This window comes from Tsukamurella sp. DT100 (genome assembly GCF_049844855.1).
Lineage (GTDB): Bacteria > Actinomycetota > Actinomycetes > Mycobacteriales > Mycobacteriaceae > Tsukamurella.
Genome location: NZ_JBNCLV010000008.1, coordinates 100,204 through 156,726 on the forward strand (window position 1 = coordinate 100,204; position 56,523 = coordinate 156,726).

Here is a 56,523-nt window from a genome sequence, read left to right on the forward strand (position 1 = left end):
CGGCGGGTTTTCTCTCTCCCGCCCCCCCCGGGCGCCCCCCCCGCCCCCCCCCCCCCCCCCCCCCCCCCCCCCCCCCCCCGCTGCGGGGAGTGCCCCTGTCAGGACTCGCGGAACTCCGCGGAGGTCAGGCCCTGCTCCTCGGCCTTGCGCAGCTCCACGCGGCGGATCTTGCCGCTGATCGTCTTCGGCAGGTCGGCGAAGGCGATGCGGCGCACGCGCTTGTAGGGCGCGAGGTGCTCGCGGCTGTAGTCGAAGATCGACTGCGCCGTGGCCTCGTCCGGTGCGTGGCCGTCGGCGAGCACGATGTACGCCTTCGGCACCGCGAGGCGCAGCTCGTCCGGCGCCGGGACGACGGCGGCCTCGGCCACCGCATCATGCTCCAGCAGAACCGATTCCAGCTCGAACGGGCTGATCTTGTAGTCGCTCGACTTGAAGACGTCGTCGGTGCGGCCGACGTAGGTCAGGTAGCCGTCCGCGTCCTTCGAGGCCACGTCGCCCGTGTGGTAGACGCCGCCCTCCATCACCTTCGCGGTCTTCTCGGCGTCGCCGTGGTAGCCGACCATGAGGCCGAGCGGCCGCGGGTCCAGGCGCAGGCAGATCTCGCCCTCGTCGACGCCCTGCTCGCCGGTGGCCGGGTCGACCAGCACCACGTCGTACCCGGGGCACGGGCGGCCCATCGACCCGTCCTTGAGCGGCTGGCCCGGGGTGTTCGCCACCTGCACCGTGGTCTCGGTCTGGCCGAAGCCGTCGCGGATCGTCACGCCCCACGCGTTCCGCACGCGCGTGATCACCTCGGGGTTGAGCGGCTCGCCGGCGCCCACGACGACGCGCGGCGGCGTGGCCAGGGCGCTGAGGTCGGCCTGGATCAGCATGCGCCACACCGTCGGCGGCGCGCAGAAGCTGGTGACGCCGGCCCGCTCCATCTGCTTCATCAGGGCGGCCGCGTCGAACCGGTTGTAGTTGTAGATGAAGACGCAGGCCTGGGCGATCCACGGCGTGAAGACGTTGCTCCACGCGTGCTTCGCCCAGCCCGGCGAGCTCACGTTGAGGTGCACGTCGCCGGGGCGCAGCCCGATCCAGTACATCGTCGACAGGTGGCCCACGGGGTAGCTCGCATGCGTGTGCTCGACCAGCTTCGGCGCGCTCGTGGTGCCGGAGGTGAAGTACAGCAGCAGGGTGTCGTCGGCGTGCGTGACGTGCGAGGGGGTGAAGTCCGACGGTGCCGTGTACGCCGCGGCGAAGGACTCCCAGCCCGGCACCGGATCGCCGATGGCGATCCGGGTGACCTGCGCGTCCGCGGGGACGCGCTCGGCGAGCTCGCTCCGCACGATGACGTGCTTCGCGCCGCCGCGGGCGATGCGGTCGGCGATGTCGCCCTCGGCGAGCAGCGTGGTCGCGGGGATGACCACGGCGCCGAGCTTGATCGCGGCGAGCATGACGTCCCAGAGCTCGACCTGGTTGCTGAGCATGAGCAGGATCCGATCGCCCGGATTCACGCCGCGCTCGCGCAGCCAGTTCGCGACCCGGTTGCTGCGCGCGCTCATCTCCGCGTAGCTGAACTTCGACTCGGAGCCGTCCTCCTCGACGATCCACAGGGCGGGGGCGTCGTTGTTCTCGGCCACCCGGTCGAACCAGTCGAGCGCGAAGTTCCACTCGTCGAGCTGCGGCCAACTGAAGCGCTCCCGCGCCGCGTCGTAGTCGTCGGCGAGCTCGACCAGCAGGTCGCGCGCGGCAAGGAAGTCTCGATACCCCTGTGTGCTAGCCACTTTCAGATCCTCCGGTTGATTACTTGGATATCCAAGTATATAGTGATGGGCAACACATCGCGCAAGGGCTTCGCGATGGACCTCGATCGAGAGAGAAGGACACACCATGGCTGACGTGCGCACCATCCCGCATTTCATCGACGGTCGTCGCGTGGAGGGCACGGGCCGCACCGCCGACGTCTTCGACCCGAGCACGGGTCAGGTGCAGGCCACCGTCCCGCTGGCGAGCACCGCCGAGGTCGACGACGTGGTCGCGCGGGCGAAGAAGGCTCAGGTGCAGTGGGCCGCCTTCAACCCGCAGCGCCGCGCCCGCGTCTTCATGAAGTTCATCGACCTGGTCCACCAGAACGTCGACGAGCTCGCCTCGCTGCTCTCCAGCGAGCACGGCAAGACCGTCGCCGACGCCAAGGGCGACATCCAGCGCGGCATCGAGGTCATCGAGTTCTCGATCGGCATCCCGCACCTGCTCAAGGGGGAGTACACCGAGGGCGCCGGCACCGGCATCGACGTCTACTCGATGCGCCAGCCGCTCGGCGTCGTCGCCGGCATCACGCCCTTCAACTTCCCGGCCATGATCCCGCTGTGGAAGGCCGGCCCCGCGCTGGCCTGCGGCAACGCCTTCATCCTCAAGCCCTCCGAGCGCGACCCCTCCGTGCCGGTCCGCCTGGCCGAGCTCTTCATCGAGGCCGGCCTGCCCGAGGGCGTCTTCCAGGTCGTCCACGGCGACAAGGAGTCGGTCGACGCGCTGCTGAACAACCCGGACGTCAAGGCCGTCGGTTTCGTCGGCAGCTCGGACATCGCGCAGTACATCTACGAGACCTGCGCCAAGAACGGCAAGCGCAGCCAGGCCTTCGGCGGCGCCAAGAACCACATGGTGATCCTCCCGGACGCCGACCTGGACCAGGCCGTCGACGCCCTCATCGGCGCCGGCTACGGCTCCGCCGGCGAGCGCTGCATGGCGATCTCCGTCGCCGTCCCCGTGGGCGAGGAGACCGCGAACCGCCTGCGCGAGCGCCTCGTCGAGCGCGTGCAGCAGCTGCGCGTGGGCCACAGCCACGACCCGAAGGCCGACTACGGGCCCCTCATCACCCCGGCCGCGGTCGAGCGCACCAAGAGCTACATCCAGCAGGGCGTGGACGCCGGCGCCGATCTCGTGGTCGACGGCCGCGAGCGCACCAGCGACGAGCTCACCTTCGGCGACGCCGACCTCTCCGGCGGCAACTACCTCGGCCCGACCCTGTTCGACCACGTCACCAAGGACATGTCGATCTACACGGACGAGATCTTCGGCCCCGTGCTCTGCATCGTCCGGGCGAACACCTACGAGGAGGCCCTCGCGCTGCCCACCGAGCACGAGTACGGCAACGGCGTGGCCATCTTCACCCGCGACGGCGACGCCGCCCGCGACTTCGTCGCCCGCGTCGAGGTGGGCATGGTCGGCGTCAACGTGCCGATCCCGGTTCCCGTGGCGTACCACACCTTCGGCGGCTGGAAGCGGTCCGGCTTCGGCGACCTGAACCAGCACGGCCCGCACTCGATCCTGTTCTACACCAAGACCAAGACTGTGACCTCGCGCTGGCCCTCGGGCATCAAGGACGGCGCGGAGTTCTCCATCCCGACGATGCACTAGGAGAGGCACGTGCCCTACCCGAACCTGACGGGGGACGACCTCGCCATCGTCGAGATGGCCCGCGACTTCTCCCGCAAGCGCCTCGCGCCCTCCGCGCTCGACTGGGACGCCACCAAGCACTTCCCGGTGGCGGAGATGAAGGAGGCGGGCAGCCTCGGCATGGCCGCCATCTACACCCGCGAGGACGTGGGCGGATCCGGCCTGCGCCGGCTCGACGGCGTCCGCATCTTCGAGGAGCTCGCCAAGGGCGATCCCGTGACCGCGGCGTTCATCTCGATCCACAACATGTGCACGTGGATGGTCGACACCTACGGCTCCGAGGAGCAGCGGCAGGAGTGGATCCCCAAGCTCGCGCCGATGGACGTGATGGCCAGCTACTGCCTCACCGAGCCGGGTGCCGGCTCGGACGCGGCCTCGCTGACCACCAAGGCCGACCGCGACGGCGACGACTTCGTGCTCAACGGGACGAAGCAGTTCATCTCCGGCGGCGGCGCGTCCGACCTGTACGTGGTCATGGCGCGCAGCGAGGGCGAGGGTGCCCGCGGCATCTCGACCTTCCTGGTGGACAAGGGAACCCCCGGTCTCTCCTTCGGGCCGCCCGAGGTGAAGATGGGCTGGCACAGCCAGCCCACCACCCAGGTGATCTTCGAGAACGTCCGGATCCCGGCCTCGCGCATGCTGGGCGGGACCGACGGTGCCGGCAAGGGTTTCGGCATCGCCATGAACGGGCTCAACGGCGGCCGGCTCAACATCGCCGCCTGCTCCCTGGGCGGCGCGCAGGCCGCGTACGACCTCGCCCTGCGCTACATGACGGAGCGCGAGACGTTCGGCCGCAAGCTGATCGACGAGCCGACCATCCGGTTCGCGCTCGCCGACATGGCCACCTCGCTCGAGGCCTCCCGCCTGATCCTCTGGCGCGCGGCCACCGCGCTCGACAAGAACGATCCCGACAAGGTCGAGCTCTGCGCCATGGCGAAGAAGTTCGTCACCGAGACCTGCTACCAGGTCGCCGACCAGGCGCTGCAGCTGCACGGCGGCTACGGCTACCTGCACGAGACCGGCGTCGAGAAGATCGTCCGCGACCTGCGGGTGAACCGGATCCTCGAGGGCACCAACGAGATCATGCGGATGGTGATCGGCCGCGCCGAGGCCGCCCGCATCCAGGGCAAGTAGGAGGCACACCTTCATGAGCACGATCGCATTCCTCGGCCTCGGCCACATGGGCGGCCCGATGGCGAAGAACCTCGTCGCGGCCGGCCACACCGTGCGCGGCTTCGACCTCGTCCCCGCGGCGCAGGACGCGGCCCGCGCGGCCGGCGTCACCGTGATCGACACTGCCGAGGAGGCCGTGACCGGCGCCGACGCCGTGGTCACCATGCTGCCCAACGGCGGCATCGTGAAGGCCGTGTACGAGTCGGTTCTCCCGCACGCCGCGCCGGGCACGCTGTTCATCGACAGCTCCACCATCTCCGTCGACGACGCCCGCGCGGTCCACGCGCTGGCCGAGGCCGCGGGGATGAAGCAGGTGGACGCGCCCGTCTCGGGCGGCGTCAAGGGTGCCGACGCCGGCACCCTCGCCTTCATGGTGGGCGGCGACGACGCCGCCTTCGCCGCGGCGCAGCCCGTGCTGGATCCGATGGCGGGCAAGGTGATCCACTGCGGCGGCTCCGGTAACGGGCAGGCCGCCAAGGTCTGCAACAACATGATCCTCGCGGTCCAGCAGATCGTCGTGGGCGAGGCCTTCGTCCTCGCCGAGAAGCTGGGCCTGGCGGATCAGGCGCTGTACGACGTGGTCACCGGCGCCACCGGCAACTGCTGGTCGCTGCACACCAACTGCCCCGTGCCGGGGCCGGTGGCGGGGGCACCGTCGGGTAACGAGTTCAAGCCCGGCTTCGCGACGGCCCTGATGAACAAGGATCTGGGGCTGGCCATGGACGCCGTGGCGTCCACCGGCTCGAGCGCGCCGCTCGGCACGCACGCCGCCGAGCTGTACTCTGCGTTCGCACAGGACAACGGCGGCCTGGACTTCAGTGCGATCATTCAGACGCTGAGGTAGCGATTCACAACGAGGAAGGCGGGCGCGATGGCTGAACCGGACCCCCGGGACCCGATCGCGCGTGCCCGCCGCAACTGGGAGGACGCGGGCTGGGGCGGCGACGTCGCCTCCGGCATGGAGGCGGTGACGTCCGTGATGCGGGCGCACCAGATCCTGCTCGCGCGGATCGAGACGGCCCTCAAGCCCTTCCGCCTGTCGTTCTCCCGGTTCGAGCTGCTGCGGCTGCTCGCCTTCACCAAGCGCGGCGAACTGCCGATCTCGAAGGCGAGCACCCGGCTGCAGGTGCACGTCTCGTCGGTGACGCACGCGATCGACCGACTGGGCGAGGCCGGGCTGGTCGAGCGCAAGCCCCACCCCACCGACGGCCGCACCACTCTCGTCGCCATCACCCCGGACGGCCGGGAGCTGGTGGAGAAGGCGACGGTCGTGCTCAACGACGTGTTCTCCGACATCGGCATGCCCGACGACGAGTCCGCCGCGCTGGTGGGCGCGATCCGCTCGTTGCGCCGCTTCAACGGCGACTTCTGACCGCCGCCGCCGGAACGCGGGCCTCCGTGCCGCCCGTCGACGGTGCGCGGTGCAGGCTCCGTGCGCACGCCGCGAAGGCGATCGCGAGTCCCGCGTGCACCAGCAGGATCAGCGCGAAGGCGTGCTGCGCGGGCATGCCGCCGGCCAGCGCCGTGTAGCCCGTCCCGAGGGTCGCGACGCCGAGTGCGAACGCCGCCTGCTGCGCCGTCGACACCAGCGCGCCGGTGAGCCCGGCGATCCGGTCGGGCACCGCCCCCATGATCGCCCCGACCAGCGGCCCGAACTGCATCGCCTGGGCGGCGCCCACAAGGATCAGGGCGGGCTGCACCGCCCACGCCCAGACCTGCGGGGCCGCGAGTCCGCTCGCCGCGAGCGCCACCAGCCCCGCGGCGTTGAGCAGTGCCCCCACCGGCATCGTCCGCGCTCCGAGGCGGCGATGGATCCCCGGCTGCGCCAGCGAGACGGCCACGAAGGCGGCGCCGTACGGAACCAGGGCCACGCCCGACGCCATCGGGCCCATCCCCAGGGCGTGCTCGCTCACCAGGGCGTACTCGAAGACCAGGGCGCCGTAGCCGGAGAAGAACAGCAGCGCCATGAGCAGGCCGACCCGGATCGGCCGGTGCGCGAACACCGAGGGCGGCAGCATCGGCGCACCGTCCGCGGCCTCCCCGCGACGCTGCGACGACCAGAACGCCGCGCCGGCCCCGACGGCGATGACGAGGAGCACCCACGAGACCGGCGGCCAGCCCAGCGTGCCGCCCACCGAGAGCCCGACCAGTAGCGCGAGCAGTGCCACCGTCAGCAGCGCCGTGCCGCGGTAGTCCAGCGGCAGCCGACGTTCGGCGCGGGTCTCCGGCACCGCACGGGCGGCGGCCGCGGCGAACCCGGCGATGACCGCCGCGGACCACCACACGGCTCGCCAGCCGAGCCCGGCCGGATCCCACGCCAGCAGCGCGCCGCCGAGCACCTGCCCGCCGCAGAAGCCGAGCCCCGCGGTCGCCGCGATCACCGCGATCGCCCGGCGCCGCGCCTCGCCCGCGGCGGTGGCCTGCACCGTCGAGAGGACCTGCGGGGTGAAGGCCGCCGCGCCGATGCCCTGCACCGCGCGCAGCACGATGAGCGAGGTGATGTCCGGCGCGAAGCCCGCTGCGACGGAGGCGATCCCGACGGCGACGAGGCCCGCGACGAAGACCCGTCGCCGGCCGCGGTTGTCGCCGAGGCGGCCGAACAGGATGAGCGCGGTCGCGAAGGTCGCCGAGAACGCGGCCAGGATCAGCGTCTGCTGCGCCGGGGAGGCGGCGAGTCGCCGGGCCATCTCCGGGACCGCCACGTTCGCCGACGCGAACAGGAACGTCGTGAGGAAGTAGGCGACGCCGAGGACGGCGAGCCCCGGGCGGGTCAGGAGGGGGTGGGGAGCGGAGGTCATGGCTCGACGGTGCTCCACCGCCATCCGGGTATCCAGACCGTGTGGATCCTAGTAGTGACACCACCGGGCTGGCGGCGCCGCGACGGCCTCGCGGCGGGGGATACTCGGTGCATGGGCACCCGCAACAACGCCGAGTTGGCGCGCTTCCTGCGCACCAGGCGCGAGCAGGTGACGCCGCAGCAGGTGGGGCTGGCGGCCGGCGGGCGGCGGCGCACGCCCGGGCTGCGCCGGGAGGAGGTCGCGGCGCGGGCCAGCGTGGGTACCACCTGGTACACGTGGGTCGAGCAGGGGCGCGATGTCAACCCCAGCCCGGAGGTGCTGTGCGCCGTCGCCGACGCGCTCCTGCTGGATCCGGGGGAGCGGGACCACGTCCTGCGCCTGGCCGGACATCAGCCCGGGCCTCCGGCGGCGGATACCGTCGCGGACACCGTCCAGCCCGTCCTCGACGCGCTGTTGCCGAATCCCGCCGTGGTGCTCAACGCGCGCGGCGACATGGTGCGCTACAACCGCGCCTTCCGCTTCCTCATCACCGACGTCGAGGAGTTCGCCCCGGAGGACCGGAACTGCCTGTGGCTCGACTTCACCGACGAGCTCTGGCTCGGCGCTTACGCAGCGGACCGGCAGGAGCTCGAGGCCGTCGTGGCGCGGACCCGGGCGATCTACGCCGGCAGCCACGCCGACCCGCCGTGGAAGCCGCTGCTCGACCGGCTGCAGGCGGCCTCGCCGCTGTTCGCGCAGCTGTGGCACGCGGGCCTGGTGCTCGACGCCGCCGACTGGGAGAAGACGATCCGCAATCCGCTGGTGGGGGAGCTGCGCCTGCAGGTGAGCACCTTCAACCTGCGCGACCGGCCCTCTCTGCGGATGCTGACCTACTTGCCGCGCGACGAGCAGACGCGCGAGCGGCTCACGCGGATCGTCCCGCCGGAGCATCGCGGCGCGTGACGCCCGGTAAGGGAGCTTCAGTGCGCGTCTCGCCGGGTGAGCATGCCGGACAGGTGCTCCCGGCCCAGCCGCGCGGCGGTGTCGGGTTCCCGCCGCTCGATCGCCGCGAGCAGGTCGGCGTGTGAGTCCTGGTCGTCGTCGCCGCCGAAGTCGCCGGGGCGCGACCGCAGCATGTCGATCATCGCCCGGCGCAGGTGCGCGGCGATGCCGTCGAACATCTCCAGTAGCACCGGGTTGTGGGCGGCCGCGATGACCGCGCGGTGGAAGTCGGTGTCGGTCTCGACGTGGCGCACCAGATCGGCGCGGTGGGCCGCGCGGATGGCGAGCGCGGCGCGGATTGCGTCCAGGTCGCCCTCGGTGCGGCGCCGGGCGGCGAGGGCCGCGGCCTCCACCTCGACCGCGATCCGCGCCTCGAGCACCGCGTCGATCGCGGCCCCGTCGAGCATCGTGTCGAGGCCCGACGGGGCGTCGAGCCGGGTCACGAACACTCCGGCGCCCTGCCGCGTCGCGAGTACGCCGATCCCGGCGAGCCGCCGGATCGCCTCGCGCACCGTCGAGCGCCCGACGCCGAGCTGTGGGGCCAAGGTGGTCTCGCCGGGGAGCTTGTCGCCGACCGCCCACTCGCCGGATCGGACGCGGGCGAGCAGCGCGTCGGCGGCCTGGTCGGCGAGCGAGGTGCGGCGGAGCGGGGGCATGCATCGAGAATACTTCTCAGCTTGTCTGAGGAGTTGTGCTAGGGTCGTCGGCGTGACACAGCAGGGCCACCTCCTTCTCCTTCCGCGCCACGGCGGGGCCTGACTTTCCGGGCCGGCCTCCCGCCGTGGGGATTCCGTGCCGGCCCGCCCAGGAACCGACGAAGGAGCCGTCATGCCCTTCCCCACGATCGACACGCCCCGCGGCCCCGTCCCCACCGCCGCGCCCGCCTGGAACCGCCAGCGCGGCTCCCAGATGCCGCACCACCGCTATCGCGACGTCCACGCCCGCGTCGACGTCCCGCTCACCGACCGCACCTGGCCTTCCCGGCGCCTGACCGCGGCACCGCTGTGGGTCCCCGTCGACCTGCGCGACGGGAACCAGGCCCTACCCGAACCAATGGATCCCGCACACAAGCGCCGGTTCTTCGAGCTCATGGTCGCCATGGGCTACAAGGAGATCGAGGTCGGCTACCCGTCGGCCTCGCAGACCGACTACGACTTCGTCCGGCTCATCGCCGAGACCGACATCGCCCCGGAGGATGTCACCGTCGTGGTCTTCACGCCCGCGCGCCGCGACCTGATCGAGCGGACCGTCGAGTCCGTGCGCGGGATCCGCAACGAGGTGGTGATCCACATGTACACCGCGACCGCGCCGACCTGGCGGGACGTGGTGCTCGGCCGGGACCGCGCGGAGCTGCGCTCGCTGATCCTCGACGGCGGCCGCGACCTGCTCGCCGCCGCCGGCGACCGCGACGGCGTGCGGTTCGAGTTCTCGCCCGAGGTCTTCAACCTCACGGAGCCCGACTACGTGCTCGAGGTCTGCGACGCGATGACCGCGCTGTGGGACGCGACCGTCGAGCGGCCGGTGATCCTCAACCTGCCCGCGACGGTCGAGGTGGCGACGCCGAACGTCTACGCCGACCAGATCGAGTACATGCACCGCAACCTCGCCCGCCGCGACGCGGTGATCCTCTCGGTGCACCCCCACAACGACCGCGGGACCGGCATCGCCTGCGCCGAGCTGGCCGTGCTCGCCGGGGCGCAGCGCGTGGAGGGCTGCCTCTTCGGCAACGGCGAGCGCACCGGCAACGTGGACCTGGCGACGTTGGCGCTCAACATGTTCGCGCAGGGGATCGACCCGATGGTCGACTTCTCCGACATCGACGAGGTGCGGCGGACCGTCGAGGCGTGCAACGGGATCGCCGTGCCCGACCGGCACCCGTACGTCGGCGACCTCGTGCACACCGCGTTCAGCGGCACCCACCAGGACGCGATCAAGAAGGGCTTCGCCGAGCACCGCACCCGCGCTGCGGCTGAGGGGCGACCGGAGCGGGCGATCGAGTGGCGCGTGCCCTACCTGCCCGTCGACCCGGCCGACATCGGCCGGACCTACGACGCCGTCATCCGCGTCAACTCCCAGTCCGGCAAGGGCGGCATGGCCTACCTGCTGGAGCGGGACCTGGGCCTGGAACTGCCGCGGCGGCTGCAGATCGACTTCGCCCGCCACGTCCAGGCGCACGCCGACGAGCACGGCGCGGAGATGGACAGCGCCGCACTGTGGGCCGTCTTCGAGCGGGCCTACCGGGCCTACCGGGCCGAGCGCGGGCGGTTCGAGCTCGTCGACTGCGTCGCGGAGGAGGGCGCGGCCGGCAGCCGGGTCACCGTCGGGCTCCGGGTCGACGGTGCGCCGCACCGCACCACGGTCGACGGCGTCGGCCCGGTCGAGGCGCTCGTCGCGGCGCTCGCCGAGCACGACGCGAAGATCGACGTGCTCGCGCTGCACCAGACCGCGCTCGGCCGCGGCGACGACGCGGAAGCGCTCACGCTGATCGAGTACCGGCGCGATGGCGAGGTGCGGTGGAGCATGGGACGTGACCGCTCGGTGCTGGCCGCGACGGCGGCCGCCGTGATCGGCGCGGCGCAGGCCACGTGACCCGCCGGTAACGTCGCGGGCGGCGCGGGCAGGCAATAGGGTCGGTAGGCGTGCACGCAGAAGGAACCTTCACCGTCGAGCCCGCCTACCCCGAGTCGCTCGCGCCGCTCGCCGACCTCGCGCGCAACCTGCGCTGGGTGTGGCACGGACCCACCCAGGACCTGTTCGCCACGGTCGCGCCCGAGGTGTGGGCGGCCACCCACGATCCGCTCGAGGCCCTCCGCGGCGCCGACCAGGCGCGGGTGGCGGACCTCGGCGACGATGCCGAGTTCGTCGCGCTGGTCCGCGCCGTCCACGCCGACCTGAACGACTACCTCACCCGGCCGTCCTGGGCCGACGAGCTCACGGACGGCGCGAAGGGGATCGCGTACTTCTCGATGGAGTTCGGCGTGAGCCAGACGCTGCCGAACTACTCGGGAGGCCTGGGCGTCCTCGCGGGCGACCACCTCAAGGCCGCGTCCGACCTCGGGCTCCCGCTGATCGCGCTCGGCCTGCTGTACCGGCACGGCTACTTCCAGCAGTCGCTCTCCGCGGACGGCTGGCAGCTCGAGGCGTACCCCGAGCTGGACCCGGCGCAGCTGCCGTTGCGGCCCGTGACGCTCTCCAGCGGGCAGCAGCTCGTGGTCTCGGTGCCGCTCGAGGGACGCGTGCTCAGCGCCGCCGTGTGGCGGGCCGACGTCGGACGCATCCCGCTGCTGCTCATGGACACCGACATCGAGAACAACGACCCCGACCTCCGCGGCGTCACCGATCGGCTCTACGGCGGCGACGCCGAACACCGCCTGCGGCAGGAGATCCTGCTCGGCATCGGCGGCGTCCGCGCCGCCCGCGCCTTCTGCGACCTGACCGGTCATCCCGGCGTCGAGGTCTTCCACGCCAACGAGGGCCACGCCGGCTTCCTCGGCCTGGAGCGGATCCGCGAGCTCATGGCGACCGAGGAGCTGACCTTCCCGGAAGCGCGGACCCTGGCGCGCACCGCCACCGTGTTCACCACCCACACCCCGGTGCCCGCGGGGATCGACCGCTTCCCCGTGGACCTCGTGCGCCGCTACTTCGGCGACGGCAGCCAGATGTGTTCGCTGCTGCCCACGGTGCCCCTCGACGAGATCATCGCCCTCGGCTCCGAGGCCGACGCGGGTGTCTTCAACATGGCCCACATGGGATTCCGGCTCGCTCAGCGCGCGAACGGCGTCTCGAAGCTGCACGGCGCCGTGAGCCGCGAGATGTTCGCCGGCCTGTGGCCGGGTTTCGAGCCGGCCGAGGTACCCATCGGCTCGGTCACCAACGGCGTGCACCACGGAACGTGGGCCGACCGCCTCGTCGCCGAGCGCGCCGCCGACCCGCTCTCCATGCCGGACGACGCCCTGTGGCGCCTGCGCACCACGCTGCGGCACCGCCTCGTCGACGAGGTGCGCACCCGCACCCGGGCGGCGTGGCGCGAGCGTGGCGCCGTGGACGCCGAACTCGGTTGGACCGAGCGGATGTTCGACCCCGAGGTGCTCACCATCGGCTTCGCCCGCCGCGTCTCGACGTACAAACGGCTCACCCTGATGCTGCGCGATCCCGAGCGGCTGCGCGCGCTTCTGCTGGACCCGGATCGCCCCGTCCAGGTGGTGATCGCCGGCAAGAGCCACCCCCATGACGACGAGGGCAAGCGCCTGCTGCAGCAGCTGCTGCACTTCACCGACGACCGCACCCTGCGGCACCGGATCGCCTTCCTGCCCAACTACTCCATCGGCATGGCCGGGTACCTGTACCACGGCTGCGACGTGTGGCTGAACAACCCGCTGCGGCCCCTGGAGGCCTGCGGGACCTCAGGCATGAAGAGCGCGATGAACGGCGGCCTCAACCTCTCGGTGCTCGACGGCTGGTGGGACGAGCTGTACGACGGGAACAACGGCTGGGCCATCCCGTCGGCCGTGGGCGTGGACCCGGGCCGCCGCGACGACATCGAGGCCGACGCCCTGTACGACCTGCTCGAGCACGACGTGGTGCCCGCCTTCTACGACCGCCGCGACACGGACGACGCGCCCCCGCGCTGGCTCGCCAAGGTGCGGCACACACTCTCCGCCACCGCGCCCGAGGTCGCCGCCGACCGCATGGTCCGCGAGTACGCCACCGCCTACTACCGCCCCGCCGCCCGCTCCGCCCGGGCGACCAGGCCGGCCATCGGCGACCTCGTCGAGTACATCGACAAGGTCCGCTCCGGCTGGGACGCGGTGCGCGTCGGAGAGTCCACCGCGACCGTGCTCTCCGAGGGAGTGGAGATCGCCGCCGCCGTCGCGTTGGGGGCGCTGGAGGACGGCGACATCCGCGTCGAGGCCGTCATCGGCGGCGTCGACGAGGCCGGGGACATCGTGGAGGGCAGGGCCGTCCGACTGCACTTCGACGGCGAGCGCTACCGGGCCGTGCTGCCCGGGCAGGTGGGCCGGTTCGGCTACGCGGTGCGGGTGCTCCCGCAGCACCGCCTGCTCACCGGCCCCGCCGAACTCGGTCTGGTCCGGTACGCGCGATGACCGTCCTCGCGGTGGACCTCGGCGGCACCAAGGTGGCGGCCGGGCTGGTGGAGGCCGACGGCACCGTCGTCGAGGCGTCGCGGCACCGCGCCCCCACCGGGCCCGAGGCGACGACCGCCGAACTCGAGGCCGCGATCACCGGCGTCGTCCGCGACGCCCTGGCCGCCGCGGACGGGCCCGTCCAGGGGGTGGGCCTGGCCGCGGCCGGCCCGGTCGACGACGCAGCGGGCACCACGTCGCCGATCAACCTCGAGGCGCTGCACGGGTTCCCGCTGCGGGACCTCGTGGCGGACGCCGCCGGGGGACTGCCCGTCGAGTTCCGCCGGGACGGCGTCGCGATCGTGCTCGGCGAGCACTGGCTCGGCGCCGCGCGCGGCCACGACGACGCCCTCGGCATGGTGGTCTCCACCGGCATCGGCGGCGGCTTCGTCGTGGGCGGCCGTGCGCTCGTCGGCAACGCCGGGCACATCGGTCAGGTCGAACTGTCGGGGTACACCGGCAGCGAATCCCTCGGCCGCACCACCATGCTCGAATCCGTCGCCTCCGGCCCGCACACCGTGGAATGGGCACGCACGCAGGGCTTCACCGGCGAGACGGGCGAGGACCTCGGCGCCGCCTACCGCGCCGGGGACGCCGTTGCGATCGCCGCGGTACGACGGTGCGCCGCCGCCGTCGGCCAGGGGATCGGCAGCGCCGTGGCCCTGGTGCCCGTCTCGGTCGTCATCCTCGGCGGCGGGTTCACCCGCGTCGCCGACGATTTCGTGGACCAGGTCCAGGCCGCGGTCGCCGCGCACCCGCTGCCCTACGTGGCCGGCGCCCGCGTCGTGCCCGCCGGCCTCGGCGGCGACGCGCCGCTCATCGGCGCCGCGGCGCTCGTTTACCGGCGCGCCGTCCTCTCCTGACCGGCGCCGTCACGCGAGGCGGAACGGCGATCGGGCGCCCGGGGTGGAGGCGAGTCGGGCCAGCAGCTCGCCCAGCGCGGGAAGGAACTTGAAGCCGTGCCCGGAGAACCCGGCCGCGACCGTGATCGGCCCGACGGTGCCGATCGCGAAGTCCGCCGTCGGGGTCGTGGTGTACGTGCAGCTGATCTCCTCGAAGCGGTCCGGGTCCGCGCCGGGGATCCACTCGGCGACGTACCGCCGGAGGGCGAGCAACTGGGCCGGTTCCGACTGCAGGGTGCGCGCGTCGGGATCGGTGACGGGGCCCACGCCGTGCCACCCGGCCTTGATCCCGACGCCGGGCGTCCACCCGCCGTAGACGGCCGAGGGCCACCAGGCGGAGTCCGCCTCGGGGTGATGGTTGAACGCGGGCAGGTCGGGGAGCGGCGCGGCGAGCGCGAAGTGCGCGGGCTGCTCCTGGGTGACGGTGAGCGGGGGCAGGTCCACGACGCCGTCCAGCAGGCGGCTCGACCACGCCCCCGCGGCGACGACGGCGGTGCGGGCGGTGATCGGCCCGCCGTCGGTGTCGATGACCACGCCGTCGTCGGTGGCCTCGATCGAGGTGACCGGGGTGTCCTCCAGGATGCGTGCGCCGCGGGCCTCCGCGACCCGGTAGAGGGCGTCGACGGACCGCTCGGCGTAGAGCCGGCCACCGTCGGGAAGGTGCACGGCGGGTCCGGCGAACCGCAGCTCGGGCCAGCGCCGGGAGGCCTCGCGGGCGTCGAGCAGCTCGGCGCGCAGGCCGATCGTGGGCAGCGCCTCCAGGAGGTCCTGAACGTCCGGCCGTGGCCCGCGGTTGACGACGCCCACCTGGTCGAGGAGGTGCGCGCCGGACTCGGCCTCGATCTCCCGCCACAGGGGGAGCGCCGCGCGCAGCAGGGCGAGGTACTCAGGTCGGGTGTAGCCCGGGTTGAAGTTGCGGGTGGCGCCGTGGGAGGCGCCCAGTGCGTGGGCCCGCCGGTACCGCTCGATCAGCACCACGTCGACCCCGGCGCGGGCGAGGGCCCACGCCGCTGCCGCCCCGACGCCGCCGCCCCCGACGACCGCGACCCGGTGGTCGTTCGTTCCCATCCGCGTCTCCCTCTCTCGGCCGGCGGGTCCGTGTCGGCCGGGCGTCGTGATCGAAACTACGGGAGTGGGTGTGGAACGGGCTTTTGCTCACGGCGATCCGATCGTGGTGACGACATGGCTTCCGCCGTCGCGGAGGCCGGGATCCGGGTGCGTTAGCGTGGGGTCGTGACCGGTGGGCTCCTTTCCCCGCGCGACGCCCGTACCCATTGGGCATCGGCGGTGATACCGAGTGACCAGTTCCTGCTCTACTGCTTCGACCACGGCGCCGGCCCGGCACCGTCGGCCGCGGAGGTGGCGGACGTCGTGCTGGCGCGCGCACCGTCGATCCCGGACCTGTGGCTGCGGATCGCGCCCGCGCCCGGCGATCTCGAGCATCCCGCCTGGGCCCCGGGTGAGGTGGCCGAGATCCGCGAGGGCATCGCGCACACCTGGGACGCGGTGCCCGCGGCCGTGGCCCGACTCTTCGCCCGGCAGGTCGACGCGACGGTCGCGCCCTGGCGGCTGCACGTCTTCCCCCGGGTGTCGGGCGCGCCGCGGTGCGCGGGCCCGGCGACGGTCGTGGTGCTGCAGGTCGCCCACGCCCTCGCGGACGGTCGACGGTCGGCCGAGATCGCCCGCGCGCTCCTCGGTTCCGGCGAGGCCCGTGAGGCGCCGGTCTTCCGGCCGCTGCCCGGCCCGCTGCGCGCCGCCCGCGGCATGCTGGGGCTGCCCGTCGCGCTGGCCCGGACGGTGGCGCTCGGCGCGATCGCCCCGCGGGCTCGCGCCGCGATCGACCGGCGCACCCGGGACGGCGCGCTGCCGCCCGCGGTCCCCGGCTGTCCCCGCACTCTGCTCAACGCCGCCCCCGACGCCACCCGCGACGTGCGGATGCTGGTGCGCGACACTGCTTCCCTGCATGCCGGGCACACTGTCACGGTGACCGCGCTCGCCGCGGTCTCGCTGGCCGTGGAGCGCTACCTGCGGTCGCGGGGCGGCGCGGTGCCGACGGCGCTGTCGGCGGAGGTGATGGTCGCGCGCGAGCGGCGGCACGGCGAGCGCAACGCCTTCGGCAACGTCTCGGTGCCGCTGTACCCCGGCATTCCCGCCGCCGAGCGGCCCGTCCGCATCGCCGCGGCGCTGGCCGCCGCCCGTGAGCGCGCCGCGAGTCCGTTGTGGCGCATGGTCGGTGCGGCGGAGGACGCGGCACCGTCTGCCCTCGCGGTGCTCGGCGTGCGGGCCTTCGACCCCACGATCGTCCCGGACACGATGGCCGGCGCGACCGTGCTCTCGAGCGTGCACCGCGGTCCGGCGGACCTGGAGCTGCTCGGCGGGAGATCGGTGTTCACCGCGGGCTTCCCGGCACTCTCGCCCGCTATGGGGCTCACGCACGGCGTGCACGGACTCGGCGACACGGTGACGGTCTCCGTGACCAGCAGCCGCACCGCCGTGCCCGAGCCGGACGCGTATGCGAGCCTGCTGGCGGCCGCGCTCGACGAGGTGGCTCAGGACCGCTGAGGCGCCGGCCCGGTGGTGTCGCCGATGACGAGATCGACGTCGAGCGCGAGGGTCGGCAGCGGCGAACCGTCCTGCGCGGCGAGCACGGCTTGCGCCGCGAGCCGCCCCATCTCGACGATCGGCTGCCGGATCGTGGTGAGGACGCGGTCGAAGCCGTCGATGCGGACGCCGTCGAAGCCCACCACGGAGAGGTCCTCCGGGACGCGCAGGCCCCGGGCCTCTGCGGCGCGGATCACCCCGGCGGCCAACAGGTCCGACTGGGCGATCACCGCGGTGGGGGCGTGTGCGTCGAGCAGCTCGCCGCCCGCGCGGAAGCCCTCGTCGATCGTGCTGTCGGCGGAGACGACGACGGCGGCGTCCGGGAAGGCGGCCAGCGCCGCCGCCGTGCGGGCCTTCTCGACGTCGCCGTGGCGCAGCCGCACGACGCCGACGGACCGGTGCCCGAGCGCCCGGAGGTGGCCGGTGAGCAGGGCGGTGGCGGCGCGGTTCTCGACGCCGACGCTGCCGATGTCGTCGACCTGGTTGCCCGCGGTGACGACGGGGATCGCGCGCTTCGCCATCGCCGCGCGCAGCGAGCCGAGGGCGGGGGAGCAGCCGGCGGCGACCACCCCGTCGACGGGGAGCGACCGCAGGCGCTCCTCCGGGAGCGAGTCGGGGAGGAGCAGGACGGAGGTGGGGCTCGCGGCCAGCGCGGTGGACACGCCGTCGAGGATGCCGATGATGACGGGGTCGCGGAAGGCGCGGCCCGCCTCGTCGTCCACCTGGACGCCGATGATGTCGGTGCGGCCGCTGCGCAGCGACCGGGCCCGCGGGTCCGGTCCCTCGTAGCCCAGCTGGGCCGCGGCGGCCAGGACGCGGGCGCGGGTGGCGTCGCTGATCGGCTTGTCGACGCCGAAGGCGTGGGACGCCGTCGACAGCGAGACGCCCGCCGCCTCGGCGACGTGCACCAGCGTTATCCGGTTTGACCCGCGTGTCATGGGGACCTAGCCTAGCAAGCAACAATCGAAACGTTTCGAAGGGTTGATCGGTGAGCGTGGACTACCAGGAGCAGAAGGCGGACGCGGCGGGGAGCTCGGTGCTCGCCTGGCGCAATGCCGTCGCGGTGATCTTCGCGCTCAGCGGGCTCACCTTCGCCAGCTACATCGGCCGGTTGCCCCAGGTTCGCGACGATCTGCGGGCCACCACGCTGCAGGTGGCGCTCCTGACCTTCGGTCTGGCGGTCGGCTCGGTCGTGGGCCTCGTCGGCTCGGGGGCGCTGGCCGCGCGGTTCGGAGCGCGCCGCGTCATCGCGGTGACCCTGCCGGCGCTGGGCGTCACGATGATCGCCGCCGCCGCGGGCGCGCAGTCCGGGAACTACGCGCTCACGCTGCTGCCGCTGGTCTTCGTCGGGCTCTCGCACGGCATCACCGACGTCTGCATGAACCTGTCCGGTGCGGAGAACGAGCGGGCGCTGGGGCGCACCGTGATGCCGGCCTTCCACGCGGCCTTCTCGATGGGCACGGTGGCCGGCGCGCTCACCGCCGCTGCGGCCCAGGCCGCGCACGTGCCGCTGCTGCCGCACCTGCTGGTCGTGAACGGCGTTCTGCTGGTGGTCGGCTGGTTCGCGCTGCGGCACGTGCCCTTCCAGGCGCACGACGCCGACGACCACGCGCCGGTCTCCCGCCGCGAGCGGCTCGCGGTGTGGCGCGAGCCCCGCACGCTGCTCATCGGCCTGATGGTGCTCGGCATGGCGCTCACCGAGGGCAGCGCGAACGACTGGCTGGCGCTGGCGATGGTCGACGACCACGGCACGTCGAAGACCGTCGGCACGCTGACCTTCGCGGTCTTCGTCACCTTCATGACGATCGGCCGGCTCGCAGGTACTCGCGTCCTGGACTCCTACGGTCGAGTGCACACGCTGCGCGTCTGCGGCGCACTCGCCTTCGTGGGCCTCGCGCTCGTCATCTTCGGCCCGACCTGGGCCGCCTACGTGGGTGTCGCGCTGTGGGGCCTCGGCGCCTCGCTCGGCTTCCCCGTCGGCATGTCCGCCGCGGCCGACGAGCCGCGCATGGCGGCGGCGCGGGTCTCCGTGGTCTCGACCATCGGCTACCTCTCGTTCCTCGCCGGCCCGCCGATCATCGGCGCCCTGGGCGAGTTCGTCACCCTGCTCTACGCGCTGATCCTGGTGCTCGTCGCGGTGGCCGTCGCGGTGGCCGTCGCACCCGCGGCGCGCGAGCCGGAGGCCACGGGGCCGGCGGCGGGCTAGCCGCCGGAGTCCGCGCGCGGGTGTCAGGGCGCGGGGAAGTACCGCGCGATCGCGGGGCGCAGGCGCGCCGATTCGAAGTCGTCGACGGGGAGCGCCAGCTGCTCGAGGACGAGGCCGTTGACCGTGGTGAGGAGGTCTGCCGCGTCGGCCTCCGGGTCGGCGGCCCCGGCGCCGCGCAGCTCGCGCGCGAAGGCGGCGCGCTGCGTGGTGCCCCATTCGTCGAGGCTGGCGCGCAGACCCGGGCGGCGCGCGACCTCGAGGAAGAGCTCGTAGCGGGCGATCGCCGCATCCCGGTCGTCGGTGAGTGAGCCGGTGACGTACCGGGTGAGCCGGTCGATGCGCTCGGGAATCCCGGCGTCGGGCAGCTCCTCCGCGAAGAGTGTGCGCACCTCCTCGATCTGGCGCGCGGCCAGCCGGTGCAGGGCCTCGCCCAGCAGCTGGTCGAGGGTCCCGAAGTAGTAGCGGGCGTTGCCGTGCGTGGTGCCGGCCTCCGCCGCCACGGAGCGGTGCGTGAGCGCCCGGGCACCGTCGCGCGCGACCAGCCGGACCGCCGCGTCGAGCAGCGCCTCGCGGCGCGCGGCGCCCCGGGCCATGCGTGGTTCGCGCACCGGTGAGGACATGGTCGCGATCGTACCGTCGGCCGATTTTCGATCAATTTTCTCCAAATGGAGAAAATTGGGGTTACGGTGGTGGCGTCCGCAGGGGACACATCTCGGAAGGGCCGCTATGACCACAACACTCATCACCGGTGGGCGGGTGCTCACCCTCGATCCCGATCGTCCGGAGGCCGAGGCGCTCGTCCTCGACGGGGGCCGGATCGTCGCCGTGGGCGACCGCCGCGCCATGGAGGACGCCGCGGGATCCGGCGCGCAGCGCGTGGACGCCGGCGGCGCCACCGTGATGCCCGGGCTCATCGACACGCACCCGCACGTCATGCATTTCGGCATGCTCGCGGGCGGGCTGGTCGATCTGACGGACGCCGTCGACCACTCCGACATCGTCGCGCGGATCCGGGCGAAGGCCGCCGTCACGCCCGCGGGGGAGTGGATCATGTGCACCCCCGTCGGGGAGCCGCACTACTTCCTGCGCCGCTCCGAGAAGGACCTGCTCGAGCGGCACCTGCCCGACCGGTGGACGCTCGACGCGGCGACCGCCGACCACCCCGTCATGATCCAGGCCTGGGCGCCGAAGATGCCGAACGTGGTGGCCTTCAACAGTGCCGGGCTCCGCGCCGTCGGACTGAGCGCCTTCATTCCCGATCGCGTGTGCGACGTGGAGATCGAGAAGAACGACGCCGGCGAGCTGACCGGCGTCCTCCGTGGACCGGTCACCAACTACTACACCTACGACCCCTTCTGGGGTCAGATCCTGACCAAGCTGCCGCGGCCGAGCCTCGACACCGCCGCCGCCGGGACCACCGCAGAGATGGCGAGGTTCACCCGGCAGGGCGTCACCACGGGCTACGAGGGGCACGCCATGGAACCCGAGCATCTCGCGCTGTACCGGCACCTACGCGCCGCGGGCGCCCTCACCATGCGCATCCACGCCACCCTGGACGTCGAATCGGTGATCTTCTACCCCTTCGACCCGCTCACCGACGCCGAATTCGCCGACCGGCTCCCGCAGTTCGCGGCGCAAGTGGGGGAGGCGGGCGACGACCTGCTCCGCACCGGCGGCCTCACCATGAGCCCCGGCGGCCCGTGCTTCTCCGGCTACTTCGCCACCTACGAGCCCGCCCTCGACCCGTTCGGCAGGCCCACCCGCGGCACCCGGTTCCTCTCCCTGGAGAAGGAGGAGGCCTTCGTCCGCTACTGCGCCGAACAGGGCATCCGCGCCAACCTCTGCCTCGGCGCGTTCCGCGAACACGACGACTTCCTCGACATCGCCGAGCGCGTCGTCCGCGAGGTCGATTTCCGCGACCGCCACTGGATCCTGCAGCACGCCATCACCATCACGCCCGCGCAGGCGCGGCGCTACGCGGACCTCGGCTTCCAAGTGACCACCAGCGCCGGCTTCGCGTGGGGCAAGGGCGCCATGTACGGCGAGCGCATCGGCGAGCACGCCTGGCGAGACCTCGAACCCCTCCAGCGGCTCGTCGACACGGGGCTCGACCTCGCCGGCGGCTCCGACTGGGGACCCAAGAACCCCTGGGAGCAGATCGAACTCGCGCAGACCCACCGCTTCGCCGGCAGCGACCACCGCAACGACGGCCCCGACCAGAAGCTCTCCCGCGTCGACGCCCTCCGCATGTGGACCACCGGCGCCGCCGCCGTCCTCGACTGGCCCGAGATCGGCTCGCTCGCCGCGGGGAAGCACGCCGACCTGATCCTCGTGGACCGCGACCCGTCGACCTGCCCGATCGACGAGCTCGCCGGCACCCGGGTGCTGCGCACCTACCTCGGCGGCGAGACCGTCCACGACAGCGGCGAGCTCGCCGCCCCGGCGCAGGAGGTGCGCGCATGACCGCCGCCGATCGGGTACTGGGCCGCGTCGACGGCCTGCGCGAGGAGATGATCGCGACGCTCGGCGACGCGATCGCCGTGCGCAGCGTCAATCCCACCTATCCGGACCAGGACTTCGACGACCTGGTCGGCGGCGAGACCGAGGTCGCGCGGCTGCTCGCCGGCGTCTACCGCGAGGCCGGCGCCGAGACCGAGCTGTTCGGCGAGGTCCCCGGGCGCGACAACGTGGTCGGCGTCGTCCACGGCGAGGGCGACGGGCGCTCGCTCATCTTCAACGGGCACGTCGACGTGGTTCCGGCCGGAGATGCCGACGCCTGGACCCACGACCCCTTCGCCGGCTTCCGCGACGAGACCCACGTGTGGGGCCGCGGCTCCGTCGACATGAAGGCCGGGCTCGTGGCGCAGGCCTTCGCGGCCCGCGCGCTGCGCGAGGCGGGGGTCCGCCTCGGCGGCGACCTGATCCTGCAGGGCGTCGTGGGGGAGGAGAACCTCGAGCACCACCTCGGCACGTCCGCCGTGCTCGCCCGCGGCTACACCGCCGACGGCGCGATCATCGCCGAGCCCACCGGCGCGCTCGCCCCACTCAGCGTGATGCCCGCGACCCCCGGCGTCCTCGTCCTGCGGATCACTGTGACCGGCCGCACCGGCCACGCCTCGGCCCGCTCCCTGATGCGCTCCCAGCGGCGCGCCGGGGCCGAGGACCCGATCGCCGCGAGCGCCGTGGACGGCGCGCTCGCGATCCACGACGCGCTGCGGCGGCTCGAGACCGCGTGGGAGCGCACCCGCGTCGACCCGCTCTTCGAGCCGGGCCAGTTCACCATCGGCCTCGACGTGATCGACGGCGGCGCCCGCGCAGGCCGGAACGTCGCCTTCATCCTCGACGAGACCACCCTGGACTACGCGATCTTCTACCCGCCCGCGGCGGGCATCGCCGACGTGCAGGCCGAGATCGCCGCCGTCGTCGCCCGGGTCGCCGGCGCGGACCCGTGGCTGCGCCGACACCCGCCGGTACTGGACTGGCCGATGCACTACCCCGGCGGGCGCACCGACGGCGCTGACCCGTTCTGCCGGGTCGTCGTGGCCGCCCGCGAGGACGCCGCTGCCGGAACCGCCTACGCCGGCGCCCCCGACGTCCGGCCCTTCCCGAGCGCGACCGACCTCACCTGGTTCACCGCCGCGGGGATCCCCGCGGTCGGGCTCGGACCGGGCGCCCTCGCCATGGCGCACGCGGTGGACGAACGGTGCGCGATCGACGAGGTCGTCTGCGCGGCGAAGACCTACGCGCTGTCCGCCCTGCGCTGGTGCGGTGTCCGATGACGGCGGCGAACGGGCCGATCGCGCCCTACATGGCCGTGGGCCTCTCGACCTTCGTGCACGGCATCGGCGCGCGCGAGCACATCGCGCGCAACCTCGACGTGATCGAGGAGGCCTTCCACGCCGCGGTCTCCATCGTGGGCATCAACCTCCCGGTCAAGCTGGTAGCCCTGTCCGAGGGGGCGCTCACCGGGTTCACCGACGAGGTCTTCGACCTGCCGCACGCGCGGAGCGCCCGCGAGCTGTTCATCGACATCCCGGGGCCGGAGACCGAGCGGCTCGCCGCGCTGGCGCGGATGTACCGGACCTACGTCGTGGTGCAGTGCAAGGCGCGCTGGCCCGAAGTGATCGAGGACCGGTTCTTCAACGTCATGATCGTGATCTCGCCCGACGGGCAGATCGTGCACCGGGCGGCGAAGAACCACGTCTGGTGCCGCGAGCACTCGTGCACCCCGCACGACGTCTACGACCGATGGGTCGAGCTGTTCGGCGACGGCATCGACGCCTTCTACCCGGTGCTGCGCACGCCCGACATCGGCAACATCGGCACCATCTGCTGCAGCGACGGCGAGTACCCCGAGGCGGTACGGGCGCTCGCACTGGGCGGCGCCGAGGTGATCTACCGGCCGAGTGAGGCGGTGCCGATGACTGCGGCAGGCCCGGACCCCGGCGGCACCTGGCTGCTGCAGAACCGGGCGCACGCCCACTTCAACGGCGTCTACATGGTGTGCCCCAACACCGGGCCTGCGGACCGAGCTGTTCCGCGGCATGTACGACCGGCCGATCCATCCCGCGAACCTGTGGCTGGACCGCGAGCCGGGCCGGCACGCGGAGGTCGACGAGATCTATCGCGGCAACATCGCGCGGCTCGTGGAATCGGGCGCCTACACCGAGCCCGCGGCGCGGCACCCCGGTGCGCGGCACCTCCCCGGTCCCGCCGACGGCGACTTCGACGCGGTGATCGCGAACTGGGAGTGATGCCCGACGGCGCGGGTCAGCGCAGGAGCTGCCAGGCGAAGGCGGCGGCCAGCGCGCCCGCGCCGTTGAGGCACCAGTGCAGCGCGATGGGCGCGATGAGGGATCCGCTGCGGGAGCGCAGCCATGTGAACACCCAGCCGGCGAAGGCGGTCGCGATCACGGCGCCCGCGATGCCGAGGAACTGGGCGAGGGGGCCGGCGCCGAGGATCTTGGTCAGGCCGGCGTTGCCACTGGTCAGGCCGAGCGACGAGGCGATGTGCCAGAACCCGAAGAGCAGCGAGCCCGTGACCACGACCCAGCGGAAGTGCATCGCGCGCGACAGGGTGCCGTGCAGCGCGCCCCGGAAGGCGAGCTCCTCGGGGATCACCGTCTGCAGCGGGATGATCACCATCGACGCGATGATCGCGGTCGAGAAGGTGGCGTAGCGGTCGTTGAGGAACAGTCCGCGCGTGACCGGCAGCAGCGCGCCGACCACGATCACCGTCGCCACCACGAAGACGGCCGCGGCCGCGTACTTCGCCCCGGAACGCCAGTGCTCGCGGCCCAGGCCCAGCTCGTGCCAGTCCAGGCCGCGGTGGCGGGCGATGCCGATGAGCAGGACGGCGGACACCGGCACGGCCAGCAGGGCGGCCCAGCTGCCGGTGAAATGAGCGACCAGATTGGTCGCGACCAGCACCGCGACCACGACGCCCACGTCGACGATCGCGCGCGCCCCGGAGACCGCCGAACGCAGGGCGGAATGATCGGGGGCGGTCGTCTCGGCTGTGGTCACCCGCTCCATAGTCCAGACGCGCGGCGGTTCGCGCAACGGGTGTGAGCATGGCTAAGGTGTCCACCCGTGACCAAGGACCGCAGCACGTCGGCCGACGGCGGCCGGTCGAGCGGCCTCCGGCGCGTCGCGCTTCCCCTCTTCCTCGTGGCCCTCGGCGCCCGGATCGTGTGGATCCTCGCCGGGCAGCACAACTTCAACTTCGTCGACCTGCGGGTGTACTACGAGGCCGCGCAGCGGGTGACGTCCGACGGCGGGCTCTACGACTTCGCGCTGCGCGACTACACGCCGCAGCAGCCGCTGCCCTTCACCTATCCGCCCTTCGCGGCACTGTTCTTCTACCCGCTGAAGTTCCTCCCCTTCCCGGTGGTCGCGGTCGGCTGGGTGGCGCTCACCGCGGGGCTGTTGTTCCTGGTCATCCGCATGTGCCTGGCGATCCTGGCCGCGGGACGCGGCGCGCCGTCGCGCCTGGGCGACGTGCCGCGCGAGCTGCCCCTGGTGTGGACCGCGGCCGCGCTGTGGATCGACCCCGTGCGGACGAACCTCGACTACGGCCAGATCAACGTGGTCCTCATGGCCTTCGGCGTGTGGGCCGCCTACCTCGTCGCCCGCGCCGCCCCGGCGCCGTCCCTCGCGCTGAAGCCCGAGAAGGTCGACGGTGCCTCCGGGTTCCTCGTCGGCCTCGCCGCCGGGATCAAGCTGACCCCCGCGGTGGGCGGGCTGTTCCTGCTCGCCCGCGGCCGGGTGTGGGCCGCCGTCTTCTCCGGTGTGACGTTCGCCGCCACCGTCGGGATCAGCTACCTGATCCTGCCCTCGGAGACCCGGCGCTACTTCACTGTGCTGCTCGGCGACACCGGCCCCATCGGCGATCCCGCCAAGCCCGACAACCAGGCGCTGCGCGGCGCGGTCTCCCGGTTCGCCGGCCACGACGTGGGCACCGGGCCGGCGTGGATCATCGCGGTGATCGTGGCCGCCGCCCTGCTGTTCGCCGCCTGGTGGGTCGTCCGCCGCGGCGACGCCCTCATCGCGCTGGTGCTGGTGCAGTTCCTCGGGTTGCTCGCCTCGCCGATCTCGTGGATCCACCACTTCGTGTGGATCGTCCCACTGCTGATCTGGATGGTGCACGGCCCCCTCGGCCCGGGCGGCGGCGCGGACTTCCGCACCCCCGGCGCGGGCTTCACCCCCTGGGCGACCGCGGTCGCGGGCGTCACCGCGGTCTTCGGCTACATCGGCGTGCACTTCCTGCGCAAGGGCCTCGCCGCGATCGGGATCGACGACGGCCCCGTCTGGGCCCTGTTCATGGCGCCCGGCGTGCTGGCGCCGCTGGTCCTCGTGGCGCTGATCCTCGCGCAGCGACGGCGGCTGGACGCACTACTCTGAGCGGATGACCACCCTCTGCCGCGTAGGCCTTGCGATCCTCACGGCGGCGACCCTCGCGACCAGCGCCTGCGCGACCAGCACGGCACCGTCGAAGGAGAGTGACGCACCGTCGGCCACGGGCACCGTGACCCTGGTGACCCACTCCAGCTTCCACCTGCCCGAGAACGTCCTCGCCGACTTCACCAAGCAGACCGGGCTCGCGATCAAGACCGTCGAGCTGGGCGACGGCGGCGAGCTCGCCACCAAGCTGTCGCTGACCCCGGGGAACCCGCCCGGCGACGTCGCCTTCGGCGTGGACAACACCTACGCCGCGCGGCCCGTGCGCGCCGGCGTCTTCGACGAGTACGTCTCGCCCGCCGCGGCGAACGGCGCGCAGGACTACGCCCTGGCCGGCATGCCCCAGCTCACCGCGGTCGACTTCGGCGACGTCTGCGTGAACATCGACACCCGCTACTTCACGGACAAGGGCCTCGCCGAGCCGGTCACCTACCAGGACCTGGCCAAGCCCGAGTACCGCGGCCTGACCGTCGTCCAGAACCCCGAGACCGCCTCGCCCGGCATGGCCTTCCTGGCCGGCACCGTCGCGGCCCTCGGCGAGGGCTGGCAGGACTACTGGCGCTCCCTGCGCGCCAACGAGGTCTCCGTGACCCCGAACTGGTCGACCGCGTACTCCACCGACTTCTCCGGCTCGTCGGGCAAGGGACCGAAGCCGATCGTCGTCTCCTACGCCAGCTCGCCCGCCGCCGAGGTGGGTAAGGACGGCGCCGCGCCCCCGACCAAGGCCCTGCTCGACACCTGCTTCCGGCAGGTCGAGTACGCCGGCGTGCTGCGCGGCACCAAGAACCCCGACGGCGCGCGCAAGCTCATCGACTTCCTGCTGACCCCCGCGGTGCAGGCCACCATCCCCGACGAGATGTACGTCTACCCCGTGACCCGCGGCGTCGCGCTGCCCGAGTCGTGGGCCAAGTACGCGCTGGTCCCGCCGAAGGCCGCCACGCTGCCCGCCGACCGCCTCGCCGACGAGCGCGACGGCTGGGTGCGGCAGTGGCGCCAGCTGATGGGGCGGTGAACCTCCGCCCGTGATGACCACCTCGCGCGGGCGGCTCGCGCTGCTGGCCGCCCCGCTGCTGTTCGTCGCGGTGTTCTTCCTCTGGCCCGTCGCCGCGATCGTCGCGCGCGGGCTCTCGTCCGACGGTGTCGGCCTCTGGCAGGGCTTCACCGGCGCGGGCGGCCTGGGGCTGGTCTGGTTCACGGTCTGGCAGGCCGCGGCGTCGACCCTGCTCACCGTGGTCCTCGGGCTGCCCCTCGCGTGGTTGACCGCGCGGGTGAAGTTCCGCGGGCAGTGGCTCGTGCGCGTGGTGGCGACGGTGCCCTTCGTGCTGCCGACCGTCGTGGTGGGCGTCGCCTTCCGCACTCTGTTCGCGCCCGGCGGGAGCCTCGGCTTCCTCGGCCTCTCCGAAACGGTGTGGGCGGTGCTGCTCGCGCACGCCTACTTCAACGTCTCGGTGGTGGCCCGGATCGTGGGCGGCGTGTGGTCCGCGGTCGACCCGCGCGCCGAACAGGCCGCGCGCACGCTGGGCGCCGGCCCCGTCCGCGCCTTCCTCACCGCGACCGCGCCGGCGCTGCTGCCCGCCATCGCGTCGGCGGCGTCCGTGGTCTTCCTGTTCTGCGCGACGAGCTTCGGCATCGTGCTCGTGGTCGGCGGCAGCCGGCTGCGCACCCTGGAGACCGCGGTCTACCAGGAGGTGGTCGGCGCCTTCGACCTGCGCACCGCCGCGCTGCTCGCGCTGGTGCAGATCGTCATCGTGGTGCTCGCCGTCGCCCTGAGCGGCGCGCTGCGGGTGCGGGTCTCGCGGCCCTCGGCGTCTGCGCGGGTCGAGCCGCCCCGTCCCGGGGGCCGCGCCCGGCTCGCGGTGCTCGTCGGCGTGCCCGTGAGCGTCGCGCTGCTGCTCTTCCCGCTCGCTGCCCTGCTCCTGCGCTCGCTGCGCCCCGACCCGTCGGGCGCGCTGAGCCTCGACGCCTACCGGCGGCTGACCACCGACTTCGGCGGCGTCGTGCCCGTGAAGGCGCTGGTGATGTCGCTGGTCACGGCCGCGCAGGCGGGGGCGATCGCGCTGCTCGTCGGCGGGCTCGCCGCGGTGGCGATCGCCCGCTCCCGCGGGCTGCTGAGCCGGTTCGCCGACGCCGTCGTGATGCTGCCGCTCGGCGTGAGCGCCGTGACGCTCGGCTTCGGCTACCTCCTCGCGCTGCAATCCCTGCCCGCGATCCGCGAATCGCCCGCCGTGCTGCCCTTCGTGCAGGCCCTCGTCGCATTGCCGCTGGTGGTGCGGGTGCTGGTGCCCGCGCTCGGGGCCGTCGACCCGCGGCAACGGCAGGCCGCCGCCGTGCTCGGGGCCTCACCGGTGCGCGTCTTCACCTCCGTCGACCTGCCGGTGATCAGCCGGTCGGTGGCCGTGGCCGCGGGCTTCGCGTACGTCGTTACGCTGGGGGAGTTCGGGGCCGCCAGCTTCCTGGTGCGGCCCGAGCAGATGACGCTGCCCGTGCTGATCGGCCGGATCTCCGGCCGCCCCGGCTGGGCCGACGCGGCGCTCGCCGCGTCGTGCTCCGTGCTGCTCATCGCCGCGACGGTGCTGGTGATCGGCGCCGTCGAGGCGCTGCGCCGCGACGACGCCGGGCGGGCGGAGTTCTGATGCGTGTCGGCGGGGGAGAGGAGTCGCGATGCTGACCATCGACCGGGTCTCGGTGCGCTACGGCGACCGGACGGCCGTGCGGGACGTCTCGCTCACCGTCGGGAACACCGCCGCGACGGGCGGCGCGGACTCCGTGACCGCGCTGCTCGGGCCGTCGGGCTGCGGCAAGTCCACCCTGCTGCGCGCCGTCGCGGGCCTCGAGCCCCTGGCCGGCGGGCGCATCCTCTGGGACGGCGAGGACCTCGCGCCCGTGCCCACCCACCGCCGCGGCTTCGGCGTCGTCTTCCAGGACGGACAGCTCTTCGGGCACCGCGACGTGACCGGCAACATCCGCTACGGACTGCAGCGCCACCACTGGCCGCGCGCCGAGGCGAACGCCCGCGTCGAGGAACTGCTCGAGCTCGTCGGGCTGCCCGGGATGGGCGCGCGGCCCGTCGGGGAGCTGTCCGGCGGGCAGCAGCAGCGCGTCGCGCTGGCCCGCGCGCTGGCCCCGAAGCCCCGCCTCCTCCTGCTCGACGAGCCGCTCTCGGCCCTGGACCGGCAGCTGCGCGACCGCCTCGTGGGCGACCTGCGCCGCATCCTCCGCGAGACCGGGACGCCCGCCCTCATCGTGACCCACGACCACGACGAGGCCGTCGAGCTCGCCGACACCGTCGCCGTGCTCGACGCCGGCGAGCTGGCCCAGGTGGACCGGCCCGCCCGGCTCTGGCGGCGCCCCCGCACGCCCGACGTGGCCCGCTTCCTCGGCTACTCCGTCCTGCTCGATGCGCAGGTCAAGGACCTGCAGGCGACCTCCGCGCTGGGCCAGGTGCTCGTCGACTGCCCCGACGGGCGGTTCCGCCTCGGCCTGCGCCCCGGCTCCGTCGTGATCCAGGCGCACGGGGTGCCGGCCAGGGTGACCGGCTCCGTCCCCACGGCCGACGGGGTGCGGATCACCGCCGCCGTCGACACCGACGACGGCGAGCTGCTGGTCGACGCGCTCGGCGACACCGCGCCCGCCGACGGCGAGACGGTGCGCGTCGCGCTCAATCCGCGCCGCATCGCCGTGATCGGATAGTCCCGTGACCGACGTCTTCACCCCGCGCCAGGCCCGCGCGCTGCTCTCGATCGCCGACACCCTCGTCCCCGGCGGCGACGGCGTGCCCGGCGCCCGGGACATCGGCTTCGTGGCCTCCGTCTCGCGCACCGCGCAGCACAAGATGCTGCCGCGCGAGCTGCGCGAGCTCAAGCTCTTCCTCGACGTGTGGGACACCCGCGGCTTCGGCCTGGTGAACCGGATCGGCCCCCGCAAGTTCTCCGCGCTCCCGCAGGAGCGACGCGAGAAGGTCCTGCTGGGCTGGGGCAGGCACCCGCGTGCCGAGATCCGGACCGTCTTCCAGGGGCTGCGCTCGCTGCTGATCGGCGCGTACTACATCGCGCCGGACGCCGTCGCCGCGCGCGCCGCGACGGGCTACCCCGAGGCGCCCGGGCCGCTGCCCGACGCCCCCGAGAGGCCGCTCCGGACCCTGACGATCCCCGCGGGCGGTGCGCACCTCACCGCCGACGTCGTGGTCGTCGGTTCCGGCGCGGGCGGCGGCACCGCGGCCGCCGTGCTCGCCGCCGCCGGCCTCGACGTGCTGGTCCTCGAACGCGGCCGCTACCACGACGACCGCGACTTCGGCCGGGGCGAGCTGGAGTCGCTCACCACCCTGTATGCCGGCGCGCCCGCGATCTCGGCCGAGGGGCAGTTCTCGTCCCTCATGGCGGGCGGCACGCTGGGCGGCGGCACCGTCGTCAACTGGACCACCTCGTTCGCGACGCCCGCGCACGTCCGGGCCGAATGGGCCGCGCACGGCGCGCGACAGTTCGCGGGCGACGAGTTCACCCGCGCGCTCGACGCCGTGCAGCGCCGGCTGGGCGTGAACACCGACCACGGCTCGGCCTCCTCGCGCGACGCGATCCTCGAGCGCGGCCTCGCCGCGCTCGGCTGGCAGTGCGACGCCATGCCCCGCAACGTGCTCGGCTGCGACCAGGGCGTCGAGTGCGGACGCTGCGGCTACGGCTGCCGCATCGGTGCCAAGCAGTCCACCGCCAAGACCTGGCTGCAGGACGCCGCCGCCGACGGTGCGCGGATCGCCGTCGGCGTCGAGGTCCGGCGCGTGGTCGTGGAGCGGGGCCGGGCGACCGGCGTCGAGGCGATCGGGCCCGACGGTGCCCCGGTCACCGTCGCCGCGAAGGCCGTCGTGGTCGCGGCGGGCTCGCTGCAGACCCCGCCGCTGCTGCGGCGCTCGGGCCTGCGGAACGAGCGGATCGGCGAGAACCTGCGCCTGCACCCGGTGACCGCGGTGGCCGGCGTGTTCGACGAGGACGTTCGCCCCTGGGAGGGCGGCCTGCAGACCCGCTACTCCACCGAGCACGCCGACCTCGACGGCGAGGGATACGGCGTCATCTACGAGACCGGTCCCGTCAGCCCCGGCGCGATCACCCTGTTCCAGCCCTGGCACTCGGCGGCGCGGTACGCCGCCGACATGCGGGCGATGCGGCACACCGTGCAGGTGGGCGTCATCGTCCGCGACACGGGCAGCGGGCGGGTCACCGTCGGGCGGGACGGCGAGCCCGTCGTGCGGTACCGGCTGAACGATCGCGACGCCGCGCACATGCAGCGCGGCGTGGTCGGTGCGGCCGAGATCCTCGCCGCCGCGGGCGCGACGTCGGTGCGCAGCTCGCACCAGAACCGCGTCGCCGCCGACCTGCCCGGGTCGCTCGACGGCTTCGCCGCCGCCGCGCAGCGGGAGGGCTACGCGCCCGCGCGGTGCATGATGATCGCGCTGCACATCATGGGCACCGCCGCGATGGGCGGCAGCCGGCAGACCTCGGCGACGGACCCCGACGGCGCGACCTGGGAGGTGCCGAACCTCGTGGTCGCCGACGCCTCGTGCTTCCCCACGCCGAGCGGCGTGAACCCGATGATCTCCATCGAGGCCATCGCGCACATGAACGCCTCGCGGCTGGCGGCGCGGCTCGGGTAGGCGGCGCCGACGGCGGCGCGCCCGTCCCGCTAGGCGCGGCGCTCGTCCTCGGGCAGGTACCAGTCGGGGAGGGGCTCGGCGGCCAGCCGGGTGGTGTCGCCGGGGCGGGTGAGGGTGAAGAGGGCCCGCTGGATGCGGGGGATGCGGTTCATGTCGTCCGAGATCGCGGCCAGCCGCGCCGCGACCTGGGACTCCGGCAGGTCGCCCTCGAGGTCGACGGCCGCGACCAGGAACAGCCGGTCGGCGCCGACCCACTCCATGTGCAGGAAGCTCACCTGCTTGACGTCCGGGTGCGACTGCAGCGCCTCCAGCATGCGGTTGCGGGCCAGCGGCGTCGCCTCCTCACCCGTGAGGAAGTCCATGTTGCGCCGGATCAGGAACACCGCGACGAAGCCCAGCAGGATGCCGACGAGGATCGACCCGACGGCGTCCCACACGGGGTTGCCGGTGATCTGGTGCAGCGCCATCGCGCTCGCGGCGATGACGATGCCGATGAGCGCGCTGAGATCCTCCGCGAAGACCGAGCGCAGCACCGGATTCGACGTCACCCGCACGTACCGCAGTGGGTGCAACATCCGCTCCTGCGCGCCCTCCTTCGTCTGGCGCAGCGCCTGCGCGAACGAGATCCCCTCGAGCACGAACGAGATCGCCAGCACGGCGTAGCCCCAGCCGTAATCCGTCGCCTCCTCGGGCGCGCCGAGCGACGAGATCCCGTGCCACACCGAGACGGCCGCGCCCACGCTGAACAGCCCGAAGGCTGCGAACATCGACCACACGTAGCCCGAGCGTCCGTAGCCGAACGGGTGCGAATCGTCGGCGGGCTTCGCCGCGCGCTTCGCGCCGATGAGGAGGAAGACCTCGTTGCCCGTGTCGGCCCACGAGTGCGCGGCCTCGGCCACCATCGCCGCCGAGCCGGTGACCACCGCAGCCACCGACTTCGCCACCGCGATCAGCACGTTCGCGGCGAACGCGACGAGCACCGTCAGCAGGCTCTCGTCCTGGGTTCCGTCTGTCGCCTCGTCGCTCATGCTGCCGATCGTAGGCCCGGCGGCGCCGTGCGCCGGGCATGATGGGGGTATGGGTGCATTCGATCCGTACGTCGCCGCCGATCGCCGCTACGACGGGGTGCCGTACCGCCGGGTGGGGGAGGCGGGGCTCACGCTCCCGGCGGTCTCACTGGGCCTGTGGCACAACTTCGGCGACGACAAGCCGCTGCAGACCCAGCGCGACATCCTGCGCCGGGCCTTCGACCTCGGCGTGACCCACTTCGACCTCGCGAACAACTACGGCCCGCCGCCCGGCAGCGCCGAGCGGAACTTCGGCACGCTCTTCGCCGAGGACTTCCGGCCCTACCGCGACCAGCTCATCATCTCCTCGAAGGCGGGCTGGGACATGCAGCCCGGCCCCTACGGCTTCGGCGGCTCCCGCAAGTACCTGCTCTCCTCGCTGGACAGCTCGCTGCGGCGGATGGGCCTGGACCACGTGGACATCTTCTACAGCCACCGGCCCGACCCCGAGACGCCGCTCGAGGAGACCATGGGCGCGCTGCACACGGCCGTCACCTCCGGACGGGCGCTGTACGTGGGCATCTCCTCGTACAGCGCCGAGCTGACCGCGCGGGCGCAGGAGATCATGCGCGGACTCGGCACGCCGCTGCTCATCCACCAGCCCTCGTACTCGATGCTCAACCGTTGGATCGAGCGCGGCGGGGAGGGCGGCGGGCCGTCGTTGCTGGAGACCACCGCGGCCGAGGGCATGGGCGCCATCGCCTTCTCGCCACTCGCGCAGGGACTGCTCACCGACCGCTACCTCGGCGGCGTGCCCGAGGACTCCCGCGCCGCCGCGGGCAAGAGCCTCTCCGGCGGCATGCTGTCCGAGGAGAACCTGGCGCGCGTCCGGGGGCTGGCCGGCATCGCCGCCGACCGCGGCCAGACGCTCGCGCAGATGGCGATCGCGTGGGTGCTGCGGTCGCCGGCGGTGACCTCCGCGCTGATCGGGGCGTCCAGCGTCGCGCAGCTCGAGGACAGCGTGGGCGCCGTCGCGAACCTCGCCTTCACCGCCGACGAGCTGGCCGCGATCGACGAGTTCGCCGTGGACGGCGACGTGAACATCTGGTGGGGCGCCACCGCCTCGACGTCATGACCACCGCGCGGACCGGCGCGACCGGCCGGGGCGCCGCAGCCCGGAGCGCCACGGCCCGGAGCGCCGCGGGACGGACCGACACGGGACGGAGCGACGCGGGACGGGGCGCGGCCGGGCGGAGCGCCGCCGGGCGGGTGTACGGCGGGGCCGACGCCCGTACCCGGCACGCCGAGCGGCTCGCCCGGCTCGAGGACGCCGGGCTGGAGCTGTTCGCCACCGTCGGGTACCAGCAGACGACGGTCGCGGACGTCTGCGAGCGTGCGAAGGTCTCGCGGCGTCACTTCTACGAGCAGTTCGCCGACCGCGAGGCCCTCCTGCGGCACCTCTACACCGGCGTCCACGACCGCGGGCGCGCCGCCGTCGCCGATGCGCTGGCGGCCGGTGCCCCCGCCGCGGGCACCGGCGACGGGGCCGTCGCGGCGCTGGTCGCGTCGGGGCTGACGGCGTACATCGGCGCGGTGCTCGCCGACCCGCGGGGGCTGCGGGTGGCCTTCGTCGAGGTCGTGGGCGTGAGCGCCGAGCTCGAGGCCTTCCGGCTGGCGAACCGCGACCTGTGGGCGCAGACCATCCGGTCGGCGGCGGAGGCGGCCGGCGCGCCGCCCGTGGCGCCGTGGGTGCACGCGGCCTTCATCCCGTCGGTCAACGAGTTCCTCATGGCCTGGTGGCTGCATGCGGAGGAGCGCTCCGACCCCGCCGAGCTGGTGCGCGTGCTGACGTCCGTGCTGGTGAACCTGCTGGTGACGGCACCGTCGGACAGGAAGTGACCGCATTCCGCACTAGCCTGGCGGGGTGCCCACCACCGCCGTTCCGGTCCTGCCCTGCGTCGATCCCGAGGCCACCCGCGAGTTCTACACCGCCCTCGGATTCGAGTGCACGGGCTACCAGGTCCGCCCGTACCTCTACCTCGCGTTCACGCGCGACGGTGCGGACGTCCATTTCGCGCGGTTCGCCCGCGATGCCGACGACACCGGGATCTGCCTGCTGCTGGTCGACGACGTCGCCGCGGAGCACGCCGCGTTCAAGGCCGCGATCAAGGGACTCCTCGGAAAGGTGCCCGCCTCGGGGGAGCCGCGGCTGACCCGGTTCCGCCCGGGCGCCTCCCGGTTCACCCTCGTCGACCCGTCGGGGAACCAGCTGCTGATCATCCGCAAGGACGAGCCGGAGTTCGAGTACGGCGGCGCGAAGGAGCTGTCCGGTCTCGCGAAGGCGCTCGACAACGCCCGCATCCTCAGCGGCTTCAAGGGCGACGACGCCGCGGCCTATCGGGCGTTGACCTCGGCGCTGCGGCGCCCGAAGGAGGGCGACACGGATGCCGACCGCGCCTTCGCCCTGGCCTTCCTGCTCGAGCTCGCGCCGGCGGCGGGCCGCGACGCGGACGTGCCGGGACTGGTGGGGGAGCTCCGAGCACTGCCTGTGACCCCGGAGGAGCTCGACCGCGCCGTCGCGACGGCCGCCGATCCGGGCGCGCTGCGGAAGCTCCTGGAACCGGCGGACTAGGCCACGCGCGTGCGATCGGGGTTGGCGCGCACCGTCTTCAGGGACTTCTCGAGTTCCTTCTTGGAGGCGCCGTGCGCGGCCATCCGGTTGAGCTTGTGGATCACCACGGGGCACTTCATGCACCGCGTCTTCTTGCGACAGCACTTCTTCTTGGGCTTGCTGCCCACGAGTTTGTGCGCCTTGGTCTTACTCACCTGAATAGGTTAGCGCAACCTAATCGTGGGATGCCAACCGTCACATCCGGCGGTCACGATGCGGCTCCGCGGGCCTCTGGGAAGTAACCTGGTCACGACCAGGCGTGTTCACACGCCCCCTTCGACGCGCCCACGGACCATCGACCGTAGCGCGCGCACGACCACCTCCAGGAGAACCACAGTGGCTCAGCCCAGCTTCCGCAACGTCGCCATCGTCGCGCACGTCGACCACGGGAAGACCACCCTGGTCGACGCCATGCTGCGGCAGTCCGGCGCGTTCGCCGAGCGTGCCGAGCTGGTGGACCGGGTCATGGACTCGGGTGACCTGGAGAAGGAGAAGGGCATCACCATCCTGGCGAAGAACACGGCCGTGCACCGTGTGAACGCCGACGGCACCACCACCGTCATCAACGTGATCGACACCCCGGGCCACGCCGACTTCGGCGGCGAGGTCGAGCGCGGCCTGTCCATGGTCGACGGTGTCGTCCTGCTGGTCGACGCCTCCGAGGGCCCGCTCCCGCAGACCCGCTTCGTGCTGCGCAAGGCGCTCGCCGCGTCGCTGCCCGTCATCCTGGTCGTGAACAAGACCGACCGCCCGGACGCCCGCATCGAGGAGGTCGTCACCGAGGCGCAGGACCTGCTGCTCGACCTCGCGTCGGACCTGTCCGACGAGGCCGCGGAGGCCGCCGAGCTCGCGCTCGAGCTCCCCGTCGTCTACGCCTCCGGCCGCGAGGGCAAGGCCAGCACCACGGCCCCCGCCGACGGCACCGTCCCGGACGCCGAGAACCTCGACGAGCTGTTCCAGATCCTGCACGACTACATCCCCGCCCCCAAGGGCGACGCCGCGGCGCCGCTGCAGGCCCACGTCACCAACCTCGACGCGTCGGCCTTCCTCGGCCGCCTCGCGCTGGTCCGCATCCACAACGGCACCCTGCGCAAGGGGCAGACCGTCGCCTGGATGCGTGAGGTCGACGGCGAGCCCGTGATCACCAACGCCAAGGTCACCGAGCTGCTCGCCACCGACGGCGTCGAGCGCAAGCCCGCCGAGGAGGCCGTCGCGGGCGACATCGTCGCCGTCGCGGGCTTCCCGGAGATCATGATCGGCGACACCCTCGCCGACCTCGAGAACCCCGTCGCGCTGCCCCGCATCACGGTCGACCAGCCCGCCATCTCGGTGACCATCGGCACCAACACGTCGCCGCTGGTCGGCAAGGTCTCGGGCCACAAGCTGACCGCTCGCATGGTGAAGTCACGCCTCGACTCCGAGCTCATCGGCAACGTCTCGCTCAAGGTGCTCGACATCGGCAAGCCCGACCAGTGGGAGGTGCAGGGCCGCGGCGAGCTGGCGCTGGCCATCCTCGTCGAGCAGATGCGCCGCGAGGGCTTCGAGCTCACCGTCGGCAAGCCCCAGGTCGTCACCCGCAAGGTCGACGGCAAGGTGCACGAGCCCTTCGAGCACCTGACCATCGACGTCCCCGAGGAGTACCTCGGCTCGGTCACCCAGCTGCTCGCGAACCGTCGCGGCCGCATGGAGACCATGGCCAACCAGGGCACCGGCTGGGTCCGCATGGAGTTCGTCGTCCCGTCGCGCGGCCTCATCGGCTTCCGCACCGACTTCCTCACCGAGACCCGCGGCACCGGCATCGCCAACGCCGTCTTCCACGAGTACGCGGCGTGGGCCGGCGAGATCCGCGCCCGCCACACCGGCTCGCTCGTCTCGGACCGCCAGGGCAGCGTGACCCCGTTCGCGATGATCCAGCTCGCCGACCGCGGCACCTTCTTCGTCGAGCCCGGCGCCGACACCTACGAGGGCATGGTCGTGGGCATCAACCCCCGCGCCGAGGACCTCGACATCAACGTCACCAAGGAGAAGAAGCTGACCAACATGCGTCAGTCCTCCGCCGACGTGATGGAGACCCTCGCCAAGCCCATCAAGCTGGAGCTCGAGGCCGCGATGGAGTTCTGCGCCGGCGACGAGTGCGTCGAGGTCACCCCCGAGGTCGTTCGGGTGCGTAAGGTGCACCTGAACGCCACCGAGCGCGCCCGTGAGCGCTCGCGCGCCAAGTCGCGGGACCAGTCCGCGGGCTGATCCCGCGGTCGCGGCGACGGGCCCGACGACCGTCGGGCGGTGGACTTCCAGCGAGCGTAGGAGGCACGAGCAGTGCGGCACAGGTCCCTGGGGCTGACGGTGGCGTCGGTGCTGCTCGCGACGACCCTCACCGCGTGCGTCGCCGACCCGCCGCCGGCGGTGCCGGGCTCGGAGACCTCCGCGCCGCCGCAGGCCCCGGCCACCACCGGCGCCACCGTGCAGGTGGCGATCGACGGCCTGGGGCCGGGCTTCAACCCGCACCTCGCGTCGAACTCGTCCTCGGCGTCGCGCGCCCTGGCCGCGATGACCCTCCCGAGCGTCTTCCGTGAGGTCCGGGGGCAGGACGGGCGGGTGACGCTGCAGCAGAACACCGACCTGATCCCGGCGATCGAGCACCCCGCGCCGCTGCAGATCGCGTACACGATCCGGCAGGACGCGCAGTGGTCCGACGGTGCGCCGATCGCCGCCGAGGACTTCGTGTACCTCTGGCAGTCGATGATCACCGCGCCCGACACGGTCGGCTCCGCGCCGTACCGGCAGATCGAGTCGGTGGCGTCGGGCGCCGGGGGCAAGCGGGTCATCGTCACCCTGAAGGCGCCGCTGCCCGGCTGGCGGACCCTGTTCCAGAACCTGCTGCCCAGCCACCTGATCAAGGGCTCGCCGGGCGGCTTCAACGGCGCCATGCGGGAGAAGATCCCCGCCTCGGGCGCCGGCTACCTGGTCAAGAAGGTCGACGTGGCGCGCGACGAGGTCACCCTCGAGCGCAATGACCGCTACTGGATGAAGCCCGCCCGCGTCGACCGCATCGTGCTCCGCAAGGGCGGCACCGACACCCAGCTCGCCAACTCCGTCCGCACCGGCGACGTGCAGGTGGTCTCGGTGCACGGCGGACCGTCGCTGCTGGCGCAGCTCACCTCCATCTACCAGGTGCGCGCCGTGGAGCAGGTCGATCCCCGGGTGCTGTCGCTGACGCTGAACACCCGCTCGAAGTTCCTCGCCGACGTCGAGGTGCGCCGCGCGCTGCTGGACGCCGTGAACGTGGACCTGCTCACCACCGTCGGGTCCGGAGGCGACGCCGCGCGACCCGCCCGCGCGCAGGTGCTGGCACCGTCGGATCCCGGCTACGTCCCGACGATGCCCGCGCGCCCCGCGCCCGCGGAGGCGAAGGCCCGCCTGGAGCAGGCCCTCGCCGGCGCCGGCTACACGCTGCAGAACGCGCCGATCCCGCCCAGCCAGAGCGTGCCGCCCACGCCGCCCCCCGCGACGACCGAGCCGGTCGGCCCGAGCACCAGCGCCGATCCGTCGGCGCTCCCGGTGCCGCCGTCCCCGTCGCCGGGCGAGAACGTGCAGCAGTACGTCCGCGACGGGGTGCCGATGTTCCTGCGGATCGGCGTGCCGCAGGGCAACGTCGCCGCGTTCGCCGTCGCCAGCAACGCCACCGACCAGCTGCGCGCCATGGGCGTCTTCGCCTCGGTGGTCGCTCTCGAGCCGCAGGTGGTCGCCGGGACCGCGCTGCTCGACGGTGCCGTCGACGCGGTGGTCGGCTGGTCCAGCTCCGGCCCCACGCCGGCGGAGCGGTTCGCCTCCCGCGTCGAGTGCCCGGCGCCCCCGTCCGAGGGCGGCCAGCGGCCCACGACCACCAGCACGCCGCAGGCGCCGAACCTCGAGAACGACCCCGCCGCCACGACGGTCGGCGGCAACCTCTCCGGCCTGTGCGACGCGGACCTGCAGGGCCTCGCGCTCGACGGCCTGCGCGGCGGCCCCATCGACCTCGCGGCGATCGACGCGCAGCTGTGGTCGCGCGCGACGGTCCTGCCGATCCTGCAGGACGTGACGCTGACGGCCGTCGGCCCGACGGTGCAGGGCGTGACCCTGGAGGGCCCGCCGCGCGACGGCGTCTTCACCGGCGTGGAGGGATGGGCCCGGCAGTGACCGACGCGAGCGGACGGCGCCTGCTGCTGGTGCACGCGCACCCCGACGACGAGACCATCACCACCGGCGGGACGATCGCGCGCTACCTCGCCGAGGGCGCCGAGGTCACCGTCGTGACCTGCACGCTGGGCGAGGAGGGCGAGGTGATGGAGCCGCCCTTCGCGCAGCTCACCGCCGACAACGCCGACCAGCTGGGCGGCTACCGGGTCGGCGAGCTGACGGGCGCGCTGGCCGCGCTGAGCGACCCGACGGGGCCGGTGCTGCGGCCCCGCTTCCTCGGCGGCATGGGCCGCTGGCGCGACTCCGGCATGGCCGGCACCCCCGCCGCGGAGCACCCGCGGGCGTTCGCCTCGTCGCCCTACCTGGAGTGGGTCGACGGCAGCCCCCTGCAGGCCCTCACCAGCATCCTCCGGGAGACCCGGCCGCACGTCGTGATCACCTACGACGAGGTCGGCGGCTACGGCCATCCGGACCACATCGCCGCGCACCTGCTCACGCACGCCGCCGTCGATGCCGCGGCGGACCCCGGCGTCCCGGGGGAGCCCTGGGAGGTCGCCAAGCTGTACTGGACGGTGACCGCCCGCGACGACCTCGACGCCGGCCTCGCCGCGTTGCGGGGCACCGACCTGCCGGACGGCTGGCGCGTCCCCGCGGCCGCCGAGCTGCCCGCCCACGACGCCGGCGCGATCACCACGCGGATCGACGTCTCCTCCGTCCTCGACCGCAAGCGCGCCGCGCTCCGCGCCCACGCGACCCAGCTCGGCGTCAGCGCGGACGGCGCCGCCCTCGCCCTGACCAACCGGATCGCGCAGCCGGTGTTCGCCGAGGAGGCCTACGTCCTGGCCCGCGGCACCGCCGCGCCCGGCCCCGACGGGGTCGAGCGGGACCTGTTCGCGGGGGTGGCGTGATGGAGCCGCTGGACCGGATCCTGCTCGGCGTCGCGACCGTGGGCGGCGCGGTGTGCGCGGTCGGCGCCACGATGTACCTCTACCTGTACTCCGGCGCCGTGCCCCTTCCGCTCTCCGCGGTTCTCTTCGGCGCGCTGCTCGCGGGGATCTCCGTCGCGGCCCGCCGGCTGGGCGGCGAGCCGGTCCACGGTGCCCTGCCCGTGATCGCGTTCCTCCTGGTGATCGCGGCCTTCCTGCTCGGCGGGCCGGGCGGCGACATCGTCCTCTACGCCGACTGGCGGCTGCTCCTGCTCCTGCTCTGTGGAATCGGGATGCCGATCCTCGCGGGACACCTGGCATCATCGGTGGAGTGACGGACGCTTCAGAGCAATCTCCCGCTCTCCTCCCGGTGCCCTCGGTGCCGAAGCGAGCCGCGGAGCCGTACGTACCGACGGCGTCGGCGATGCGCCGCGCCCTGCGCCGGGCGCGGGACGGGGCGGTGCTCAACGTCGACGAGGCGCAGGTGCTCCTCGCGGCCCGCGGCGACGACCTGGACGACCTGTGCCGCTCCGCGGCGCGGGTGCGCGACGCCGGGCTCCTCGAGGCCGGGCTGACGGGGGCCGACGGTACGCCGCAGGTCACCTACAGCAAGAAGGTCTTCATCCCCATCACGCGGCTGTGCCGCGACAAGTGCCACTACTGCACCTTCGTGACGGTGCCCGGCAAGCTGGCGGCCGAGGGGCACGGCGCCTACATGGAGCCGGACGAGATCCTCGAGGTCGCGCGCCGCGGCGCCGAGCTGGGCTGCCACGAGGCGCTGTTCACGCTGGGCGACCGGCCCGAGGACCGCTGGGAGGCGGCCCGGACCTGGCTCGACGAGCGCGGCTACGACTCCACGCTGGACTACGTGCGGGCCATGGCCATCCGGGTGCTGGAGGAGACGGGGCTGCTGCCGCACCTCAACCCGGGCGTCATGAGCTGGGAGGAGCTCTCCCGGCTCAAGCCCGTCGCGCCGTCGATGGGCATGATGCTCGAGACCACCTCCGAGCGCCTGTTCACCGAGAAGGGGCAGCCGCACTACGGCTCGCCCGACAAGGACCCGGCGGTCCGGCTGCGCACCCTCACCGATGCGGGCCGCCTCTCGGTGCCCTTCACGACGGGCCTGCTCATCGGCATCGGCGAGGACGAGCGCGAGCGCGCCGAGTCGATCATGGCCATCCGCAAGGTGCACAAGGCCTTCGGCCACGTGCAGGAGGTCATCATCCAGAACTTCCGCGCCAAGCCCGACACCGCCATGCGGTCGGTGGAGGACGCGGACCTCGAGGTCTACCGCGCGGCGATCGCCGTGACCCGGATGGTGCTGGGGCCCGCGATGCGGGTGCAGGCGCCGCCGAACCTGGTCTCCGCCGACGAGTGCCGGCTGCTGCTGGAGGCCGGCGTCGACGACTGGGGCGGCGTCTCGCCCGTGACCCCGGACCACGTCAACCCCGAGCGCCCCTGGCCGGACCTCGACGCGCTCGCGACGATCACCGCCGACGCGGGATTCGAGCTGCGGCAGCGGCTCACGGCGCAGCCCAAGTACGTGCGCGCCGGCAGCCCGTGGATCGATCCGCGGGTCGCGCCGCACGTCGCGGCCCTCGCCGACCCGGAGACGGGGCTCGCGGACCCGGACGCGATGCCCGTCGGCGTGCCCTGGCAGGAACCCGACGAGGAGTGGGCGTCCTCGGGCCGCACCGACCTGAACACCGCCATCGACGTCGACGGCCGCAACACCGACACCCGCTCGGACCTCGGCTCCGCCTTCGGCGACTGGGAGTCCGTGCGCGAGCAGGTGCTCTCGCTGTCGGCGCCGGAGAAGGTGGAGTCCGACGTGCTCTCGGCCCTGCGCGCCGCGGAGAAGAACCCGGGCGGGCTGTCCGACGACCAGTACCGCGCGCTCGCCTACGCCGACGACGCCGGGCTGGAAGCGCTGGTGGCCCTGGCGGATCAGCTCCGCAAGGACGTCGTGGGCGACGTGGTGACCTACGTGGTCAACCGGAACATCAACTTCACCAACATCTGTTACACCGGCTGCCGGTTCTGCGCCTTCGCACAGCGCAAGGGCGACGCCGACGCCTTCACGCTCTCCATGAAGGAGGTCGCCGACCGCGCCGAGGAGGCGTGGCAGGTGGGCGCCACCGAGGTGTGCATGCAGGGCGGCATCGACCCCGACCTGCCAGCCACCGGCTACGCCGACCTGGTGCGCGCCGTCAAGCAGCGCGTCCCGGGTATGCACGTGCACGCGTTCAGCCCGATGGAGATCGTCAACGGCGCGGCCCACTCGGGGGAGTCGGTGCGGGACTGGCTGATCGGGCTGCGCGAGGCCGGCCTCGACACGATTCCCGGCACCGCCGCCGAGATCCTCGACGATGAGGTCCGCTGGGTGCTCACCAAGGGCAAGCTGCCCACGTCGGCGTGGGTCGACGTGGTCACCACCGCCCACGAGGTGGGCATCCGGTCGAGTTCGACGATGATGTACGGCCACGTCGACAACCCGTCGCACTGGGTGACGCACCTCAACGTGCTGCGCGACATCCAGGACCGCACGGGCGGCTTCACCGAGTTCGTGCCGCTGCCCTTCGTGCACCAGAGCGCCCCGCTGTACCTCGCGGGCGCCGCCCGCCCGGGGCCGACCAAGCGGGACAACCGCGCCGTGCACGCGCTGGCGCGGGTCATGCTGCACGGCCGCATCGACCACGTCCAGACGTCGTGGGTGAAACTGGGCACGGCGGGCACGCAGGCCATGTTGCAGGGCGGAGCGAACGACCTGGGTGGCACCCTGATGGAGGAGACGATCTCGCGGATGGCGGGATCGGCGCACGGATCGGAGAAGACGGTGGCCGAACTGCACGCGATCGCGAACGGCATCGGGCGCCCGGCGCGCGAACGCACCACGACGCACGCCCAGCGGGGTGCCGCGTGAACGCGCTGGAGCCGCGCGGCGGCGCGGTCACGGGCACGGTGACGGACCTGGAGCTGGCGCGCACCGTCGGCGTCTTCGTCACGGTCGCGCGGCCCGCGGTGGCCGGTGTCCGGGTCGTCTCCACGCTGGCCGGACTCACCCCGATCCCCCTGGTCAACGGCTACCTCAAGCGCGACGCCGACGGCCGCTCCCGCTGGTGGGTCATTCCCGTCGGCGCGGTCTCGACGGTGGCGGTGGCCTGGCCCGGCGCCCTCGGCTTCGTCGCGCGCCTGCTGCCGCTGCAGACCTATCTGGGCTTCGCGAACCAGACGCTCGTCGTCGTGGGCGTGGCGGGGGAGCATGGCGTCGACCAGGTGCCCGAGCAGATCGACCTCGTCGCGCGGGTCCTCTCCCGCCGCCAGATCGACGCCCGCGCGCTCCTCGGGGATCAGCCGGGCTTCCAGGACCTCGTGCCCGTGCGTGAGACGACGGAGAAGCTGCGGGGCGGCGTGTTCTCCGCGTTCGGCGCGGTCCGCGACGTGCTGCACACCGTGAAGTCGGCGCGCTCGGCGCTCGAATCGCGCCCGCGCCCGGGCGGGGTCTTCGACACGGTGGGCAGGCTGCCGGTCGTCGGCGCGGCCGCCGGCTACGTCGGCGAGTTCGCCACGCTCCGCATCGTCGAGGCCCGCGCCTCCGACGGCGCGAAGATCCTCGGCCTGGAGGCCGCCTTCGCCGGAAACGCGGCCCCGTCGGGCGTCGAGGCGGACCCCGAACCCGAGAACTGACGCGTCGGGCGCGGCTACCCTGATGCCATGACCGCGGTTCAGCGAGTCGAGCTACTCACGCTCGAGGCGTGGGATCTCCTCGGCGAGGACGAACTGTGGCGTTCGGAATTGCAGGAGGGCGTGTACCTGCGCTTTCCGAATCCATCACTGAGGCATCAATCGGCGCTGATGGAGCTGGGCGTCGCGCAGCTCTATCAGCAGATTCCGGCGCCGCTGCGGCTGATTCCGTCCGTCGACGTGATCGTGGACGGATCGTTTCCGCCGACCGTGCGCCGCCCGGATCTGATCGTGGTGGCGGACCATCCCGGCGACGACGCCATCACCGTGGATCACGTCGTGCTCATCGTCGAGATCCTCTCGCCCGGCACCCGTCGCCAGGATCTGGTGACCAAGCGCAGCGAGTACGCCGACGCGGGCATCCCGCACTACTGGATCGTCGACCTCGACGGTGGCCCGAGCGTCGAGGCGCTGCGGCTCCAGGACGGTGCCTATGTCGGTGACGTCGTCACGGGTGTCCTGGAGACGGCGGTGCCGTTCGACCTCCGCGTGGACCTGACCGCACTAGCCTGATCGGTCCCGCACCGTCGGAGACCTACGAGATGAGCCCGACGACCGTCGCGGAGATGAACGAGACCAGCGTGGCGCCGTAGAGCAGTTTGAGGCCGAACTTGGCGATCTGGTCGCCCTGCTCCGGTGCCAGGGACTTCGCGGCGCCGGCGATGATGCCGATGGAGCTGAAGTTCGCGAAGGAGACCAGGAAGGTCTGCACGATCGCGGTGGCGCGCTCGCTCATCACGACGGGGCCGTTGCCGGACGGGTTCATCTCGGTGAACGACATCATGGCGACGAACTCGTTGCTCACCAGCTTGGTCGCCATGATCTCGCCCGCCTGCACGCTCTCGGACCACGGGACGCCGGTGAGCCACGCCAGCGGCGCGAAGACGTACCCGAGGACGTCCTGGAACGTGGTGCCACCGAAGACCCAGGCGAAGAGACCGTTGACGAGCGCGAGCAGGGCGACGAAGCCGATCAGCATCGCGGCGACGGTGAGCGCCACCTTCGCGCCGTCCATGATGTACTCGCCGAGCATCTCGAAGAACGACTGCTTCTTCTGCTCGGGCGCGGCGAAGACGTCGTCCTCGGGGGCGACGTCGTACGGGTTGATCAGCGAGACCACGATGAACGCGCCGAACAGGTTGAGCACGATGGCCGCGACCACGTACCGGGGCTCGATCATCGTCATGTACGAGCCGACGATCGACATCGACACGGTCGACATCGCGGACGCCGAGAGCGTGTAGAGGCGGTTCGGCGGCAGCGTCGGCAGGATCTTCTTGATCGCGATGAAGTTCTCGGACTGGCCGATGATCGCCGAGCTCACCGCGTTGAAGGACTCCAGCTTCGGCATGCCCGTGACCTTCGACAGCGCCAGTCCGAGGTACTTGATGATCAGCGGCAGCAGCTTGAGGAACTGCAGGATGCCGATCAGGGACGAGATGACGATGATCGGCAGCAGCACGTTCATGAAGAACGGGCCCGGGCCGCCGGGATCCTTGCTGTAGTCGACGAGGCCGCCGAATACGAACGCCGTGCCCTCATGGGCGAATCCCAGCAGGTTCTTGAAGCCCCGCGACAGCCAGTCGATGACGTTCTGCCCGACCGGGGTCTTGAGCATGATCAGGCCCAGCACGAACTGGATCGCGAGCATGCCCAGGATGTACGGCGCCTTCTTCTTGAGCAGGGCGACGTTCCGCGTGGGCAGGTACGCGAGGAGGAGGAAGACGACGAGTCCGAACACACCGACGATTACGTGCACTGGTGAATGAAATCACACACCGGCAGGTTAGGCGACACTTCTTTGTGACACGTTCCAGCGGCGCGGAATACTGTCGGGTGGAAGCAGTCGGTGCGAAGGAGATGACAGGTGACGTACACCATCGCAGAGCCCTGTGTGGATGTGCTCGACAAGGCATGTATCGAGGAGTGCCCCGTCGACTGTATCTACGAGGGCAACCGGATGCTGTACATCCAGCCCGATGAGTGCGTGGACTGCGGCGCCTGCGAGCCCGTGTGCCCCGTCGAGGCCATCTTCTACGAGGATGACGTGCCGGACGAGTGGGCCGAGTACGTGAGCGCGAACATCGATTTCTTCGACGAGATCGGTTCGCCCGGCGGCGCCGCCAAGCAGGGGAAGATCGACTACGACCACCCCTTCATCAAGGCGCTCCCGCCCATGAACACCGACACCGAGCACTGATCGTGCCGCGCGTGCCCGTGGCGTCCGGCCTGCCGGACTTCCCGTGGGACACCCTGGCGGACGCGAAGGCGAAGGCCGCGGCGCACGTCGGCGGCATCGTCGACCTCTCCGTCGGCACCCCCGTCGACCCGGTCGCCGAGTCGATCCGCCGCGCCCTCTACGAGGGCTCCGCGTTCCCCGGCTACCCGGCCACGATCGGCACCCTCGCGCTGCGCGAGGCCGCCGCGGCTGCGCTGAGCCGCCGGTACGGCGCCGTCGCGCTGCCGGAGAACGCGATCCTGCCCGTGATCGGGACCAAGGAGGCGATCGCGCAGCTGCCGTCGCAACTCGGGCTCGGAAGCGATGACGTCGTCGTGATCCCCGAGGTCGCGTACCCCACGTACGAGGTGGGCGCGCTGCTCGCCGGTGCGCGGCCGGTGCGGGCCGACGGTACCGCCCAGCTCGGCCCGGAACGGCCGGCGCTGGTCTTCGTGAACTCGCCGTCGAACCCGACGGGCAAGGTGCTCGGCGTCGACCACCTGCGCAAGGTGGTGCAGTGGGCGCGCGAGCGCGGCGCGATCGTGGCGTCCGACGAGTGCTACCTGGGCCTGGCCTGGGAGGCCGAGCCCGTCTCGGTGCTCGATCCGCGCGTCTGCGACGGCGACACCACCGGGCTGATCGCGATCCACTCGCTGTCGAAGACCTCGAACCTCGCGTCCTATCGCGCGGGCTTCCTCGCGGGCGACCCCGCGCTCATCGCCGAGCTGGCCGCGGTGCGCAAGCACGCCGGCGCCATCGTGCCCTTCCCGGTGCAGGCCGCCATGACCTACGCCCTCTCGGTGGACGAGCACGAGGCCGAGCAGCGCGCCCGCTACGCCGCCCGCCGCGCGGTGCTGCTGCAGGCGGTCCGCGGCGCGGGCTTCACGGTGGACCACTCCGAGGCCGGGCTGTACCTGTGGTCGACGCGCGGCGAGCCCTGCCGCGACACCGTCGACTGGCTGGCAGAGCGCGGCATCCTCGCCGCGCCGGGCGAGTTCTACGGCCCGCAGGGCGCGCAGCACGTGCGGATCGCGATGACCGCGACGGACGAGCGGATCGCCGCCGCCGCCCAGCGCCTGGCCTGATGGGGATCTCCGGCGTCTCGGCCGCGTGGCGGCCCGAGCTCGCCGGGATGCTGCTCGACGGTGCGCGCTCGGGCTCCGTCGCCTTCACCGAGATCGTGGCCGAGAACGTCGACCCGGCCGCCCTCCCCGCCGAGCTGACGGAACTGGCGGGCCTCGGCGTCACGGTGGTGCCGCACGGCGTCACGCTCGGCATCGCGGGCGCCGACCTCCCCGATCCCGCCCGGCTGCGTCGGCTCGCCGACCTCGCGGTGGCGCTGGACGCGCCGCTCGTCAGCGAGCACGTCGCCTTCGTGCGGGCGGGCACCGTCGGGCTGGACGACGATCCCGCAGAGGACGCGCCCGGGCCCCACGACGATGTCCTGGAGGCCGGCCACCTGATGCCGGCCCCGCGCACCGCCGAGGCGCTCGACGTGCTCGTGGAGAACGTGCGCGCCGCGCAGACGGCGCTGCCCGTGCCGCTCGCGCTGGAGAACATCGCCGCCCTGTTCGCGTGGCCCGAGGACCACTACGACGAGCCCGCGTACCTGCGGGAGCTGGTCGACCGGACCGGGGTGCGCCTGGTCCTCGACCTCGCGAACGTCTACGCCTCGTGCACGGCCCGCGGGGCGGACGCCGCCGCGGAGCTGCGGCGATACCCGCTGGAGGCCGTCGCCTACGTGCACATCGCGGGCGGACGCTTCGACAAGGGGCTCTACCTCGACACCCACGCCGATCCGATATGTCCGGAAGTTCTGGATCTGCTTGCGGTCTGGCGCGATTCACAGCGTTCTCTTGGGGGCGTTTCCGCAGGTGGGAGCACGTTGCCCGGAGTGTTGCTGGAACGTGACGAGTCCGTGATCGAATCCGCCGTTCGGCACGAGATGCTGTGCCTACGAGAGGTTCTCGAGATCGACTGAACGACGATCGGGAGGTGCGAGATGGAAGCAGTGGTGGTTCTCTTCGTGATCTTCGCGGTGATCGCGGTGTGCGTCTCCGCCGCGGGAGGCCAGAGCGGCGGGCGGCGCGGCGGGCGGTCCCGCCGGCGCGGCGGCTCGTCGGGCGACGGCGGCGGTTCGGCCTGGTTCTTCGGCGGTTCCGACGGCGGCTCGCACCACTCGGGCCACGATTCCGGCTCCAACTGCAGCGCGAGCAGCTGTGGCTCCAGCAGCTGCGGGTCCAGCTCGTCGAGCAGTTCGAGCAGCTGTGGTTCCTCCTGAGGCGCGGGACCGGCTGCGGCACCGCCAGGCGGCGGTGCTCACCGATCTGCTCGCCGGCCGGGTGCCGGCGGGCTTCGACGCCGGCGGCGCGGCCCTGACCGCCCGGGTCCTCGCGGTGAAGCGCGCGGGCTCGGCGGCCAGGGCGCTCCCGGCGCTGAAGACCCTGCCGGGCTGGCCGGGCGGCTTCGTCGGCTACGCGGCGGCGCACCCGAAGGCGGACTGCTCCGCCCACGACGCCCGCGCGTACGTCGACCACCTGCGAGCCCACGGCACGGAGACCGAGCGCGCCTGGGTGGCCGTCGAGTCGGTGCGCAGCGGCGCGCGGCGCTGGGCGGTGGCGCGCGGCCGCCCCGTCGTCCGGGTCGGGTCCCGGGTCTACGGCGCCTGACGCGCTACCGTGCGGCCCGGAGGAGGTCCAGGAGCAGCGGGTCGAAGAGCTCAGGCGTCTCCAGTGACGGGCTGTGCCCGGCGCCCGGGAGCACGTGCAGGTCGACGGTGCCGAGCGCCGCGGCCAGGCCCGCGCCCAGGACGCCGGCGTCGAAGACGTCCTCCGCGCCCACCACGACCCGAGCCGTGCCGCCGAACCCGCCCGCGACCGCGGTGAGGTCGCGCCGTCCGGCCCGGCCGCGCAGGGCCGCCGCCGCACCGGCCGGGGGCGCCGCGGCGATCATCGCGCGGGCCAGCTCGCACACCTCCGCCCGCGTCGCGACGGTCGTCGGCCCGAGCACGGCGGGCAGGAACTCCTCCCCGTACCGGACGGTGCCCTCGGCCTCGAGCCGGTCCGCGAGGGCGTACCGTGCGGCCCGGACCTCGGGGGCGTCGAGCCCGGCGAAGGTGTCGCTGAGCAGGAGGCGTTCGAGCCGTGGGCCGGCGAGGTCCACGAGCTCGAGCGCCACCTGGCCGCCCATCGAGTAGCCGACCGCCGTGAATCCCGCGGCCCCGAGCGCGTCGAGCACATCGAGCGCGGCCTCGGCGTGGTGGTGCAGCGGGATCTCGCCGCTCGGCGGCGCGGGGGCGGTGTCGCCGAAGCCGAGCAGATCGGCCGCGACGCCCCGGAAACCGGCGTCCGCGAGCGCGGCCAGCTGCGGCGCCCACATGGCGCGGGAGAACAGGAAGCCGTGCAGCAGCAGCACCGTCGGACCCTCGCCCGCCACGGTGGCCCCGACGGGGCCGTGCCGGGTCTGCAGGACCCGCTCAACCATCGAGCGCGATGTCCGACGGGTGGCCGGCCAGCGGCGTGACCTCCACCGTCATCCACTTGAACAGCGGCAGGCCCCAGAGGATCTCGTGCAGCCGCTCGTTGTCGGCGACGTCGAAGACCGAGATGTTGGAGTACTGACCCACGATGCGCCAGATGTGGACCCACTCGCCGCCGCGTTGCAGCTCCTGGCTGTAGGCCTTCTCGGTGGCGATGGTCTCGGCCCGGACCGCCGGGTCCACGTCGTCCGGGATGGCGACGTCCATGCGCACCGCGAACAGCGCCATCAGCGGGTCTCCGGATCGAGCACGAAGTCGTAGACCACGGTCTCGCCGTTGCCATCGGCGGCGGGCTGCGGGTCGAGCACCAGCTCCGGCTTCACGGCCGAGGCGATGTCGTCGTCGTTGTGCGCGTCGCCGGGGAAGTAGAGCTGCGCGGTGAGCAGGTCCTTGCCGGGCGCGGACACCTTGAGGTGCAGGTGGGCGGGCCGCCAGGCGTGCCAGTCGGCGGCCGCGATGAGCTTGCCGCACGAGCCGTCGGTGGGGATCTGGTACGGCGCGGGGCGGATCGTCGTGATCTCGAAGCGGCCGTCCTCGTCGGCGACGAAGCTGCCGCGCAGGTTCCACTCGGGCAGGCCGGGGGCGTACTGCGAGTAGAAGCCGTCGGCGTCGGCGTGCCAGATCTCGATCTTCGCGCCGGGCAGGGCGTTCCCGTCGAGGTCGCGGACCTGGCCGGAGAAGACCAACGGGGTTCCCGACTCGTTCTCGCGCATGGGCAGCGCGCCGCGGGCGCCGATCACGGGGGAGTCGGGCACGTAGTACGGGCCCTCGATGGTGCCCTTGTTGCCCTGGTGGTGCGCGTTGGCGACCTCCTCGACGACGTGCTCGATCCAGACGTCCAGGAACAGGGGCCATTCGCCGTCCTGGCCGACGTTGATGAGCCAGGACTTCACGGCGTCGTACTCGGCGTAGGTCACCTGATGGCGCCGGACCACGTCGTGCACGGCGGTGATGACCTCGGTGGCGAGCTGGGAGACGCGCTCGGGCGGGGTGTCCGCGCCGGCGCCCTGCTTCTTGAGGAAGGCGGCGGTGGCGCCGGCTCCGGAATCGGCGGCCTTGGCGTCGGATTCGGTGGTGGTCATGGTCTTCTCCTCGGTGGGCTGATGTTCTGGCTGAGGCTTCAGGGGGACGGGGCTATCCGTCGAGGCGGTAGTACGCGAGCTTGTCGGGGTCGACGGTGACGCCGAGCCCGGGACCCGGTGGGACGGCGAGCTCGCCGTCGACGATGCGGAGCGGCTCGGTCAGCAGGTCGTCGGCCATGTCCAGGAAGTTGGAGAGCTCGCCGGCGCGGGCACTGGTGGCGGCGTGGGCGGCGCCGAAGGCCACGGTGCAGGCGGTGCCGAGCTGGCCGTCGATCTGGTTGCCCATCACGACCTCCACGCCGAGGCCGGTGGCGAGGTTCAGGATCTCCTGCGAGCCGGTGAATCCCGTGCGGGCGGTCTTGATGGAGACGGCGGTGGCGCCGCCGCCGAGCAGCTCGCGGGTGACCTCCGCCGGGGTGGTGACGGATTCGTCGCCGACGAACGGGATGCGGCAGTTCGCCACCAGCCGCCGCCGGCCGAGCACGTCGTCCGCGGGGCACAGCTCCTCGGCCAGGGTGAGGCCGGCGTCGGCGAGCATGTCCAGGGCGCGGAGCGATTCCGAGGCCGTCCAGCCGCGGTTGCCGTCGATGTACAGTTCGGCCTTGTCGCCGAGGGTGTTCCGCAGCGCGCGCACCACGTCGACGTCGAGGTCGACGGGGCGGCGCCCCACCTTCACCTTGAACGTGGTGATGCCGTAGCGGTCCCGGACGGCGGAGGCCTCCTGGGCCATGGCGGCGGGCGCGTCGAAGCCGAGCATGTGGCATACCCGCATGCGGTCGGTGTGGCCGCCGAGGGCGCGGCTGACCGAGGTGCCCCAGGCCTGCGCGAGGACGTCCCACACCGCCATGTCGACGGCGGCCTTCGCCGCGGGATTGCCGACGGTGCAGTGCATCCGGGCGTGCAGGACGGCGCGCCGGTCGGCGTCGAGCCCGACGAGCTGCGGGGCGAAGATCCCGTCGATCACGGCGACGATCCCGGCCTGCGTCTCGCCGTAGGTGAAGGGCCGCGGCGGCGCGTCGGCGTGGCCGACGAGGCCGCCCGCCGTGTGCACCCGCACCAGCACGTGGTCGGCGTGGGTCACCTCGCCGGAGGCGAACTTCAGCGCCTTGACGTAGGGGATCCGGTACGGGATCGCCTCGATGGCGGTGATGCGCAGGTCGGTCATGCGGCCGTCTCCCGTTCGTCGGTGAGGTCGGTCCCGCCCAGCGCCTCGAGGACGCGGGCGAGGAGGGGTGAGTCGTCGGCGGCGCGCCACGCGAGGGCGAGCTCGACGCTCTCGGTGTCGGGCAGGTCGACGAAGTGCACGCCGGGGAGCTGGATGGAACTGGCGGTGCGGGGGACCAGGGCGATGCCGAGGCCCGCCGCCACGAGCGCGAGCAGCGTGGAGGTCTGCGGCACCTGGTGGGCGCGGCGCGGCGTGAAGCCCGCCGCGGCGCAGGTCCGGACCACGGCGCCGTCGACGACGGAGCCGGTGTCGGCCGGGTAGGTCACGAAGGTCTCGTCCTGGAGGTCGGCGACGGTGACGTCGGGGTCCCCGTCGAACCGGTGCCCCTGCGGCAGGGCGAGGATCAGCGGCTCCGCGAAGAGCACGCGGTGCGCGATGCCCTCGACGGCGACGGGGGTGCGCAGCAGCGCCAGGTCCAGGCGGCCGTCGATGAGGGCGGCGGCCTGCACCGGCGTCAGCATCTCGGTGTCGATGGTGAGCTCGACGTCCGGGAGGACCGACTTCACCCGGCGGACCACGCGGGGGAGCACGCCGTACGAGGCGGAGCCCGTGACGCCGACGCGGAGAACGCCGCTCGCGCCCTGACCGATCAGCCGGGCGCGGCCGACGGCACCGTCGAGCTCGGCGAGGATCCGGCGGACCTCCCCGGCGAAGACCCGGCCGGCCTCCGTGAGCTCCACCTGGCGGGTGGTGCGCTCGAAGAGCGGGGTGCCGAGGGAGGTCTCGAGCTGCCGGATGGTGCGCGACAGCGCGGGGCCCGCGATGTGCAGCCCGTCCGCGGCGCGGCCGAAGTGCTCGGTCTGCGCGACGGCCAGGAACTGGCGCAGGTGTCGCAGCTCCATGGCGTCCTCCTCGGTGGTCGATGTGATGCGCATCTCACGGTAGGAGCATCGATTGGGAAAGACCAGGACTTATTCCGGTATGATTAGTGCCTAGGTGGCAGTAAAAGCACCCTGGTGGGTTGCTAGCGATATGCCCGGCGCGCGGGCTGCACGTCGCGCGGCACGGTGATGGGGATCACAGCCACCCAGCCGACCGGAGGTCTCCCATGACCGTGACCGAACCTTCACCCACCCCGTCTCCCGACGTGCTCGACCGGGCGATCGACGAGCGTCCCGCGGACGGCGTCTACCGGGTGAACCGCAACATCTTCACCGACGAGGAGACCTTCGAGCTGGAGATGAAGTACATCTTCGAGGGCAACTGGGTCTACCTCGCGCACGAGAGCCAGGTCCCCGAGGTCGGCGACTACTACACGACCTACATCGGCCGGCAGCCCGTGGTGATCACCCGCGGCGCCGACGGCGAGCTGAACCTGCTCATCAACGCCTGCGCGCACCGCGGCGCGATGCTGTGCCGCAAGAAGAGCGACAACCGCAAGACCCTCACCTGTCCGTTCCACGGCTGGACCTTCCGCAACGACGGCCGGCTGCTCAAGGTCAAGGATCCCGACGGCGCCGGCTACCCGGCCCAGTTCGACAAGGAGGGCAGCCACGACCTGACGAAGGTCGCGAAGTTCGGGAACTACCGCGGCTTCCTGTTCGGCTCGCTGAACCCGGACGTGCCCTCGTTGGAGGAGCACCTCGGCGACACCACGGCCATCATCGACATGCTGGTGGACCAGTCGCCCGACGGGCTCGAGGTGCTCCGCGGTGCGTCCACGTACACCTACGACGGCAACTGGAAGGTGCAGGCGGAGAACGGCGCCGACGGCTACCACGTGACCGCCACCCACTGGAACTACGCGGCCACCACCAGCCGCCGCAACACGGGCGACTCGGGCAACACCACCAAGACGCTGGACGCGGGCCAGTGGGGCAAGTCCGGCGGCGGCTACTGGTCGTACCCGAACGGCCACCTGTGCCTGTGGACCTGGGCGGGGAACCCGCAGGACCGCCCGCTGTGGGACCGGCTCGACGAGCTGAAGGAGCAATTCGGTGAGGCCAAGGGCGACTTCATGGTCCGCGGCTCGCGCAACCTGTGCCTGTACCCGAACGTCTACCTGATGGACCAGTTCTCCACGCAGATCCGGCATTTCCGCCCGATCAGCGTGGACAAGACGGAGGTCACCATCTACTGCATCGCCCCGAAGGGCGAGTCGAAGGAGAACCGCTCCTGGCGGATCCGCCAGTACGAGGACTTCTTCAACGCCTCGGGCATGGCGACGCCGGACGACCTCGAGGAGTTCCGCAGCTGCCAGAAGACCTTCCTCGCGACCGCTGCGCAGTGGAACGACATGAGCCGCGGCGCCGAGCACTGGCTCACCGGCCCGGACGAGGTCGCGACGACGCTCGGCATGACCGGCGTCGTCTCCTCCGGCGTCAAGAACGAGGACGAGGGCCTGTACCCCGTGCAACACAAGTACTGGCAGGAGGCCCTCCAGGCCGGCCTGCAGGCCGACGCCGCGAAGGGAGTCGTCCGATGAGCGCCGCGGCCGGCTCGCGCGCCATCGATCAGCACGTCATCGAGCAGTTCCTCTACCGCGAGGCGCGGCACCTGGACGACCGCGAGTTCGAGAAGTGGCTGGACTGCTACGCCGACGACTGCGAGTTCTGGATGCCCGCCTGGGCCGACGACGACAAGCTCACCGATGACCCGCAGACCGAGATATCGCTGGTCTACTACCCGGACAAGGGCGGCCTGACGGACCGCGTCTTCCGGATCCGCACCGAGCGCTCGTCTGCGACTTCGCTGCCGGAGCCGCGGACCAGCCACAACATCACCAACGTCGAGGTGATCGAGCGCCGCGGCGACCTGGTTGACGTCCGATTCAACTGGCACACCATGTACTTCCGGTACGACACGATCGACCCGTACTACGGCACCACCATGGCGACGCTCGACTTCTCGGGCGAGCAGCCCCTGTTCCGCCGGAAGACCGTGGTGCTCAAGAACGACTACATCCACCACGTCGTCGACATCTACCACGTCTGAACGGGCGGAAGGGATCTCATCATGGCGCATCAGGTGGCGCTCGCCTTCGAGGACGGGGTGACCCGGTTCATCTCCGTCGACCCCGGGCAGACGGTGGCGGACGCCTCGTACCGGCAGCGGATCAACATCCCGCTCGACTGCCGCGACGGGGCGTGCGGAACGTGCAAGGCCCTCTGCGAGTCCGGGACCTACGACGGCGGCACCTACGTCGAGGACGCGCTCACCGCCGAGGAGGCGGAGCAGGGCTACTGCCTGCCCTGCTCGATGTCGCCGACGTCCGACCTGGTGCTCCAGATCAGCAGCACCTCGGCGGTGGCGAAGACGCAGGTCGGCGAGTTCGCCGCGACCGTGACCGGCCTGGAACGGCTCACCCCGAGCACCGTCGGGCTGCGGCTGCGCGCCGACGAGCGCGAGCGCCTCGCCTTCCTCCCCGGGCAGTACGTGAACATCGCGGTGCCCGGTTCCGGGGCCGACGGTGCGCCCGACGCCGAGCGGTCCTACTCCTTCGCCTCGCACCCCGACGACGAGGAGCTGGAGTTCCTGGTCAAGCTCATCCCGAGCGGCGGCGCGATGTCGGACTGGCTCACGGGGCGGGCGAAGGTCGGCGACCGGGTGAGCTTCCGGGGGCCGCTCGGCTCGTTCTTCCTCCGCGAGGCCGACCGGCCCGCGTTGCTCGTCGCCGGCGGGACCGGGCTCGCGCCCATGCTGTCCATGCTGCGATCCATGCGTACCCGCGACCCCGGGCGCTCCGTGCAGCTGCTCTACGGCGTCTCGCAGGACCAGGACGTCACGCAGCTCGACGTGCTCGACGGTCTGCGGGAGGAGCTGGGGGCGTTCGACTTCGAGCACTGCGTCTCCGCCGCCGACAGCACCGCCGCCCACCGCGGGCACGTGACCGACATCCTCCGCACCGCGCACCTGCACGGCGGCGACGTGGCGGTCTATCTCTGCGGGCCGCCGCCCATGATCGACGGCTTCCGCGCGGAGCTGGACCGGCTCGGTATCACCCCCACGGGCTTCTACTACGAGAAGTTCCTCCCCGCCGTCGCCGCTGCACCCGCGCCCGCCGTTCCGGCGGCCGCACCCGCGACCGAGGCCCAGGAGTCCGTCGCGCCGAGCCCCGCGCCCGCGGAACCCACGTCCGTCGAACCCCGGACCCCG

At 72.6% G+C, this 56,523-nt stretch carries 51 protein-coding genes and 1 pseudogene (1 of these 52 only partly in view); 37 read left to right on the top strand and 15 right to left on the bottom strand.

Annotated features, from left to right (window positions below):
- Window positions 1-98: 98 nt before the first annotated feature.
- Window positions 99-1,766, bottom strand: coding sequence for an AMP-binding protein (locus ACLQ3K_RS19205; RefSeq protein WP_224646119.1), 1,668 nt, complete (start codon window positions 1,764-1,766; stop codon window positions 99-101).
- A 106-nt stretch (window positions 1,767-1,872) separates the two neighbouring features.
- Between ACLQ3K_RS19205 and ACLQ3K_RS19210 the strand changes: the two genes are divergently transcribed.
- The 4 genes from ACLQ3K_RS19210 to ACLQ3K_RS19225 are packed head-to-tail and all read left to right on the top strand — an operon-like array spanning window position 1,873 to window position 5,980.
- A complete protein-coding gene (locus ACLQ3K_RS19210; RefSeq protein WP_224646118.1) occupies window positions 1,873-3,396 on the top strand; it encodes a CoA-acylating methylmalonate-semialdehyde dehydrogenase in 1,524 nt (507 codons plus the stop codon).
- Between the two features lie 9 nt (window positions 3,397-3,405).
- The gene (locus tag ACLQ3K_RS19215; protein WP_426001136.1) at window positions 3,406-4,569 is read left to right on the top strand and encodes an acyl-CoA dehydrogenase family protein; all 1,164 of its coding nucleotides are present in this window, start codon (window positions 3,406-3,408) and stop codon (window positions 4,567-4,569) included.
- Window positions 4,570-4,582: 13 nt separating this feature from the next.
- A complete protein-coding gene (mmsB, locus tag ACLQ3K_RS19220; protein WP_426001137.1) occupies window positions 4,583-5,452 on the top strand; it encodes a 3-hydroxyisobutyrate dehydrogenase in 870 nt (289 codons plus the stop codon).
- 27 nt (window positions 5,453-5,479) lie between these two features.
- On the top strand, window positions 5,480-5,980 hold the full coding sequence (locus ACLQ3K_RS19225; RefSeq protein WP_068524523.1) for a MarR family winged helix-turn-helix transcriptional regulator: 501 nt from the start codon (window positions 5,480-5,482) through the stop codon (window positions 5,978-5,980).
- On the opposite strand, the gene ACLQ3K_RS19230 is transcribed toward ACLQ3K_RS19225, so the two are convergent.
- A complete protein-coding gene (locus ACLQ3K_RS19230) occupies window positions 5,964-7,406 on the bottom strand; it encodes an MFS transporter (RefSeq protein ID WP_426001138.1) in 1,443 nt (480 codons plus the stop codon). The genes ACLQ3K_RS19225 and ACLQ3K_RS19230 overlap by 17 nt on opposite strands.
- A 111-nt stretch (window positions 7,407-7,517) precedes the next feature.
- Between ACLQ3K_RS19230 and ACLQ3K_RS19235 the strand changes: the two genes are divergently transcribed.
- Window positions 7,518-8,348, top strand: coding sequence for a helix-turn-helix transcriptional regulator (locus ACLQ3K_RS19235; RefSeq protein WP_426001139.1), 831 nt, complete (start codon window positions 7,518-7,520; stop codon window positions 8,346-8,348).
- Between the two features lie 17 nt (window positions 8,349-8,365).
- Here the strand turns inward: ACLQ3K_RS19235 and ACLQ3K_RS19240 are convergent, their stop codons facing one another.
- Entirely contained in the window at window positions 8,366-9,043 is a 678-nt protein-coding gene (locus ACLQ3K_RS19240; protein ID WP_426001140.1) for a FadR/GntR family transcriptional regulator, read from the bottom strand.
- A gap of 172 nt (window positions 9,044-9,215) precedes the next feature.
- On the opposite strand from ACLQ3K_RS19240, the gene ACLQ3K_RS19245 reads away from it, so the two are divergent.
- The 3 genes from ACLQ3K_RS19245 to ACLQ3K_RS19255 are packed head-to-tail and all read left to right on the top strand — an operon-like array spanning window position 9,216 to window position 14,394.
- Window positions 9,216-10,976, top strand: a complete 1,761-nt coding sequence (locus ACLQ3K_RS19245) for a 2-isopropylmalate synthase (RefSeq protein WP_426001141.1) — start codon at window positions 9,216-9,218, stop codon at window positions 10,974-10,976.
- A 50-nt stretch (window positions 10,977-11,026) separates the two neighbouring features.
- Window positions 11,027-13,492: an alpha-glucan family phosphorylase gene (gene glgP, locus ACLQ3K_RS19250; RefSeq protein ID WP_426001142.1), complete on the top strand. Its 2,466-nt coding sequence runs from the start codon at window positions 11,027-11,029 to the stop codon at window positions 13,490-13,492.
- Window positions 13,489-14,394: an ROK family protein gene (locus ACLQ3K_RS19255; protein ID WP_426001143.1), complete on the top strand. Its 906-nt coding sequence runs from the start codon at window positions 13,489-13,491 to the stop codon at window positions 14,392-14,394. Before glgP ends, ACLQ3K_RS19255 begins: the two co-directional genes overlap by 4 nt.
- Before the next feature lie 9 nt (window positions 14,395-14,403).
- On the opposite strand, the gene ACLQ3K_RS19260 is transcribed toward ACLQ3K_RS19255, so the two are convergent.
- A complete protein-coding gene (locus ACLQ3K_RS19260) occupies window positions 14,404-15,501 on the bottom strand; it encodes an FAD-dependent oxidoreductase (protein ID WP_426001144.1) in 1,098 nt (365 codons plus the stop codon).
- 165 nt (window positions 15,502-15,666) lie between these two features.
- On the opposite strand from ACLQ3K_RS19260, the gene ACLQ3K_RS19265 reads away from it, so the two are divergent.
- Window positions 15,667-16,995, top strand: coding sequence for a WS/DGAT domain-containing protein (locus tag ACLQ3K_RS19265; RefSeq protein ID WP_426001145.1), 1,329 nt, complete (start codon window positions 15,667-15,669; stop codon window positions 16,993-16,995).
- Here ACLQ3K_RS19265 and ACLQ3K_RS19270 read toward each other — a convergent pair.
- Complete coding sequence (locus tag ACLQ3K_RS19270) at window positions 16,983-17,972, bottom strand: LacI family DNA-binding transcriptional regulator (RefSeq protein WP_426001146.1); 990 nt, start codon at window positions 17,970-17,972, stop codon at window positions 16,983-16,985. The genes ACLQ3K_RS19265 and ACLQ3K_RS19270 overlap by 13 nt on opposite strands.
- A 50-nt stretch (window positions 17,973-18,022) precedes the next feature.
- Here ACLQ3K_RS19270 and ACLQ3K_RS19275 point away from each other — a divergent pair, with 50 nt between their 5' ends.
- The gene (locus tag ACLQ3K_RS19275; RefSeq protein WP_426001147.1) at window positions 18,023-19,240 is read left to right on the top strand and encodes an MFS transporter; all 1,218 of its coding nucleotides are present in this window, start codon (window positions 18,023-18,025) and stop codon (window positions 19,238-19,240) included.
- 23 nt (window positions 19,241-19,263) lie between these two features.
- On the opposite strand, the gene ACLQ3K_RS19280 is transcribed toward ACLQ3K_RS19275, so the two are convergent.
- Window positions 19,264-19,860 (bottom strand): TetR/AcrR family transcriptional regulator, encoded by a 597-nt coding sequence (locus tag ACLQ3K_RS19280; protein ID WP_426001148.1) that lies wholly within the window; start codon window positions 19,858-19,860, stop codon window positions 19,264-19,266.
- Between the two features lie 106 nt (window positions 19,861-19,966).
- Here ACLQ3K_RS19280 and ACLQ3K_RS19285 point away from each other — a divergent pair, with 106 nt between their 5' ends.
- The 4 genes and pseudogenes from ACLQ3K_RS19285 to ACLQ3K_RS19300 all read left to right on the top strand — a co-directional run bounded on the left by ACLQ3K_RS19285 (window position 19,967) and on the right by ACLQ3K_RS19300 (window position 23,994).
- The gene (locus ACLQ3K_RS19285; RefSeq protein ID WP_336671942.1) at window positions 19,967-21,703 is read left to right on the top strand and encodes an amidohydrolase; all 1,737 of its coding nucleotides are present in this window, start codon (window positions 19,967-19,969) and stop codon (window positions 21,701-21,703) included.
- A complete protein-coding gene (locus ACLQ3K_RS19290) occupies window positions 21,700-23,019 on the top strand; it encodes a M20/M25/M40 family metallo-hydrolase (protein WP_426001149.1) in 1,320 nt (439 codons plus the stop codon). Before ACLQ3K_RS19285 ends, ACLQ3K_RS19290 begins: the two co-directional genes overlap by 4 nt.
- A 29-nt stretch (window positions 23,020-23,048) precedes the next feature.
- Window positions 23,049-23,693, top strand: a pseudogene (locus ACLQ3K_RS19295) (nitrilase-related carbon-nitrogen hydrolase); the annotation flags it as partial.
- A 121-nt stretch (window positions 23,694-23,814) separates the two neighbouring features.
- Complete coding sequence (locus ACLQ3K_RS19300; protein ID WP_336672016.1) at window positions 23,815-23,994, top strand: hypothetical protein; 180 nt, start codon at window positions 23,815-23,817, stop codon at window positions 23,992-23,994.
- 16 nt (window positions 23,995-24,010) lie between these two features.
- On the opposite strand, the gene ACLQ3K_RS19305 is transcribed toward ACLQ3K_RS19300, so the two are convergent.
- Entirely contained in the window at window positions 24,011-24,727 is a 717-nt protein-coding gene (locus ACLQ3K_RS19305) for a CPBP family intramembrane glutamic endopeptidase (RefSeq protein WP_374201286.1), read from the bottom strand.
- A gap of 105 nt (window positions 24,728-24,832) precedes the next feature.
- Between ACLQ3K_RS19305 and ACLQ3K_RS19310 the strand changes: the two genes are divergently transcribed.
- The 5 genes from ACLQ3K_RS19310 to ACLQ3K_RS19330 are packed head-to-tail and all read left to right on the top strand — an operon-like array spanning window position 24,833 to window position 31,841.
- The gene (locus tag ACLQ3K_RS19310; RefSeq protein WP_426001150.1) at window positions 24,833-26,143 is read left to right on the top strand and encodes a glycosyltransferase 87 family protein; all 1,311 of its coding nucleotides are present in this window, start codon (window positions 24,833-24,835) and stop codon (window positions 26,141-26,143) included.
- Between the two features lie 4 nt (window positions 26,144-26,147).
- Complete coding sequence (locus ACLQ3K_RS19315) at window positions 26,148-27,212, top strand: thiamine ABC transporter substrate-binding protein (RefSeq protein WP_426001151.1); 1,065 nt, start codon at window positions 26,148-26,150, stop codon at window positions 27,210-27,212.
- Window positions 27,213-27,225: 13 nt separating this feature from the next.
- On the top strand, window positions 27,226-28,833 hold the full coding sequence (locus ACLQ3K_RS19320; protein WP_426001237.1) for an ABC transporter permease: 1,608 nt from the start codon (window positions 27,226-27,228) through the stop codon (window positions 28,831-28,833).
- Window positions 28,834-28,861: 28 nt separating this feature from the next.
- Window positions 28,862-29,890, top strand: coding sequence for an ABC transporter ATP-binding protein (locus ACLQ3K_RS19325; protein WP_426001152.1), 1,029 nt, complete (start codon window positions 28,862-28,864; stop codon window positions 29,888-29,890).
- A gap of 4 nt (window positions 29,891-29,894) precedes the next feature.
- Window positions 29,895-31,841: a GMC family oxidoreductase N-terminal domain-containing protein gene (locus tag ACLQ3K_RS19330; RefSeq protein WP_426001153.1), complete on the top strand. Its 1,947-nt coding sequence runs from the start codon at window positions 29,895-29,897 to the stop codon at window positions 31,839-31,841.
- Window positions 31,842-31,870: 29 nt separating this feature from the next.
- On the opposite strand, the gene ACLQ3K_RS19335 is transcribed toward ACLQ3K_RS19330, so the two are convergent.
- The gene (locus tag ACLQ3K_RS19335; protein WP_426001154.1) at window positions 31,871-32,869 is read right to left on the bottom strand and encodes a cation diffusion facilitator family transporter; all 999 of its coding nucleotides are present in this window, start codon (window positions 32,867-32,869) and stop codon (window positions 31,871-31,873) included.
- A gap of 49 nt (window positions 32,870-32,918) precedes the next feature.
- Here ACLQ3K_RS19335 and mgrA point away from each other — a divergent pair, with 49 nt between their 5' ends.
- Genes mgrA through ACLQ3K_RS19350 form a run of 3 tightly spaced genes read left to right on the top strand, consistent with a single transcriptional unit; the run spans window position 32,919 to window position 35,480 of the window.
- Window positions 32,919-33,983, top strand: coding sequence for an L-glyceraldehyde 3-phosphate reductase (mgrA, locus tag ACLQ3K_RS19340; protein WP_426001155.1), 1,065 nt, complete (start codon window positions 32,919-32,921; stop codon window positions 33,981-33,983).
- Entirely contained in the window at window positions 33,980-34,747 is a 768-nt protein-coding gene (locus tag ACLQ3K_RS19345; RefSeq protein ID WP_426001156.1) for a TetR/AcrR family transcriptional regulator, read from the top strand. Before mgrA ends, ACLQ3K_RS19345 begins: the two co-directional genes overlap by 4 nt.
- Before the next feature lie 25 nt (window positions 34,748-34,772).
- Entirely contained in the window at window positions 34,773-35,480 is a 708-nt protein-coding gene (locus ACLQ3K_RS19350) for a glyoxalase (protein ID WP_426001157.1), read from the top strand.
- Here ACLQ3K_RS19350 and ACLQ3K_RS19355 read toward each other — a convergent pair.
- Window positions 35,477-35,674: a hypothetical protein gene (locus ACLQ3K_RS19355; protein WP_224646093.1), complete on the bottom strand. Its 198-nt coding sequence runs from the start codon at window positions 35,672-35,674 to the stop codon at window positions 35,477-35,479. The genes ACLQ3K_RS19350 and ACLQ3K_RS19355 overlap by 4 nt on opposite strands.
- Before the next feature lie 181 nt (window positions 35,675-35,855).
- Here ACLQ3K_RS19355 and typA point away from each other — a divergent pair, with 181 nt between their 5' ends.
- The 7 genes from typA to ACLQ3K_RS19390 all read left to right on the top strand — a co-directional run bounded on the left by typA (window position 35,856) and on the right by ACLQ3K_RS19390 (window position 44,878).
- A complete protein-coding gene (typA, locus tag ACLQ3K_RS19360) occupies window positions 35,856-37,763 on the top strand; it encodes a translational GTPase TypA (protein WP_224646092.1) in 1,908 nt (635 codons plus the stop codon).
- A 72-nt stretch (window positions 37,764-37,835) separates the two neighbouring features.
- The gene (locus tag ACLQ3K_RS19365) at window positions 37,836-39,695 is read left to right on the top strand and encodes an ABC transporter family substrate-binding protein (RefSeq protein ID WP_426001158.1); all 1,860 of its coding nucleotides are present in this window, start codon (window positions 37,836-37,838) and stop codon (window positions 39,693-39,695) included.
- Window positions 39,680-40,603 (top strand): N-acetyl-1-D-myo-inositol-2-amino-2-deoxy-alpha-D-glucopyranoside deacetylase, encoded by a 924-nt coding sequence (gene mshB, locus ACLQ3K_RS19370; RefSeq protein WP_426001159.1) that lies wholly within the window; start codon window positions 39,680-39,682, stop codon window positions 40,601-40,603. The genes ACLQ3K_RS19365 and mshB overlap by 16 nt, the downstream gene beginning before the upstream one ends.
- Window positions 40,600-40,956, top strand: a complete 357-nt coding sequence (locus ACLQ3K_RS19375; RefSeq protein ID WP_426001160.1) for a hypothetical protein — start codon at window positions 40,600-40,602, stop codon at window positions 40,954-40,956. Before mshB ends, ACLQ3K_RS19375 begins: the two co-directional genes overlap by 4 nt.
- On the top strand, window positions 40,953-43,544 hold the full coding sequence (locus ACLQ3K_RS19380) for a bifunctional FO biosynthesis protein CofGH (protein WP_224646088.1): 2,592 nt from the start codon (window positions 40,953-40,955) through the stop codon (window positions 43,542-43,544). Before ACLQ3K_RS19375 ends, ACLQ3K_RS19380 begins: the two co-directional genes overlap by 4 nt.
- Window positions 43,541-44,308, top strand: a complete 768-nt coding sequence (locus tag ACLQ3K_RS19385; RefSeq protein WP_224646087.1) for a hypothetical protein — start codon at window positions 43,541-43,543, stop codon at window positions 44,306-44,308. Before ACLQ3K_RS19380 ends, ACLQ3K_RS19385 begins: the two co-directional genes overlap by 4 nt.
- A gap of 27 nt (window positions 44,309-44,335) precedes the next feature.
- Complete coding sequence (locus ACLQ3K_RS19390; RefSeq protein WP_426001161.1) at window positions 44,336-44,878, top strand: Uma2 family endonuclease; 543 nt, start codon at window positions 44,336-44,338, stop codon at window positions 44,876-44,878.
- 22 nt (window positions 44,879-44,900) lie between these two features.
- Here the strand turns inward: ACLQ3K_RS19390 and ACLQ3K_RS19395 are convergent, their stop codons facing one another.
- Window positions 44,901-46,106 carry a NupC/NupG family nucleoside CNT transporter gene (locus ACLQ3K_RS19395; RefSeq protein WP_426001162.1) on the bottom strand — a complete coding sequence of 402 codons (1,206 nt, stop codon included), beginning with the start codon at window positions 46,104-46,106 and terminating at the stop codon, window positions 44,901-44,903.
- A 126-nt stretch (window positions 46,107-46,232) separates the two neighbouring features.
- On the opposite strand from ACLQ3K_RS19395, the gene fdxA reads away from it, so the two are divergent.
- The 5 genes from fdxA to ACLQ3K_RS19420 are packed head-to-tail and all read left to right on the top strand — an operon-like array spanning window position 46,233 to window position 49,252.
- Entirely contained in the window at window positions 46,233-46,565 is a 333-nt protein-coding gene (gene fdxA, locus ACLQ3K_RS19400; RefSeq protein ID WP_224646084.1) for a ferredoxin, read from the top strand.
- A 17-nt stretch (window positions 46,566-46,582) separates the two neighbouring features.
- Entirely contained in the window at window positions 46,583-47,668 is a 1,086-nt protein-coding gene (gene dapC, locus ACLQ3K_RS19405) for a succinyldiaminopimelate transaminase (RefSeq protein WP_426001238.1), read from the top strand.
- Window positions 47,668-48,564, top strand: a complete 897-nt coding sequence (locus ACLQ3K_RS19410) for a DUF692 family multinuclear iron-containing protein (RefSeq protein WP_426001163.1) — start codon at window positions 47,668-47,670, stop codon at window positions 48,562-48,564. The genes dapC and ACLQ3K_RS19410 overlap by 1 nt, the downstream gene beginning before the upstream one ends.
- A gap of 21 nt (window positions 48,565-48,585) precedes the next feature.
- Complete coding sequence (locus ACLQ3K_RS19415; RefSeq protein ID WP_336671930.1) at window positions 48,586-48,864, top strand: hypothetical protein; 279 nt, start codon at window positions 48,586-48,588, stop codon at window positions 48,862-48,864.
- A complete protein-coding gene (locus ACLQ3K_RS19420) occupies window positions 48,851-49,252 on the top strand; it encodes a hypothetical protein (protein WP_426001164.1) in 402 nt (133 codons plus the stop codon). Before ACLQ3K_RS19415 ends, ACLQ3K_RS19420 begins: the two co-directional genes overlap by 14 nt.
- A 4-nt stretch (window positions 49,253-49,256) precedes the next feature.
- Here the strand turns inward: ACLQ3K_RS19420 and ACLQ3K_RS19425 are convergent, their stop codons facing one another.
- Genes ACLQ3K_RS19425 through ACLQ3K_RS19445 form a run of 5 tightly spaced genes read right to left on the bottom strand, consistent with a single transcriptional unit; the run spans window position 49,257 to window position 53,303 of the window.
- The gene (locus ACLQ3K_RS19425) at window positions 49,257-50,066 is read right to left on the bottom strand and encodes an alpha/beta fold hydrolase (protein WP_426001165.1); all 810 of its coding nucleotides are present in this window, start codon (window positions 50,064-50,066) and stop codon (window positions 49,257-49,259) included.
- Window positions 50,059-50,349 carry a muconolactone Delta-isomerase gene (catC, locus tag ACLQ3K_RS19430; protein ID WP_336671927.1) on the bottom strand — a complete coding sequence of 97 codons (291 nt, stop codon included), beginning with the start codon at window positions 50,347-50,349 and terminating at the stop codon, window positions 50,059-50,061. Before catC ends, ACLQ3K_RS19425 begins: the two co-directional genes overlap by 8 nt.
- The gene (gene catA, locus ACLQ3K_RS19435; RefSeq protein WP_426001166.1) at window positions 50,349-51,203 is read right to left on the bottom strand and encodes a catechol 1,2-dioxygenase; all 855 of its coding nucleotides are present in this window, start codon (window positions 51,201-51,203) and stop codon (window positions 50,349-50,351) included. Before catA ends, catC begins: the two co-directional genes overlap by 1 nt.
- Before the next feature lie 52 nt (window positions 51,204-51,255).
- Window positions 51,256-52,359 carry a mandelate racemase/muconate lactonizing enzyme family protein gene (locus ACLQ3K_RS19440; RefSeq protein ID WP_426001239.1) on the bottom strand — a complete coding sequence of 368 codons (1,104 nt, stop codon included), beginning with the start codon at window positions 52,357-52,359 and terminating at the stop codon, window positions 51,256-51,258.
- A gap of 5 nt (window positions 52,360-52,364) precedes the next feature.
- Window positions 52,365-53,303, bottom strand: a complete 939-nt coding sequence (locus tag ACLQ3K_RS19445) for a LysR substrate-binding domain-containing protein (RefSeq protein WP_336671925.1) — start codon at window positions 53,301-53,303, stop codon at window positions 52,365-52,367.
- Between the two features lie 173 nt (window positions 53,304-53,476).
- Here ACLQ3K_RS19445 and benA point away from each other — a divergent pair, with 173 nt between their 5' ends.
- The 3 genes in view from benA to benC are tightly spaced (at most 21 nt apart) and all read left to right on the top strand, a layout consistent with a single transcriptional unit that may run on beyond the window.
- Window positions 53,477-54,853 carry a benzoate 1,2-dioxygenase large subunit gene (benA, locus tag ACLQ3K_RS19450; RefSeq protein ID WP_224646076.1) on the top strand — a complete coding sequence of 459 codons (1,377 nt, stop codon included), beginning with the start codon at window positions 53,477-53,479 and terminating at the stop codon, window positions 54,851-54,853.
- Window positions 54,850-55,362 carry a benzoate 1,2-dioxygenase small subunit gene (gene benB / locus ACLQ3K_RS19455; RefSeq protein ID WP_426001167.1) on the top strand — a complete coding sequence of 171 codons (513 nt, stop codon included), beginning with the start codon at window positions 54,850-54,852 and terminating at the stop codon, window positions 55,360-55,362. The genes benA and benB overlap by 4 nt, the downstream gene beginning before the upstream one ends.
- 21 nt (window positions 55,363-55,383) lie before the next feature.
- Window positions 55,384-56,523: the beginning of a benzoate 1,2-dioxygenase electron transfer component BenC gene (gene benC / locus ACLQ3K_RS19460; protein ID WP_426001168.1), read on the top strand. The gene runs 1,458 nt beyond the window's last position; the window shows 1,140 of its 2,598 coding nt (coding positions 1-1,140); it begins with the start codon at window positions 55,384-55,386; the stop codon falls past the right edge of the window.

What these genes read in the sequence shown, in the direction of transcription:
- ACLQ3K_RS19335 (WP_426001154.1), bottom strand. Translation starts at nt 32,869, where the DNA reads ATGAGCGACGAGGCGACAGACGGAACCCAGGACGAGAGCCTGCTGACG.
- ACLQ3K_RS19245 (WP_426001141.1), top strand. Translation starts at nt 9,216, where the DNA reads ATGCCCTTCCCCACGATCGACACGCCCCGCGGCCCCGTCCCCACCGCC.
- catA (WP_426001166.1), bottom strand. Translation starts at nt 51,203, where the DNA reads ATGACCACCACCGAATCCGACGCCAAGGCCGCCGATTCCGGAGCCGGC.
- mshB (WP_426001159.1), top strand. Translation starts at nt 39,680, where the DNA reads ATGGGCCCGGCAGTGACCGACGCGAGCGGACGGCGCCTGCTGCTGGTG.
- ACLQ3K_RS19320 (WP_426001237.1), top strand. Translation starts at nt 27,226, where the DNA reads ATGACCACCTCGCGCGGGCGGCTCGCGCTGCTGGCCGCCCCGCTGCTG.
- ACLQ3K_RS19425 (WP_426001165.1), bottom strand. Translation starts at nt 50,066, where the DNA reads ATGGTTGAGCGGGTCCTGCAGACCCGGCACGGCCCCGTCGGGGCCACC.
- ACLQ3K_RS19240 (WP_426001140.1), bottom strand. Translation starts at nt 9,043, where the DNA reads ATGCCCCCGCTCCGCCGCACCTCGCTCGCCGACCAGGCCGCCGACGCG.
- ACLQ3K_RS19285 (WP_336671942.1), top strand. Translation starts at nt 19,967, where the DNA reads ATGACCACAACACTCATCACCGGTGGGCGGGTGCTCACCCTCGATCCC.
- ACLQ3K_RS19270 (WP_426001146.1), bottom strand. Translation starts at nt 17,972, where the DNA reads ATGACACGCGGGTCAAACCGGATAACGCTGGTGCACGTCGCCGAGGCG.
- ACLQ3K_RS19315 (WP_426001151.1), top strand. Translation starts at nt 26,148, where the DNA reads ATGACCACCCTCTGCCGCGTAGGCCTTGCGATCCTCACGGCGGCGACC.
- ACLQ3K_RS19280 (WP_426001148.1), bottom strand. Translation starts at nt 19,860, where the DNA reads ATGTCCTCACCGGTGCGCGAACCACGCATGGCCCGGGGCGCCGCGCGC.
- ACLQ3K_RS19445 (WP_336671925.1), bottom strand. Translation starts at nt 53,303, where the DNA reads ATGCGCATCACATCGACCACCGAGGAGGACGCCATGGAGCTGCGACAC.
- ACLQ3K_RS19260 (WP_426001144.1), bottom strand. Translation starts at nt 15,501, where the DNA reads ATGGGAACGAACGACCACCGGGTCGCGGTCGTCGGGGGCGGCGGCGTC.
- ACLQ3K_RS19235 (WP_426001139.1), top strand. Translation starts at nt 7,518, where the DNA reads ATGGGCACCCGCAACAACGCCGAGTTGGCGCGCTTCCTGCGCACCAGG.
- ACLQ3K_RS19230 (WP_426001138.1), bottom strand. Translation starts at nt 7,406, where the DNA reads ATGACCTCCGCTCCCCACCCCCTCCTGACCCGCCCGGGGCTCGCCGTC.
- catC (WP_336671927.1), bottom strand. Translation starts at nt 50,349, where the DNA reads ATGGCGCTGTTCGCGGTGCGCATGGACGTCGCCATCCCGGACGACGTG.
- ACLQ3K_RS19210 (WP_224646118.1), top strand. Translation starts at nt 1,873, where the DNA reads ATGGCTGACGTGCGCACCATCCCGCATTTCATCGACGGTCGTCGCGTG.
- ACLQ3K_RS19225 (WP_068524523.1), top strand. Translation starts at nt 5,480, where the DNA reads ATGGCTGAACCGGACCCCCGGGACCCGATCGCGCGTGCCCGCCGCAAC.
- ACLQ3K_RS19290 (WP_426001149.1), top strand. Translation starts at nt 21,700, where the DNA reads ATGACCGCCGCCGATCGGGTACTGGGCCGCGTCGACGGCCTGCGCGAG.
- mgrA (WP_426001155.1), top strand. Translation starts at nt 32,919, where the DNA reads ATGGGTGCATTCGATCCGTACGTCGCCGCCGATCGCCGCTACGACGGG.
- benB (WP_426001167.1), top strand. Translation starts at nt 54,850, where the DNA reads ATGAGCGCCGCGGCCGGCTCGCGCGCCATCGATCAGCACGTCATCGAG.
- ACLQ3K_RS19325 (WP_426001152.1), top strand. Translation starts at nt 28,862, where the DNA reads ATGCTGACCATCGACCGGGTCTCGGTGCGCTACGGCGACCGGACGGCC.
- ACLQ3K_RS19415 (WP_336671930.1), top strand. Translation starts at nt 48,586, where the DNA reads ATGGAAGCAGTGGTGGTTCTCTTCGTGATCTTCGCGGTGATCGCGGTG.
- benA (WP_224646076.1), top strand. Translation starts at nt 53,477, where the DNA reads ATGACCGTGACCGAACCTTCACCCACCCCGTCTCCCGACGTGCTCGAC.
- ACLQ3K_RS19410 (WP_426001163.1), top strand. Translation starts at nt 47,668, where the DNA reads ATGGGGATCTCCGGCGTCTCGGCCGCGTGGCGGCCCGAGCTCGCCGGG.
- ACLQ3K_RS19255 (WP_426001143.1), top strand. Translation starts at nt 13,489, where the DNA reads ATGACCGTCCTCGCGGTGGACCTCGGCGGCACCAAGGTGGCGGCCGGG.
- ACLQ3K_RS19390 (WP_426001161.1), top strand. Translation starts at nt 44,336, where the DNA reads ATGACCGCGGTTCAGCGAGTCGAGCTACTCACGCTCGAGGCGTGGGAT.
- mmsB (WP_426001137.1), top strand. Translation starts at nt 4,583, where the DNA reads ATGAGCACGATCGCATTCCTCGGCCTCGGCCACATGGGCGGCCCGATG.
- ACLQ3K_RS19345 (WP_426001156.1), top strand. Translation starts at nt 33,980, where the DNA reads ATGACCACCGCGCGGACCGGCGCGACCGGCCGGGGCGCCGCAGCCCGG.